This window comes from Streptomyces sp. NPDC004327, assembly GCF_042873935.1.
In the GTDB taxonomy this organism is placed as follows: Bacteria; Actinomycetota; Actinomycetes; order Streptomycetales; family Streptomycetaceae; genus Streptomyces.
The window spans coordinates 56,288-110,760 of the sequence record NZ_JBIAME010000003.1; the positions used below are offsets into that span (position 1 = coordinate 56,288).

The following is a 54,473-nucleotide window of genomic DNA, read 5'->3' on the forward strand; positions in this document are numbered from 1 at the left end:
GGCCGGCCGCCGGCATCCTCGCGTACGAGGCCCTGCGCGTCGAGCAGCACCGGCCGCGGCTCGGCTTCGAGACCGACCACCGGACCATCCCGCACGAGATCGGCGTCATCGGCAGCGCCGTCCACCTCCAGAAGGGCTGCTACCGCGGCCAGGAGACGGTCGCCCGCGTCCACAACCTGGGCAAGCCGCCGCGCCGCCTGGTCTTCCTGCACCTGGACGGCAGCGAGGTGCACCTGCCGGCGCACGGCGACCCGGTCCGGCTCGCCGCCGACGGGACGGAGGGCCGCCAGCTGGGCTTCGTCACGACCGCGGTGCGCCACCACGAGCTGGGGCCGATCGCCCTCGCGCTCGTGAAGCGGAACGTGCCGGTGGACGCGGAGCTGATCGCGGGCACGACGGCGGCGGCCCAGGAGACGATCGTCGAGCCCTGAGCCGTATGCCCTGAGCCTTATGCCCTGAGCCGTACGCCCCGGACGCTCTGCGCCCGTACGGTCAGACGTCCAGAAGCACCGTGAAGGGGCCGTGATTCGTCAGCGAGACGCGCATGTCCGCTCCGAACCGGCCCGTCTCCACGCGCGCGCCGAGCGCCCGCAGCTGCGCCACGACCTCGTCGACCAGCGGTTCGGCGACCGGGCCGGGCGCGGCGGCGTTCCAGGTGGGGCGGCGGCCCTTGCGGGCGTCCCCGTAGAGCGTGAACTGCGAGATGACCAGCAGCGGCGCGTCCACGTCGGAGCAGGACTTCTCGCCCTCCAGTACCCGGACGGACCAGAGCTTTCTGGCCAATTGCGCGGCCTTCTCCGGCGTGTCGTCGTGGGTCACCCCGACCAGCACGCACAGCCCCTCGCCGACGATCTCGCCGACCGTCTCCCCTGCGACGACGACGCTCGCGCCGTCGACCCTCTGCACCACTGCTCGCATACGGACCAACCTACAGACTGATACGGGCAGGGCCGAACGGGTGCAGACCGCCTGCGTCGGCCGGGGCGCGAGTGGCACCATGCCTGTCAGGCGGTGCGGCCGACCGCACCGGTCGAGGGGACGATTCTCATGAGTGCACCTGGCACCGGGCACACGCCGTCCGGTCCCGTACGCCTGACCCGCGCATCCGGTGGTCCCGGTGGTCCCGGCGGCGGTGTCGACGGCTCCGTCGGGCGGCCGCCCGTGCAGCGGACCGCCGAACCGGACCTGCCGGAGCGGCCGCAACCCGAACTCGGCGCGCTGCGACTGCCCGAGCTGCGGACGCTGCGCCGCGAGGCACAGAGCGACGAGGCCGATCTGAGCTACGTACGGCGGATGCTCCAGGGCCGCATCGACATCCTGCGCGCCGAGGTGGCGCGCCGCAGCGATCCGGCGCCCGCGGGCCCCGAGGCGCCGGCGGGGACGGGGCCGGAGACGCCGGTGCTCGACCGGCTCTCGGAGATCCTCGCGGACGCCCCGTCGCGGCACCGGACGTCGGTGCGGCACGTGACGCTGTCGACGCCGCGCGGCGAGGAGTACCGGCGGCTCGCGGCCGAGATGCTGTCGGAGGTCGAGCTGTCGGACCTGACGGCCCGCACGGACGAGGAACTGCACGCGGCGATGGGACGGCTCGCGGGGTACGAGCAGCAGGTCTCCCGGCGCCGGCACCAGCTCCAGCGGACGGCGGACGACTGCAGCGCGGAGATGGCCCGCCGCTACCGGGAGGGCGAGGCACAGGTCGACGACCTGCTGGCGTAGCCGTGCGGGCGGGCCGCGGCGGCTCGCGTACGTGAGCCGGTGAACGCCCGGACGGGCCGCGGGAACTCGTGCGCGGACGATCCGGACGGGCCGCGGCGGCTCGCGTGCGTGAGCGGGCGAACGACCGGACCGGCCGCGGAAACTCGCGTGCGTGCGCCGTTCCCGCCCGCATAGCCTCGAAGGATGAGCCTTGAGGTGCGCGCCATCGACGAGTCCGAGTTCCGGGAGTGGCTGCTGGCCAAGCGGGCCGGTTTCCTGATGCCGCCGGTGATCAAGGACGAGGACATCGCCGACCGGCGGCCGCACACCGACCTGAACCGCGCCTACGGTGCCTTCGACCGCGGCCGCATCGTCGCCACCTTCCACTCCTTCCCGCAGCGGCTGTCCACGGTCGGGGGCGCGGACCTCGCCGCGGACGCGGTCAGCGCGGTCACCGTCGCCCCGACCCACCGCCGGCGCGGGCTGCTCAGCCGGATGATGGCGGGCGACCTGGCGCGGGCGAAGGAGCGGGGCGACGCGTGCGCGACGCTGATCGCGGCCGAGTACCCGATCTACGGGCGGTTCGGCTTCGGCGTCGCCAGCTGGACCACCGAGTGGGTCGTCGACGTGACGCGCTCCGGCCTCGACCGCCGCACCGGCGAGGTCGAAGGCGGCGGGCGCATCGACCTCTCCGACGGGGCCGAGATCCGCAAGGTGGGCCCGGGACTGCACCGGCGTCTCGCCGCGCAGCGCGCCGGGATCACCGACCGCACGGCGCGCGGCTGGGACATCGGCACCGGCAACTCGTATCCCGTCGAGCCGTGGACCGAGCCGTTCTACGCCGTCTACCGGTCCGCCGCCGGCGAGGCCGAGGGCTATGTCGCGTACACCGCCGACGACAAGTGGAGCGACCAGAAGCAGCCGGCGAACACGGCGAAGGTGCGCGATCTGGTGGCCGTGACGCCGGCCGCGGAGCGCGCGCTGTGGCGGTACGTCTGCTCGGTGGACTGGATCACCCGCGTCCGCACCGGCTACCGCGCCCCCGACGACGTCCTGCCGCTGCTCCTGCCCGATCCGCGCGCCGCGCAGGTCCTCACCCACGCCGACATGCTGTGGCTGCGGATCCTGGACGTGCCGAAGGTGCTCGAACCGCGGACGTACGCGACCGAGGGCGGCCTCGTCCTCGACGTGCGGGACGCGGCCGGCTTCGCGGCCGGGCGCTACCGGCTCGACGCGTCCCCGGAGGGCGGCTCGTGCACGCCGACGACGGCGGCGCCCGATCTGGTCCTGGACGTGGCCGAGTTGGCGACGCTGGCGCTGGGCGACGAGTCGGCGGTGCGGCTCGCGGCGCTCGGCCGGGTCGAGGAGGCCGCGGCCGGGGCGGCGGCGCGGGCGGACCTGCTGCTGCGCACCTCGCGGCGGCCGTGGAGTATGGACGTGTTCTGATCGAGGACGGGCGAAGGGCGTGACCGTGAGCGGGCTGCGGGAGCTGAAGAAGGAGCGGACGCGGCAGACGCTGTCGGACACCGCCGTCGAGCTGTTCCTGGCGCGGGGCTTCGACGCGGTGTCGGTCGCGGAGATCGCGGCGGCGGCGGAGGTGTCGAAGCCGACGCTGTTCCGGTACTTCCCGGCCAAGGAGGACCTGGCGCTGTACCGGTTCGCCGACCACGAGGACGAACCGGCCCGGGTGGTGGCCGCGGCGCGCGCGGCCGGCGTGCCGCCGCTCGACGCGCTGCGCGACCACGTCCTCGCGGGCCTGGAGCGGCGCGACCCGGTGACGGGGCTGAACGACGATCCGCGCGTGCTCGCCTTCCTGCGCCTGCTGTACGGCACGCCCGCCCTGGTCGCCCGGATGTCCGCGTACCAGGGCCGCTCGGAGGAGGCGCTCGCGGCGGCGCTCGGCGGTACGGGCGACGGGGGCCGGGGCGACGAGGGCTCGCGGGGCGGGGGATCGGGCAACCTGGGGAACGAGGGCTCGCGGGGCAGTGGCGACTCGCTGGGCGCGCGGCTCGCGGCGGCGCAGATCGTGGCGGTGCTCCGGGTCCTGGCGCACGAGAACGTACGGCGGGTGGAGGCGGGGGAGCCGGTCGAGGCGGTGCTGCCGGACGCGGTGGCGGCGGCGGAGCTGGCGTTCCGGCGGCTGGCGGAGGGCCTGCCGTACTGATCCCCGGACCCCACCCTGAATGACCGAGTAAAAAACGTTACCGGGTAACGATATCCGGGTAGTCTGGAGGCATGAAGCTCCTCCGGCATGACCTCGACCTGGAACGCGCCCATCACGACGCCTGCCGCGCCGCCCTCATCCGCATGACCGAGGACGTCGAGCAGCAGGTCGTCATAGGCGAGGACACCGCCGCGTCCGGGGCCGACGCCGAGGTCCTCGGCCACCACCTGCGCAGCCGCGCCAAGGTGTTCCGCGAGATGCCGCCGGGCCCGCTGTTCTTCGGCCGGCTCGACCTGGAGGACGGCCAGGTCCACCACATAGGGCGCCGTCGCATCGCCGAGCATCCGGCCGCGCCGCCGCTCGTCGTCGACTGGCGGGCCCCGGTCTCCCGCGCGTACTACCAGGCGGGTCCGCAGGACCCGCAGGGCGTGCTGCGGCGGCGCCGGTTCGGCTGGGCGCCGGGCAGCGTGGGCGCGTCGGAGGACCTGACGGCGCTGGAGGACGAGCAACTGGCGGCGGAGGGGGCAGACGGGAGATCCGGGCCGGGGTTCGGGTCCGGATCGGGGCCCGGGTCGGGGCCGGGAGTCGGGTCCGGATCGGGGGTTGGGTCCGGATCGGGGCCCGGGTCGGGGCCGGGGGTGGAGCCCGGTCCGGTGGGCGCGATCCTCGCCGGGGAGATCGAGCGCCCGCGAGTCGGTCCCATGCGGGACATCGCCGCGACCCTCCAGCCCGAGCAGGACGATCTCGTGCGGGCCGGGCCCGCCGAGTCGATCTGTGTGCAGGGCGCGCCGGGCACCGGCAAGACCGCCGTCGGCCTGCACCGCGCCGCCTTCCTCCTCTACAGCCACCCGCAGCGGCTGCAGCGCTCGGGACTCCTCGTCCTCGGCCCCAACCGCACCTTCCTCTCCTACATCTCCGAGGTGCTGCCCGCGCTCGGCGAGACCGGCGTGCGCCAGTCGACCGTCGCGGAGGAGATCGCCCGGCACGAGGTGCGCGCCGAGGACGGTGCGGCGGCGGCCCGGGTCAAGCACGACGCGCGGATGGCGGAGGTGCTGCGCCGGGCGCTGTACGCGCGGGTGGACCCGGCGCCCGCCGGGGACCTGGCCGTGAAGGACGACTCGTACCGATGGCGGGTGCCGGCCCATGAGCTGGCCGGGATCGTCGCGGCCGTACGGGAGGAGGCCCCGCCCTACGCGACCGGCCGCGAGCGGGTCCGGGCCCGGATCGTGCGCGCGCTGCGGCTGCGCGCGGAGCGGCGGGCCGGGGTGCTCGGCGCCGCCTGGGTGCGCCGGATCGAGCGGGCGCGGCCGGTGTCGGCGTGCGTGGACGCCTGCTGGCCCAAGGTCACTCCGGAGGAGGTGCTCGCCGAGGTGCTGACCGAGCCGGCCGATCCGCTCCTGGACGCGGGGGAGCGGGCGGCGATCCGCTGGGCGAAGCCCCCGCGCTCGTACCGCAGCGCCCGCTGGACCGCCGCCGACCTCGTCCTCCTCGACGAACTCGCCGGACTGATCGAGCGCCCCGAGAGCTACGGGCATGTGGTCGTCGACGAGGCCCAGGATCTGTCGCCCATGGAGTGCCGGGCCATCGCCCGCCGCGCCGGCTTCGGTTCGCTCACCGTCCTCGGCGACCTCGCGCAGGGCACCACGCCGTGGGCCGCCCGCGACTGGCGCGAGCAACTGGCCCACCTGGGCAAGCCCGATGCCGCCCTGGTGCCGCTCACCACCGGGTACCGGGTACCGGCCGCCGTCGTCGAGCTCGCCAACCGGCTCCTGCCCGAGCTGGGCGCGGGCGTGCCGGCCGGGCGGTCGCTGCGGGCGGGCGGGGCCGTGACCGTGCGTCAGGCACGCGACGCGGAGCACGGGTTGGGGCAGGCGGTGGCCGAGGCGGTGGAGGAGGCGCTGAAGGAGGAGGGTTCGGTGGGCGTGATCGCGGCGGACGGGGCGGTGGCCGGGCTGGCGGCGTGCGGCTTCGGGGAGCGGGTCTCCGTCGTCCCGGCGTCGCTCGCCAAGGGCCTGGAGTACGACCACGTGGTGGTCGTCGAGCCCGCCGCGATCGTGGCGGCCGAGCCGCGCGGGCTGCACCGGCTGTACGTGGCGCTCACGCGGGCGGTGTCGCGGCTGGACCTGGTGCACCGGGAGCCGTTGCCGGAGGCGTTGGGGCGGACGGGCCGTATATCCGGGTGAGTTCGGCGGCGGTGACGGGGGCTGTCGTGCGGGCCCCTGGTCTGGCGGAAGAGCAGAGCGGCGACGGGTCGGTCGGCTCTCACACGGCCATTGTCAGCTCCTGCGGGGCGGCCGGGGCGGACTTGTCGGTACGCAGGAGGAGGAAGGCGACGGCGAAGGCGGCGACGATCAGGGCGGCGCCGGTGGCGAAGGCGAGGTGGTAGCCGGAGGTGAGCGCTTCGGCGACGGGCCGGCCGGCGGCGGTGAGGCTCTCGGTGCGGGCGTTGGCCAGCGTGGACAGGACGGCGACGCCGACGGCCATGCCGATCTGCTGGGTCGTGTTGAACAGGCCCGAGGCGAGGCCCGCGTCCTCTTCGCTCGCACCGGACATGCCGAGCCCGGTGAGCGCGGGCAGCGCGAGTCCGAAGCCGGCGGCGAGGAGCATCACCGGCAGCAGGTCGACGGCGTAGGAGGCGTGGACGGGCACGCGGGTCAGCAGGCCGAGCACGCCGAAGAGCAGGACGAGGCCGGTGAGCAGGACGTTGCGCTCGCCGAAGCGGGTGATGAGGCGGGCGGCGAGGCCGAGCGAGACGGTGCCGACGACGGCGGCGGCGGGCAGCATCGCGAGTCCGGTCTCGGCGGCGCCGTAGCCCTGGACCTTCTGGAGGTAGAGGGCGACGAGGATCTGGAAGGAGAAGAGGGCGGCGACCATCAGCATCTGCACGAGGTTGGCGCCGGCGACGGCACGGGAGCGCAGGATCCGCAGCGGCATCAGGGGCCGGGCGGCGGTGGCCTGGCGGACGAGGAATCCGGCGAGGAGGGCGAGCGCGAGGGCGCCCAGGCCGAGGGTGCGGGCCGAAGTGGCGCCGTACTCCTGGATCTTGACGACGGTGTAGATGCCGGTGGTCAGGCCTGAGGTGACGAGCAGCGCGCCGAGGACGTCGGCGCCGCCCCGGATGGCCCTGGCGGGGTCCTTGGGGAGGGTGGGCAGCGCGAGGAGGAGGGCGGCGGCGCCGATGGGGAGGTTGATGAAGAAGATCCAGTTCCAGGCGAGGGCGTCGGTGAGCAGCCCGCCGGCGACCTGCCCGATGGACGCGCCGGCGGCGCCGGTGAAGCCGAACACGGCGAAGGCGCGGGCGCGTTCGCGGGGTTCGGGGAAGAGCGTCACGAGGATGCCGAGGCTGACGGCGGAGGCCATGGCGCTGCCGACGCCCTGGAGGAAGCGGGCGGCGATGAGGACGCCCGGGCCGGCGGCGGCGCCGGCGAGGAGGGAGGCGGCGGTGAAGAGTCCGGTGCCGGCGAGGAACATCCGCTTGCGCCCGAAGAGGTCGCCGAGGCGGCCGGAGAGGAGGAGCAGGGCGCCGAAGGCGATGAGGTAGGCGTTGACGACCCAGCTGAGGCCGCCGGGCGTGAAGCCGAGGTCGGCCTGGATGGCGGGCATGGCGACGGTGACGATGCTGCCGTCGAGGACGGTCATGAGGAGGGAGGTGGCGAGGACGGCGAGGGCGGTCCAGCGGGAGGTGCGCATGGCGGGGTCTCCTGTCGGTGTGGCGACAGGAAGAACGCTAACAGATAGTTTTGTTGTAGACCATCTATCTCGGAACGAGCTCTGGTCTCAGCTCTTCTGGCGTGCCCGGCGAGCGGTGCGCGGCCCCTCGACGGCGGTCTCCAGGTGCCCCGTCACCAGCCGGTTCAGCGCCCGCACCAGCACCTCGCGCTCCTCCTCGGGCAGCGCCCCGAGCGCCGCCTGGTGCACCTCGTCCACGATCCGCTGACTCCGCGCCGCGACCTTCGCCCCCTCCTCGGTCACCGCGATGATCCGCGCCCGCCGGTCCGCGCTCGACGCCCGCCGCTCCGCCAGTCCCGCCTTCTCCAGCGCGTCCACGGTCACGACCATCGTCGTCTTGTCCATGTCCCCGATCTCGGCGAGCTGCGCCTGCGTCCGCTCCTCCTCCAGCGCGTGCACCAGCACGCAGTGCATCCGCGCCGTCAGCCCGATCTCCCCGAGCCGGGCGGCCATCTGGCTGCGCAGGACATGACTGGAGTGGTCGAGGAGGTAGGAGAGGTCGGGCTCGGTGCGGGTGGGCGCCATGGCAGTCATACGGCCAGGGTAACGAGAACCGTTTTGTCGCGGATTATCGACGAGCGTACGAGTGGGTCGCGTGGCAGGCTGGCCGCATGCGGCCCCTGCTCTTCCTCGACGTGGACGGCCCCCTCATCCCCTTCGGCGCCCCGGCCCCGTACCCCTCCTACGCCCCCGCCCCGCCCCCGGACGCCCGCCCCCTCCTCTCCCCCCTCGCCCCGGCCCACGGCCCGCGCCTCGCCGCCCTCGGCTGCGAACTGGTCTGGGCGACCACATGGGGCCACGACGCCAACGAGCTGCTCGCGCCGCGGCTCGGGCTGCGGCCGCTGCCGGTGGTCGACTGGCCGGACGACGACCCCGCCGACGCGGCCGCGGGACTCCACTGGAAGACCCGCGCCCTGTCCGTCTGGGCGGGCGGCCGCCCGTACGTCTGGCTCGACGACGAGATCACCGGCCCCGACCGCGCCTGGACGGCCGCCCATCACCCGGCGCCGGCGCTCCTGCACCGGGTGGATCCGCGCACGGGCCTCGGGGAGGGCGACTACGCCGCCGTCGCGGCCTGGGTGGCCCGGCTCGCGGCCGGGCCGGGAGTGCCGGCCGGGCCGGGAACGGCGGCCGGGCCGGGAGTGGCGGCGGGGGCTGGGGCCGACCTGTCCTGAGCCGCCGGACAGTCCTAGGCGCGCGGCTGGTTGAAGCGGAGCATGTTGCCGGCCGGGTCGCGGAAGGCGCAGTCGCGGACGCCGTAGGGCTGGTCCATGGGCTCCTGGAGGACCTCGCCGCCCGCCTCGCGGATGCGCTCGAAGGTGGCGTCGACGTCGTCCGTGCGGAAGATGACGCCGCGCAGCATGCCCTTGGCGAGGAGTTCGGCGGCGGCCTGGCGGTCGGCGGCCGGGGCGTTGGGGTCGGCGAGCGGGGGCTCCAGGACGATCTCGACGTCCGGCTGGGTGGGCGAGCCGACGGTGACCCAGCGCATGCCCTCGAAGGAGACGTCGTTGCGGACCTCGAGGCCGAGCGCGTCGCGGTAGAAGGCGAGCGCCTTGTCGTGGTCGTCGACGGCGATGAAGCACTGGGACAGGTTGATGGTGGTGGCGTTGGTGTTCATGGCACCGACGTTAGGAGTCCGCGGGGCTTTCCGCTTCTCCGTTCCTGACCGCTTCCGGATTCGGTTCCGGGTCCGGCCGGCGCGGTGCGCGCGTCGGGCGCGTCAGGAACTTCGCCACGCACGCCGGAATCGGCTCCCCCGCCTCGTGGTTCCGCGCCCGGTACGCGCTCGGGCTCTCCCCGACCAGCTCCGTGAAGCGCGTGCTGAACGACCCCAGCGACGTACACCCGACCGCGAAGCACACCTCCGTCACGCTCAGGTCGCCGCGCCGCAGCAGTGCCTTCGCCCGCTCGACCCGCCGGGTCATGAGATAGCTGTAGGGCGTCTCCCCGTACGCGGCCCGGAAGCTGCGCTGGAAGTGCCCGGCCGACATCAGCGCGGCCCGCGCGAGCGCCGGCACGTCGAGCGGCTCCGCGTAGTCGCGGTCGATCATGTCCCGCGCGCGGCGCAGTCTCACCAGGTCGTCCAGCGTCGGCGTCACGCCTCCACCCTACGTACCGCGCGCCCCGGGGCCGGTCAGGAATCGAGAAGCAGCGGCGCCCCGCCCCGCCTAGCCTGGCTGCTGCGAGCCACCACCGAGGAGACACGATGAGCAAGCCGTCGCACGCCGCCGACAGCCACGACATGATCCGCGTGCACGGCGCGCGCGAGAACAACCTCAAGGACGTCAGCATCGAGCTGCCGAAGCGGCGGCTCACCGTCTTCACCGGTGTCTCCGGCTCCGGCAAGAGCTCCCTCGTCTTCGACACGATCGCCGCCGAGTCGCAGCGGCTGATCAACGAGACGTACAGCGCCTTCGTCCAGGGCTTCATGCCCTCCCTCGGCCGTCCCGAGGTCGACGTCCTCGACGGTCTGACCACCGCGATCACCGTCGACCAGCAGCGGATGGGCGGCGACCCGCGCTCCACGGTCGGCACCGCCACCGACGCCAACGCCATGCTGCGGATCCTCTTCAGCCGGCTCGGCACGCCGCACATCGGCGGCCCGAAGGCGTTCTCCTTCAACGTCGCCTCCATCAGCGGCGCCGGTGCCGTCTCCGTCGAGAAGGGCGGCAGGACGGTCAAGGAGCGGCGCAGCTTCAGCATCACCGGCGGCATGTGCCCGCGCTGCGAGGGCCGCGGGGCGGTCTCCGACATCGACCTCACCGCGCTGTACGACGACACGAAGTCGCTCGCCGAGGGCGCCCTGACGATCCCCGGCTACAGCATGGACGGCTGGTTCGGCCGGATCTTCTCCGGCAGCGGCTTCTTCGACATGGACAAGCCGATCCGCCGCTACACCAAGCGCGAGCTGAACGACCTCCTCCACCGCGAGCCGACCAAGATCAAGGTCGAGGGCATCAACCTCACCTACGAGGGCCTGATCCCCAAGCTGCAGAAGTCGATGCTGTCCAAGGACATCGACTCCCTCCAGCCGCACATCCGCGCCTTCGTCGAGCGCGCGGTCACCTTCGCCGTCTGCCCCGACTGCGCGGGCACCCGGCTCAACGAGGGCGCGCGCTCCTCGAAGATCGGCGGGAAGAGCATCGCGGACGCGTGCGCGATGCAGATCAGCGACCTCGCGGAGTGGGTGCGCGGCATCGAGGACGCCTCGGTGGCGCCGCTGCTCGCGACGCTCCAGCAGACGCTCGACTCGTTCGTGGAGATCGGCCTCGGCTATCTCGCGCTCGACCGCCCGTCCGGCACCCTCTCCGGCGGCGAGGCACAGCGCGTGAAGATGATCCGGCACCTCGGCTCGTCGCTCACCGACGTCACGTACGTCTTCGACGAGCCGACCACCGGGCTGCACCCGCACGACATCCAGCGCATGAACAAGCTGCTCCTGCGGCTGCGCGACAAGGGCAACACGGTCCTCGTCGTCGAGCACAAGCCGGAGACCATCGCGATCGCCGACCATGTCGTCGACCTCGGGCCCGGCGCGGGCGCGGCGGGCGGCAGCGTCTGCTTCGAGGGCACGGTGGCCGCGCTGCGCGACAGCGACACGGTCACCGGGCGCCACTTCGGCGACCGGGCGGCGATCAAGGACTCCGTACGGAAGCCGACGGGCGTCCTCGAAGTGCGCGGCGCGAGCGCGAACAACCTGCGCGACGTCGACGTCGACATCCCGCTCGGCGTGCTCGCCGTCGTCACCGGCGTCGCCGGCTCCGGCAAGAGCTCGCTGGTGCACGGTTCGATCCCGGCCGGCGCGGGCGTGGTGTCGGTCGACCAGGGCGGGATCCGCGGCTCGCGGCGCTCCAACCCGGCGACGTACACCGGTCTCCTCGACCCGATCCGCAAGGCGTTCGCCAAGGCCAACGGCGTGAAGCCGGCGCTGTTCAGCGCCAACTCCGAGGGCGCCTGCCCGACCTGCAACGGCGCCGGCGTCGTCTACACCGACCTGGCGATGATGGCCGGGGTGTCCACGGTGTGCGAGGAGTGCGAGGGCAGGCGCTTCCAGGCGTCCGTCCTCGAGTACCACTTCGGCGGCCGGAACATCGCCGAGGTCCTCGCGATGTCCGTCCAGGAGGCGGAACGCTTCTTCGGTGCCGGCGACGCCCGCACTCCGGCCGCCCACCGCATCCTGGAGCGCCTCGCCGACGTCGGCCTCGGCTATCTCAGCCTCGGCCAGCCGCTCACCACGCTCTCCGGCGGCGAGCGCCAGCGCCTCAAGCTGGCCACCCACATGGGTGACAAGGGCGGCGTCTACGTCCTCGACGAGCCGACCGCCGGCCTCCACCTCGCCGACGTCGAGCAGCTCCTCGGCCTCCTCGACCGGCTCGTCGACGCCGGCAAGTCCGTCATCGTCGTCGAACACCACCAGGCCGTCATGGCCCACGCCGACTGGATCATCGACCTCGGCCCCGGCGCCGGCCACGACGGCGGCCGCGTCGTCTTCGAGGGCACCCCGGCGGAGCTGGTCGCGGCCCGCTCGACGCTGACGGGGGAGCACCTGGCGGCGTACGTGGGCGCGTGAGGTCGGGCGCGTGAGGGTGCGGTGCGTGAGGTCGGGTGCGTGAGGTCCCGTGCGCGGGGTCGGGCGCGCGGGGACGCGGCGGGGGCAGCGGAAGTTGAGGGCGACACGTAACAGAACTATTGCAAGCGCCTGCTTGCAATAGTTAGCGCGGGCTGGCAGGGTCGAGGCATGGCATCGCTCAACGTCGGCAATCTCGGTGAGTACCTGCGCGAACAGCGGCGCACCGCGCAGCTGTCCCTGCGGCAGCTCGCCGAGGCCGCGGGGGTGTCGAATCCGTATCTGAGTCAGATCGAGCGCGGGCTGCGCAAGCCCAGCGCGGAGGTGCTCCAGCAGGTCGCCAAGGCCCTGCGGATCTCCGCCGAGACGCTGTACGTGCGCGCCGGGATCCTCGACGAGAAGGAGCGGGACGAGCTGGAGACGCGCGCCGTCATCCTGGCCGATCCCTCGATCAACGAGCGGCAGAAGCAGGTGCTGCTCCAGATCTACGACTCCTTCCGCAAGGAGAACGCAGCGGAGAACGCTGCCGGGCAGCCCACCGACAGGTAGAACTACCGGGAGGACCACGACCATGGCCATCATCGACGAACTCCGTACCCCCCTCTACTTCGCCGCCGGCACCGCCGACCTCGCCGTGCAGCAGGCCAAGAAGGTGCCCGGGCTGATCGAGCAGCTCGCCGCCGAGGCGCCCGCCCGGATCGAGGCCGTGAAGAAGACGGACCCGAAGGCGGTGCAGGAGAAGGCGCAGGCGAAGTTCGTCGAGTTCGTGGGCGGCATCGACACCGACCTGAAGAAGCTGGGCGAGCAGGCCCAGGACCTGGCGCTGCGCGGCGTCGGCGTCGCCGCGGAGTACGCGGTGAAGGCGCGCGAGAAGTACGAGGAGCTCGCCGCCCACGGCGAGGAGGCCGTCAAGGCGTGGCGGGGCGAGGCAGCCGAGGAGCTCGCCGAGATCACCGTCGTCGTCGACCCCCAGCCCGAGTCGGAGGCCGGGACGGCGAAGACCGGGACCGCGAAGACCGGGACCGCGGAGGCCCGGATCGTCGAGCAGCCGGAGGCCGGTGCCGACGAGGCGGCGTCCAAGCCCGCCGCCCGCCGGACCGCCCGCAAGGCGCCCGCCAAGAAGGCCGTCGCCGCCGAAAGCGGCGAGTAGTCCCCGGTCCGGGCACCAAACCCGGTGTCCGGAACGTTGTAACGGGTACCTTGGCCGCGAGGCGCTCCACCCACACACCTAGGCGGTGCACAGCATGTTGGCGAACGGCTTCGACTCGATCCTCAATCTGGTGACCTTCCTGGTCTTCACCGGCTTCGCCGTCGCCGCGTTCGTCTTCGCAGCCATGGGCCGCGAGGACGCCTATCGCGCCGCCGACAAGCAGACCAAGAAGTTCTGGCTGATCCTGCTTGGGATCAACCTGATCCTCAATCTGCTGCTGCCGATGCTGTTCCTGCAGATCGCCGGGCTCATCGCCGCCATCGTCTTCATGGTCGACGTGCGGCCGGCCCTGCGGCGCGTCTCCGGCGGCGGCCGGCGCGGCGGCTCCAGCAGCGACGGACCGTACGGCCCCTACAACGGCGGCCGGTAGCCGTCACGGCGCGCAGGGCCCGGGGTCACCGACCCCGGGCCCTGCCGCGTTCCGGGGCCGGGGCGACGACCAGGACCGGGCCGGAGCCGGAGCCGGAGGAGCCGGAGCCGTTCCCGGGCCAGGGGCCAGGGGCCAGGGGCCAGGGCCAGGTCCGGGCCCGCGGCCGCTCCAGGGCCGGACCGGGAGCCAGCCGGCCCCTCACTCCACCCCGCGCTCCAGTGCCAGCACCGCGACGTCGTCCGTCAGCTCGCCGCCGTTCAGCTCGCGCACCTCGGTGACCGCCGCGTCGAGCAGTTCCTCGCCGCGCAGTCCCGCCGCCAGCTGCCGGTTGATCATCTCGACCATGCCGTCCTGGCCGAGCCGCGGTGAGCCCGGGCCCGCCGAGCGGCCCTCGATCAGGCCGTCGGTGTACATCAGCAGGCTCCAGCTCGCGCCCAGCTCCACCTGCCGGCGCGGCCAGCGCGCGCGGGGCAGCAGGCCGAGGGCCGGGCCCCCGTCCTCGTACGGCAGGAGGCGGGCGGACAGGCCGTGGCGGGCGATCAGCGGCGCGGGGTGGCCGGCCAGGGAGAGGCCGGCCCGGCGGCCGTCGGGCGCGATGTCGACCGTGCAGAGGGTCGCGAAGATCTCGTCGCTCTCCCGCTCGTGCTCCAGGACCTGCTGGAGGGTGGAGAGCAGTTCGTCGCCGCACAGGCCCGCGAAGGTCAGCGCCCGCCAGGCGATCCGCAGCTCCACGCCGAGCGCGGCCTCGTCCGGGCCGTGGCCGCAGACGTCGCCGATCATGGCGTGGACGGTGCCGTCGGGGGTGCGGACGGTGTCGTAGAAGTCGCCGCCGAGCAGCGCGCGGGAGCGGCCGGGCCGGTAGCGGGCGGCGAAGCGCAGCTCGGAGCCCTCCAGGAGCGGGGTCGGCAGCAGACCGCGCTCCAGGCGGGCGTTCTCCTGGGCGCGCAGCCGGGACTCGGCGAGCTTGACCTGCACGGCGTCGGCGCGCTTGCGCTCGACCGCGTACCGGATGGCCCGGCTGAGCAGCCGGCCGTCGAGCTCCTCGCGGAAGAGGTGGTCCTGCGCGCCGACCCGTACCGCCTCGGCCGCGAGCTCCGCGTCCGCGGAGGCGGCGAGGGCGAGGACGGCGTGGCGCGGCGCGAGCCGCAGGATGTGGCGGAGCGGCGCGAGCGGGTCGTCCTCCGCGCCGCGGGGTGCGGGCAGGGCGAGGTCGACCAGGACGCAGTGCACGTCGTCGGTGAGCAGCCGCTCGGCCTCGGTGAGGTTGCGGGCGGTGCGGACGCGGAGCCGGGGGCCGGCCCCGCCGAGCATGTCGGGTACGACGAGCGCGCCCGCCGGGTCGTCCTCGACGACGAGGAGCGTGAGGTCGGTGACGGTGCCACCGGTGCCGGCGGTCGTGGCGGTGGTGCCGGTCGTTCCGGGTGCCGCGGGAGAATCGATTCTCTGGCGCGGTACGGGTACGGGCATCGGTCTGGTTTCCTTCCCTCCCCCCGAGGGCCGGGGACCGACCATAGCGGGCCCGTGCGCCGATGCGGAATGGCGATCACGCGGCGGGCCGCGGGAACGCGCTGGCATATGCCGCGGATGGGGAGGTAGTCATCGCCCCGACTGCCCCCGGGGCGATGACAAAGCTCACTCCAGGGGCGGCGGAGGACGCTGCCGGCCCCGTGCCCCGTATGCCCGGTGTGCCCGGTGTCCCCGGTGTCCCCGGCCTTGCGCGGTGTGCGCGGTGTGCGCGGCGTCACTCCGGGCGGACGACGCCCAGGATCTCCATCGAGCCCGCGCCCGTGATGGTCACGTTCCGCCCGGGGCGCGGCGCGTGCACGATCGCCCCGTTCCCCACGTACATCCCGATGTGACTGGCGTCCTTGAAGTAGACGATCAGGTCGCCGGGGCGCATGTCCTTGATGTCCACGTGCTTGAGCAGCCGCCACTGCTCCTGCGAGGTGCGCGGGATGGTCAGGCCGGCCGCGCCCCAGGAGGTCTGGGTCAGCCCCGAGCAGTCGTACGAGCCGGGGCCCTCGGCGCCCCACACGTACGGCTTGCCGATCTGCGCGGTGGCGAACTCCACGGCCCGCTTGCCGGCCGGGGTCGCCTGCTCGTTCAGGTCCTTGAGGATGCCCGAGCCGAGCCACTTGGTCTGCGCCCGGTACTGCGCCTGCTGCTCCAGGGCGAGCAGCCGGGCGCGCTCCTCGGCGGCGAGCCGGGACTCGATCAGCTTCGCCGCGTCGATCTTGTCGTTGATCTCCTTCTTCGCCTGGGCCTGCTTGACCCGGTTGGCCTCCAGCTTGGTCCAGTTGTCGCTGGCGTCCTTGGCGTAGGTGGTCAACTCGCCCTGGGTGCGGTCCAGTTCGTCGAGCAGGTCGGCGGTGGCCTTCTGGCCCTCCTTGAGCCGGCCCGCGTTGTCGAGGAAGAGCTGGGGGTCGTTGGTGAGGACGAGCTGGGCGCCCTCCGGCAGACCGCCGTTGCGGTACTGGGCCCGGGCCGTCGCGCCCGCCCGGGCCTTGAGGTCCGCGATCTTCTGCTGGCCGGCCACGATCATCCGGGCCAGCTGCACGATCTCGGCGGACTGCGCCTTGCTCTTCTCCTCGGCGAGGTTGTACGCGTCGGTGGCGACGGCGGCCTGCCGGTAGAGCTCGTCGATCTCCTCGCGGACCTCTTCGAGGGTCTTCTGCGGCTGCTTCGGCGGCGGGGGGAGCGGGGCGGCGGCGGCCTGGAGGGTGAGCGCCGGCGAGGCGAGCACCGTCAGGGCGCAGACCACGGTGAGCGTGGCGATGGCGTGGCGGCGTCGGTTCACTGGCTCCCCCTCAAGCGACCTGCGTGGATGCTTCTGATTTACCGTCAGTAACTTGGTCGTGACCTTGGCGATAGTGCCATGCGCAACCGGAAAACAACAGGGGAAAGCCGGGCCTGTCGGGTCACTTCCCCCTAGTGGGGACGAGCGTTGCTCCTGTTGCGTTCCCCGGACGGCCGGAAGTCGGGGTGAAGTCGGCGGAAAGTCAGGGGGAGTTCGGTGCCAGCGCCTCCCACCGCACCGTCACCTCGCCCTGCCGCCACCGCCGCGGGCCGTCCGTCAGCGGCCAGTCGGCCGCCAGATCGCGTACGGCGCGGATCCAGCGCTGCCGGGCGCCCAGCGACGCGAACGGGGCCGCCGCCGCCCACGCCCGGTCGAAGTCCCGCAGGAACGCGTGCACCGGCTCGCCCGGCACGTTCCGGTGGATCAGCGCCTTCGGCAGCCGCTCGGCCAGGTCGGACGGCCGGTCGAGCGAGCCCAGCCGGGTCGCGAAGGTCACCGTCCGCGGCCCCGAGCGGTCGAGCGCCACCCACACGTGCCGCCGGCCGATCTCGTCGCAGGTCCCCTCCACGAGCAGCCCCTCGGGCGCGAGGCGCGCGCACAGCCGCTCCCAGACGGCCGCGACCTGCTCCTCGTCGTACTGCCGCAGCACGTTCGCGGCCCGGATCAGCGCGATCCCGCCGGGCACCGGCACCTCGAAGCCGCCGTGCCGGAACTCCAGGCCCTCGCGCTCGTACGGCTTCGCGGCGGCGACCCGGGCCGGCTCGATCTCGATGCCGTAGAGCAGGGTGCGGGGGTCGGCGGTGCGCAGCCGGGCCAGCAGCTCGACGGCGGTCCAGGGCGCGGCGCCGTAACCGAGGTCGACGGCGACGGGCGGCGCGTCCGAGCGGCGCAGGGCCGGGCCGTGCACGGCGGCGATCCAGCGGTCCTGGCGGCGCAGCCGGTTGGGGTTGGTGGTCCCGCGGGTGACCGTGCCGACGAGCGAAGCGACATGGGGGTGCCCCCAGGCGGAGCTCTGGGGGAGGGCGCCGGTGGGGCGGGTGCCCGACGGGCCGGTGGTGCGGGATGCCATGAAACGAGCGTAAAGGGTGGTGGACACGCGGCTGACCTCGCAACGAATTGGCAAAGCGGCCGCGACGCGGGAAATGAAACGGGCCCGGCCGGGTGTTGTCGCCGTAGCGGGGTGCGACGCACCCTCGCTCGCCATGCCCGACATCGTCATGCCCGACAGCGGAAGGACGCCGACGTGAGCCAGTACGTGTCCCGGTTCGCCGGCACCCTGGCGGCGCCGCCCCGGCTCCGGCTTCCCGGCCGGCACCGCGGCCCGCGCCGCGTGGCCATGCTCAGCGTGCACACCTCGCCCCTGCACCAGCCCGGCACGGGCGACGCGGGCGGCATGAACGTCTACATCGTGGAGCTGGCCAAGCGCCTCGCCGCGATCAACGTCGAGGTCGAGATATTCACCCGGGCCAACGCCGGCGGCCTCCAGCCGGTCGTCGAGCTCGCGCCCGGCGTGCTCGTACGGCACGTGGACGCGGGACCGTACGAGGGCCTGGCCAAGGAGGAGCTGCCGGCCCAGCTGTGCGCCTTCACGCACGGCGTGATGCAGGCGTGGGCCGGCCACCGCTCCGGCCACTACGACCTGGTCCACTCCCACTACTGGCTCTCCGGCCACGTCGGCTGGCTCGCCGCCGAGCGCTGGGGCGTCCCGCTCGTCCACACCATGCACACCATGGCCAAGGTGAAGAACGCGGCACTCGCGGAGGGCGACACGCCCGAGCCCGCGGCCCGGGTGATCGGCGAGACGCAGATCGTCGAGGCGGCCGACCGGCTGATCGCCAACACGGCGGAGGAGGCCGACGAGCTCGCCCGCTTCTACGAGGCGGACCCGGCGAAGATCGCCGTCGTGCACCCCGGGGTGAACCTGGACCACTTCCGGCCGGCCGACGGCCGCGCCGCCGCCCGGGCCCGGCTCGGCCTGCCGCGCGACGCCTTCATCCCCGTCTTCGCCGGCCGCATCCAGCCGCTGAAGGCCCCGGACATCCTGCTGCGCGCCGCCGCCCTGCTCGTGGACCGCGATCCCTCGCTGCGCGGGCGCATGGTGGTGCCGGTGGTCGGCGGCCCGAGCGGCAGCGGCCTCGCCAAGCCGGAGGGGCTGCAGAAGCTCGCCGCCAAGCTGGGCATCGCCGATCTCGTGCGCTTCCAGCCGCCGGTCGGCCAGGACCGGCTCGCGGACTGGTTCCGCGCCGCCAGCGTCCTCGTCGTCCCCTCGTACAGCGAGTCCTTCGGCCTGGTCGCCATCGAGGCCCAGGCGGCCGGCACCCCGGTCGTCGCGGCCGCGGTGGGCGGTCTGCCCGTGGCCGTACGGGACGAGGCCACCGGCTTCCTGGTGCAGGGCCACGACCCGGTGGACTACGCCAGGACGCTCGCCCGCTTCGTCGACGAGCCGGCGCTCACGGCCCGGATGGGCGCGGCGGCGGCCCGGCACGCCGGTCTGTTCGGCTGGGACACGGCGGCGGCGGCGACGGCGGACGTCTACACGGCGGCGATCCACGACCACCGGCTGCGCGATCACCGGGAGCACCGCCGTCGCGTACGCTCCCACCATGGCTGAGGTCGAGGCGGAGCAGGTCCGGCGGATCGTCGAGGACACGTTCAAGGACGCCCAACTGGAGTGGGAGTCGGCGGAGCCGGGCGCGTACGTGGTGAAGCTGCCCGGGACCCGCAAGCTGTTCACGACCCTGTCCCTGCGGGTCGGACGCCACTCCCTCTCGCTCAACGCGTTCGTCATCCGCCACCCCGACGAGAACGAGGCCGGCGTCCACCGCTGGCTGCTCGAACGCAACCTGAAGCTGTACGGGGTGGGGTACGCGATCGACGGCCTCGGCGACATCTACCTGGCCGGCAAGCTGCCGCTGGCCGCCGTCACCCCCGAGGAGCTCGACCGGCTCCTCGGGTCCGTCCTGGAGGCGGCGGACGGCGACTTCAACACGCTGCTCGAACTGGGCTTCGCGTCGGCGATCCGCCGGGAGTACGAGTGGCGGGTGTCGCGCGGCGAGTCGACGCGCAACCTGGACGCGTTCAGGAACCTGACGCGCAAGCCGGCGAACTGACGGCCCCGGCGGCCGCCGCGCTGTCCGCGACCTCCTGGCTCCCCGCCTCCTCCGCCATCTCCGCCTTCCTCGCCATCCCTTCCTTCCCTTCCTTCCCTTCCTTCCCTTCCTTCTCGTCCTTCGCGCCCTCTTCCTCGGCGTTCGCGAGGGCGGCGCGCAGCCGCGTCTGGTAGCCCAGGGCGGCGACGGCGCCGATGACCGCGCAGGCGATCCACAGGACGTCGGGACCGGGCCCGTCGACGATCGCGCCGGCCCCGATCGGGGCGACGAATCCGGCCACCGCCCAGGACATGCCCATGACGCCCTGGTAGCGGCCGCGGGCGTGCTCGGGGGCGAGGCGGGCGGTCGCGGCGGCGTTGGTGGGGACGTGGACCATCTCGCCGATCGTCCAGACGATGACGGTCGCGGCGAAGGCCAGGGAGGAGCCGGCGAGCGCGGTGGCGCCGGTGCCGAGGGCGAAGAGCAGCGAGGAGACGCCGAGCAGCATCGCCGGCGAGCGCTTGTCGGTGATCTTGTTGACGAGCAGCTGGAACGCGACGATCACGAAGCCGTTGACGGCGATGACGACGCCGTACGCGGACGGGGCCAGGCCCGCGCCGGCCATGGTGAGCGGCAGACCGATCCAGGGGGCCGTGAAGACCAGGCAGATCAGCAGGTTGAGCAGCACGAGGGTGCGGAAGGGCGCGTCGCGCAGGACGGTGCCGATGCTGACCTTCTCCTGCGCGCCGGCGGCGCTCGCCTCGTCCTTCTTCGTCTCCGGGCGCGTCTCGGGCAGCCGGAGGAAGACGATCAGGGCGCACAGGGTGGTGGCGACGGCGTCCGCGACGAAGAGCGTGCGGTAGCCGAGGACGGTCGCGACGCCGCCGCCGATGGCCGCGATGGCGAAGCCGAGGTTGAGGGCCCAGTAGTTGAGGGCGTAGGCGCGGCGGACGTCGTCGGAGGGGACGAGGTCGGCGATGGCGGCGTTGATGGAGGGCCGGACGCCCTGCATCGCGACGCCCATCAGGAGGACCACGACCGCGATGCCCCAGGCGCTGGTGACGAGCGCGAGCAGCACGGAGCAGGCGGCGGCCGCCAGGTGCATGGTGACCATCGTGGGGCGGCGGCCCCAGCGGTCGGTGAGCATGCCGCCGAGCGGGGAGCCGGCGACGCCGCCGAGGCCGTGGAGGGCGACGACCAGCCCGGCGAACCAGGCGGAGTGCCCGAGCTCCTGGGTGAGGAAGAGGGAGAGGAAGGTGAGGACGAAGGCCCCGGTGCGGTTGACCAGGGTCGACAGCCAGAGCCACCAGAAGGCGCCCGGCAGTCCGGAGACGGTCGAGCGCGCTGATCGTTTGAGTGAGTCGATGGACATGGGTGGGCGGCCCCCCTGGTGGTGTCGCTGGTGCGTGCCGGCAGCGTTGAAGGCGCTGGTGTGTGAACGTCCTGTGTAAGTCCCGCTTAGCGTCCTCGTAACTTACGCATCTCATACGCCGGACGCCAGTGAATTGACGGTGCGCGTCAATCGTCAGGCGTCGTCTAGGCTCGGACGCATGGCCGACGCACCGTACAAGCTGATCCTCCTCCGCCACGGCGAGAGCGAATGGAACGAGAAGAACCTGTTCACCGGCTGGGTGGACGTCAACCTCACGCCGAAGGGCGAGAAGGAGGCGGCCCGCGGCGGTGAGCTGCTGGTGGCCGCCGGCCTGCTCCCGGACGTGGTGCACACCTCCCTCCAGAAGCGCGCCATCCGCACGGCGCAGCTCTCCCTGGAGGCCGCCGACCGCCACTGGATCCCGGTCCACCGCTCCTGGCGCCTGAACGAGCGCCACTACGGCGCGCTCCAGGGCAAGGACAAGGCGCAGACGCTCGCCGAGTTCGGCGAGGAGCAGTTCATGCTGTGGCGCCGCTCGTACGACACCCCGCCGCCGGCCCTCGCCGACGACAACGAGTACTCGCAGGCCCGCGACGCCCGCTACGCCTCGATCCCGCCGGAGCTGCGCCCGCGCACCGAGTGCCTCAAGGACGTCGTCCAGCGCATGCTCCCGTACTGGTACGACGGCATCGTCCCGGACCTCCTGGCCGGCCGCACGGTCCTCGTCGCCGCCCACGGCAACAGCCTCCGCGCCCTCGTCAAGCACCTCGACGGCATCTCCGACTCCGACATCGCGGGCCTCAACATCCCGACGGGCATCCCGCTCGCCTACGAGCTCGACGCCAACTTCAAGCCGCTGAACCCGGGCGGCACGTACCTCGACCCGGAGGCCGCGGCGGCCGCCATCGAGGCCGTGAAGAACCAGGGCAAGAAGTAGTCCCCAGCTACGGAACGGCCCCCGGTCCGCTGTCGCCTGTGCGCGGCGGGACGGGGGCTTTTTCGTGTTCCGGTGGGGGGATTGTCTCGGATGCGTGACAGAGAGTGGCTGGATATCGCGCTCGTGGGTGGCCTGTTGCTACGTTCCGGGCCGGGATGCGGTCCGTGGGCGGCCGCCGTGGCATGAGGGGGAGTCCCGGATGGGTGTCAGGCGCTTCGGAGCGGTGAGAACGGTCGGTGCCGTGGTGACGGCGGTGGCGTTGGCCGGGGTGGTGACCGGGTGCCAGAAGGGCGGGGGCGCGAGCGGGGCCGGGGCGGCGGGTGCGCCGAGTGCGGTGGGTTCGGCGCCGGCCACGCAGGCGCCCGCCACGACCGGGCCGGCGGAAGCGGCGACCACCGCGGCCGCGCCTAAGCCGTCCGTGAAGTCCGTGGCCAAGCCGCCGGCCAAGCCGTCCGTGAAGCCGGCGCCGGCGCCGGCCAAGTCGTCGGTGAAGAAGCCCGGGAGCGGCTGCGTCACCGCCGCGCCGGACCCCGACCACTACGACCCCGACGAGATCGCCCTCTACCGCATCGAAGAGCTCCCCGGGAGCACCGGCAAGGTCAACCTCGTCTTCCAGCACGGCGCCTGGGGCTGCGGCAGCCCGGACAGCGACGGCGCGCCGTTCGTCGTCAGCGGCGAGGAGGCGCGCTGGGCGATGGACGGGGCCGCGTACGTCACCGCGACCAATCCGATCATCACGAGTACCGAGAACCAGCGGATCGGCGTGCAGGAGCTGATCGACTGGGTGAAGGGGCACCCGGACTCCGGGCTCGTCTTCCGGTACGACGTCGGCGGCGACGGCTCGATCGACAGCCTCCAGGAGGTCTTCACGCCCTGAAGCGGCTCACCGCACCGGGGCGGCTCGCTGCACCGGCGCTGCTCACCGCACCGGGACTCCGCCGGACGGGTGAGAGAGAAACCTTCCGGCGGGCGCGCGCCGCATGCGGGGCGCACGGGGCGCGGTAGAGGTGCGGAGGACCGATGACCTCGGTCTTTCCCCACGCCGACGAAAGAGACCTTCCGTGCGCCTTCGGCACACCCTGGCCGCCGCTTGCGGCGCCCTCGCCCTCACGGCCGTCATGGCCGCCCCCGCCCACGCCGCCACCGGCGACTTCCACTACAAGGTGGTCGGCCTGAACGGCGAGCCCGTCGCCGTCACCCTGCACGACCCGGCGAGCGACGAGTGCATCACGCTCCCCGAGGTCGCCGACCCGAACGCCTCCGAGCCGGCCTTCGCCCCGCACAACGACACCAGTGACTTCGCGCTCGTCTTCACCGGGCCCGACTGCTCCGGCGACTCCTGGACCCTGCGCCCGCACGGCCGTCCCGCCACCGACCGTCTGACGCTCCGCTCGGTCGTCTTCCTCGCCGAGCGGCCGTGATCCGCCGCTGATCCTCCGCTGAACCACCGCTGAACCACCGGGGTGCCGTGTCCGCACGGCGCCCCGTTCGCACGCACGTACGGCAAGATCATCGCGCTCGCCTAGTCTCACACCATGACCACTCCCCGTCTTGAACCCGTCACCCCGGACAACGTCGACGCCGCCCTCGCCCTGCGCGTCCACCCGCACCAGGAACACCACGTCGCGCCCGTCGTCCGCTCGCTCGCCGAGGCGTACGCGTACGGGGACACGGCCTGGCCCCGGCTGATCGTCGACGGGGACGGGGACGGGGGTGAGGTGGTCGGGTTCCTGATGGCGTTCGTCGACATCCAGTGGGACGCCGACAAGGACCCGGACGACCGGCGCAGCGGCCTGTGGCGGCTGAACATCGGGGCCGGGCACCAGGGCAAGGGGTACGGGCGGTACGCCGTCGGCGCCGTCGGCGAGGAGCTGCGGCGGCGCGGGGCGCGCGAGATGTACGTGTCGTGGCACGCCGGGGAGGACGGGCCCGGAGCGTTCTACCGGGGGCTCGGCTTCCGGGAGACCGGCGAGCTCGCCGGCGACCAGATCGTCGGCGTCCTGGCGCTGTGACCGGCGCGGGCCCCGCCCGGGAGACCGGGAACGGGGCCCGCGCTCGGAGCGTTCGGACGCGGCTAGCCGCTGCAGCCGCCGCACTGGCACGGCCCGCCGGACTGGCAGCCGCAGCCGCAGCCCGAGCCGCACCCGCAGGCGCCGAGGACGGTCAGGAACTCCGGGTCGCGCGGGGCGTCCTGCTGGGGGTCGGTGAGCGGAGCGGATTCGGCCATCGGGGGTCCCTCCCTGGGAAGGCGTACCTCGCCTCCCCACCCATTGCATGCCCGGGTCCGCCCCTCGCACACGGCGCATCGACGGCGCACAGATGTGCGACCGTCTCGGCCGAAAGCCTTACGCGCCTTCGGTCGCGCGCCTTCGGGTTACGCGCCCTCGACCGGCGACTCCGCCGGCTGCAGCTCGTCCGCGTGCTCACCCGTCACCAGGTACACCACGCGCTTCGCCACCGACACCGCGTGGTCCGCGAACCGCTCGTAGTAGCGGCCCAGCAGCGTCACGTCCACGGCCGTCTCGATGCCGTGGCTCCAGCGGTCGTCCATGAGGTGCTGGAAGAGCGTCCGGTGGAGCAGGTCCATCTCGTCGTCGTCCTGCTCCAGCTGGAGCGCCAGGTCGACGTCCTTGGTGATGACGACCTCGGCCGCCTTCGCCATCAGGCGCTGCGCCAGCTGGCCCATCTGCAGGACGGTGGCGTGCAGGTCGTTCGGCACCGCGCGGTCCGGGAAGCGCAGTCGGGCGAGCTTGGCCACGTGCTGGGCCAGGTCGCCGGAGCGCTCCAGGTCGGCGCTCATCCGCAGCGAGGTGACCACGATCCGCAGGTCCGTCGCCACCGGCTGCTGCCGGGCGAGCAGTGCTATCGCCCGTGCCTCCAGGTCGTGCTGGAGGTCGTCGACCTTCTGGTCCGCGGCGATCACGCTCTCCGCGAGCTTCAGGTCGGCGTCCAGCATGGCCGTGGTGGCCCGGCCGATCGCGGACCCGACCAGGCGGGCCATCTCGACCAGGCCCTCGCCGATCGAGTCAAGTTCCTCGTGGTACGCGTCCCGCATGGGTGTCCCTTCTCTACGCGATGCTCCGGGGTCCGGGAGCCGGAATCCTGGATCCCAGATCCGGTATCCAGCAGTCTGGGCCGTGGATCCTGGATTTTGGATCCAAGCTCCTGAATCCAAGCTCCTGAATCCAAGATCCTGGATCCGGGCGCCAGCGCCCGCGATCCGGGTGGTGCTCGGACCCCCACGCTCCCACGGTGCGGCCCGTACGCGTACTGCTCCGGCCGGTCTCGTAAACCCGTCCTTTCCTCCAGGTGAACTCTGGGCGACGCACCCCGGGGCACCGGACGGGGCAAGTGAATCGGCCCCGTCTCCTCGGTGAACTCTGAGCGACGAGTGTTCGAGCAGCCACTCGGACGGCTGGGAGAGTGTCAGCCGACCCGCATAACCTGGATGCCATGGACGTGAACGCGGCGGTCGCCGCATTGGCCGCTATCGCCGGCGTGTGCACCGGCGTGATCGCCATGCTGGCGTTCCGCTGGAGCGAGCGCGACCAGGCGAGACCCACCCGTACCTCCCTGCACACCGACGCCGTGCTTCCGCCCGGGGTCGACACCGTGCTGTCCGTGCTGCGCTCCTCCGCGGTCGTCCTCGACGAGAGCGACTCCGTGGTGAAGGCCAGCTCGGCGGCGTACGCGCTCGGCCTGGTCCGAGGCGGGAAGCTGGCCGTGGAGCCCATGCTCAACATGGCCCGCGACACCCGCCGTGACGGGGAGATACGCCAGGTCGAGCTGGATCTGCCCCGGCGCGGCACCGGTCGCGGCGAGGCCCTCGCGGTATCCGCCAGAGTCGCCCCCCTGGGGTCGCGGCTCGTGCTGCTGCTGGTCGAGGACCTCACCGAGGCCCGCCGCATCGAGGCCGTACGACGCGACTTCGTCGCCAACGTGAGCCATGAGCTGAAGACCCCGGTCGGCGCGCTCTCGCTGCTCTCCGAGGCGGTCATGGACGCGTCAGACGACCCCGAGGCGGTCACCCGCTTCGCGGGCCGGATGCAGATCGAGGCGACCCGCCTGACCAACCTCGTACAGGAACTCATCGACCTCTCCCGGGTCCAGAACGACGATCCGCTGGAGGACTCCGAGCCGGTGCGGGTGGACGAACTGGTCGCCGAGGCGATCGACCGCTCCCGGCACACCGCGTCCACCAAGCAGATCACCATGGCCTCCGGGGGAACGGCCGACCTGCACGTGTGGGGAAGCCGCGGCCAGCTCGCCGCCGCCCTCGGCAACCTCGTCGAGAACGCGGTGAACTACTCGCCGGCCCGCACGCGCGTCGGCATCGCCGCCCGCCGCATCACGGCACCCGGCGGCGACCTGATCGAGATAGCCGTGACCGACCAGGGCATCGGCATCTCGGAGAAGGACCGCGAGCGGGTCTTCGAGCGCTTCTACCGGGTCGACCCGGCCCGCTCCCGTGCCACGGGCGGTACGGGTCTCGGACTCGCCATCGTCAAGCACGTGGCCGCCTCGCACGGCGGGGAGGTCACGGTCTGGAGCACCGAGGGCCAGGGCTCGACCTTCACCCTGCGGCTGCCGGAGGCGGGTGCCGCGCGGAACCGTCGCTCGGCGGACGCCGGCGATCCGGACGACGCCGAGGGCGCCGACGGCGTCCACGGCGCGGCCGGCTCCGGCGGATCCGCCGGTTCCCACCGCGGCAACTCCGTCTCCGCTTCCCCCACCCCCGAAATCATGACCGAACCACTCCCCGCCCCGGAGGTCCTTCCGTGACCCGTGTGCTTGTCGTCGAGGATGAGGAATCCTTCAGCGACGCCCTGTCGTACATGCTCCGCAAGGAGGGCTTCGAGGTCGCCGTGGCGGCGACCGGGCCCGACGGCCTCGACGAGTTCGAGCGCAACGGAGCGGATCTCGTCCTCCTCGACCTCATGCTGCCGGGTCTGCCCGGTACCGAGGTGTGCCGCCAGCTGCGCAGCCGCTCGAACGTGCCGGTCATCATGGTGACCGCCAAGGACAGCGAGATCGACAAGGTCGTCGGCCTGGAGATAGGAGCCGACGACTACGTGACGAAGCCCTTCTCCTCGCGGGAGCTGGTCGCCCGCATCCGCGCGGTCCTGCGCCGCCGCGGCGAGCCGGAGGAGGTCACGCCCGCCGCCCTGGAGGCCGGCCCGGTCCGCATGGACGTCGACCGCCACGTGGTCACCGTCGGCGGCGGCAAGGTCGACCTCCCGCTCAAGGAGTTCGACCTCCTGGAGATGCTGCTCCGCAACGCGGGCCGCGTCCTGACCCGCATGCAGCTCATCGACCGCGTCTGGGGCGCCGACTACGTCGGCGACACCAAGACCCTCGACGTCCACGTGAAGCGCCTCCGGGCGAAGATCGAGCCGGACCCGGGTGCGCCGCGGTATCTGGTGACGGTGCGCGGTCTGGGCTACAAGTTCGAGCCGTAGAGCGCGGCGCTCGGCCCCGCTGCCGCCGGACGGAGTCCGGCGCGGCGGCCCGAAGCCTGGGAGGCCCCCTGGGGCCGAGCAGTGCGAGGGGCGCAGGAGGGCCGGGGTTCGAGCCGGACCCGGGTGCGCCGCGGTATCTGGTGACGGTGCGCGGTCTGGGCTACAAGTTCGAGCCGTAAACCGTCTGGCGGCCGTCAGCCGTCCGGCGGCCCCAGGCCGCATCGCCTCAAGCGCGAGACATACGTGAAGGGCGCCCCCTCCTGGAGGGGGCGCCCTTCACGTATGTACGAGGCTCAGTGGCCGGCGGCGTGCGTCGCCCCGCCCGTCGGCGTGGCGGTGCCGGTCGGCGTCGCGGGGCCGGTGGGGGTGGCGGTGCCGGTCGGCGTCGCCGTGCCCGTGGCGGGCGTCGTCGGGGCGGTCACCGGGGGCTTCGGGAGCTCGGACGGGCCGTACTCCTTGAAGTAGCTCTGCGCCGGGACGACGAAGGCGCTCAGCGACACGTCACCGGTCTTGCTCAGCCGGAAGACGATCTTCTGCGCGTCGCCGTTGCGGGCCTCGCGCAGGCCGCCCTCGATCGTCGCGGACGCGTTGCCCTGGCCGCCGATGACGACGGAGCCGTTGGCGGGGACCACGATCGGGCCGTCGCCCTGGGCCGCCTTGAGCTTCACGACGCCGACGGTGCCGGGCAGCGTGATCGAGTCGATGGTCTGGCGCGTCAGGCCGTTGTTGAAGACGGTGGCGGAGACGACCGCCGGGCCGACCGCGCCCGGGTCGGGCTGGGTGATCACGAGGGCGTTCTGGATCTTGACGTTGTCCGCCGTGACGGCGGCGTTGTCCGGGCGGACCTGGAGCGTCTGTGCGTCATTGCCCGCACCACAGGCGGACAGGGCGGCGATCGAGATCACGACGGCGGTGGCGGCGAGGGCGCCGCGTCGAAGGCTGCGGCTCACGGCGGCGGCAACTCCTAGGACGAACGGACAGGCTAAGGAACGACTAAAGGTGTGTCAGCGGAGTCAGGTTACCGAGCCGCCCTCTCCGCTCCGCACCCGACCCGCCCCTCTCCGTGCACCCACCATGCGGGCGGGCCCCGCGATCACTCCCGGCCACCGTCGAGAACACGCCGTCATGGCCGGATCACGGCCCAATCACCTGCCGTTCACATATCCGCCGTGATCAATTCGCGCATTCCTCCGTCCGGGGCATTCGAGAAACCCCGCCCCGGTCTCCGGTGATCAATTCGAGAATCCATCCGTACGAGTGGTCGATCCTCGAACGGAGTGCGTGAAGGAGGTCACGCCGAACCCGACAAACCGGGACATCCAACCCCCTTGGCAACCGTCTCGGACCCTGTAACGTGGGTGTTTCTCTGCGTCCGTGCAGCCGCTCCGACCTGCGAATACCGCCTTCCGGAAGCCCTCCGCAGCACGTTCGCCGCGCAGTTGTCAAGCCCTGAGATATGCCCTGACCTGCGAAAACGCCATTCAGAAGAAGCCGTATCCGTGTTACCCTGGATAGCCACGGAAGGGGTACCTGTCACATGACGTTCAAGGTTGGCGACACCGTGGTCTATCCCCATCACGGGGCCGCGCTGATCGAGGCCATCGAAACTCGCCAGATCAAAGGCGTGGACAAGACCTACTTGGTGCTCAAGGTCGCGCAGGGCGACCTGACGGTGCGTGTGCCGGCGGACAACGCGGAGTTCGTCGGAGTTCGCGACGTGGTCGGTCAGGATGGGCTGGACCGGGTCTTCGAGGTGCTGCGCGCGCCGTACGCAGAGGAGCCGACGAACTGGTCCCGTCGCTACAAGGCAAATCTGGAGAAGCTCGCCTCCGGCGATGTCATCAAGGTCGCCGAAGTGGTGCGCGACCTGTGGCGTCGTGAGCGCGAGCGCGGACTCTCCGCCGGTGAGAAGCGCATGCTCGCCAAGGCTCGCCAGATCCTGGTGAGCGAGCTGGCCCTCGCGGAGAACACCAACGAGGACAAGGCCGAGGCACTCCTCGACGAGGTGCTCGCGTCCTGACGCCGGTCGCCTGAATCAGACTGACGCCTGGCGCACACGCCATGCCCAGCATCGATGCCGCGGTGCCCGCCGACGTGCTGTGAATCCCACGATTCCACAGTGCCGTCGCCGGGCACCGCGGCATGTTCGTCTCTCTTTTTCTCCCATCCCCTTGCAGATCCCTTGCAAGCCGCAGACCTCTTGCAAGCCCAGCGGCTCTCGCATGGCGACGCCTCGACCGTCGTCACGGAAAGGGCCCGGTCGAGGCGTCGCCACCAGCTTGTTGACGCCATACCCACGTCGCCCGCGGAAACAAACCTGCCGGAGTGCAACCGATGACAGACCAAGCGCGTCATAGTCGAACCGCCGTGGTGATTCCCGCGGCCGGCCGGGGCGTGCGCCTCGGCCCGGGCGCCCCCAAGGCGCTCCGCGCGCTGAACGGCACCCCCATGCTGATCCACGCCGTCCGGGCGATGGCCGCCTCCCGCGCCGTCTCGCTCGTCGTCGTGGTCGCCCCCGCCGACGGCGCCACCGAGGTCAAGAACCTCCTCGACGCCCACGCCCTGCCCGAGCGCACCGACTACGTGGTCGTGCCGGGCGGCGACACCCGCCAGGAGTCCGTCCACCTCGGCCTGAAGGCCGTGCCCGACGACATCGGCACCGTCCTCGTCCACGACGCGGCCCGCCCGCTCGTGCCGGTCGACACCGTCGACGCCGTGATCGAGGCGGTACGGGACGGGGCCGTCGCCGTCGTCCCCGCGCTGCCCGTCGCCGACACCGTCAAGGAGGTCGAGCCGGCCGGGCGCCCGGGCGCCCCCGAGCAGGTCGTCGCCACTCCGCCGCGGGCCCGGCTCCGTGCCGTACAGACCCCGCAGGGCTTCGACCGCGAGACGCTGGTCAACGCCCACGCCACCGTCGCCCTCACCGGTGAGGGCGCCACCGACGACGCCGGCATGGTCGAGAAGCTCGGCGCGCCCGTCGTCGTCGTGCCCGGCCACGAAGAGGCCTTCAAGGTGACCCGCCCCCTCGACCTCGTCCTCGCCGAGGCCGTACTCGCCCGCAGGAGGGCCAACGATGGCTTCTGACCAGCCGCTGATGCCGCGCACCGGCATCGGCACCGACGTGCACGCCTTCGAGCAGGGCCGCGAACTGTGGTGCGCCGGCCTGCTCTGGGAAGGTCCCGACAGCGACGGGTACGGGCTCGCCGGGCACTCCGACGGTGACGTCGCCGCCCACGCCGCCTGCGACGCGCTCTTCTCCGCCGCCGGCGTCGGCGACCTCGGCGCCCACTTCGGCACCTCCCGCCCCGAGTGGTCCGGCGCCGCCGGCGTCACGCTGCTCGCCGAGGCGGCCCGGATCGTCCGCGCCGAGGGCTACGAGATCGGCAACATCGCCGTCCAGGTCATCGGCGTCCGCCCCAAGATCGGCAAGCGTCGCGACGAGGCCCAGAAGGCGCTGAGCGAGGCGGCCGGCGCGCCCGTCTCCGTCTCCGGCACCACCACCGACGGCCTCGGCCTCACCGGCCGCGCCGAGGGCCTGGCGGCGCTCGCGACCGCGCTCGTGTATCCCGTACAGCGCTAGAAGCACGGGACGACGGGAAAAAAGCGCCCCGTGATCCCGAAGGGGTCGCGGGGCACTGCCCCCCGCCCACTACCCTGGTGTGGTGACCATTCGCCTGTACGACACCAGCGCCCGGCAGATCCGTGACTTCACCCCGATCAAGCCGGGCTGCGTCTCGATCTACCTGTGTGGCGCGACCGTGCAGGCCGCCCCGCACATCGGGCACATCCGCTCGGGCCTGAACTTCGACATCATGCGCCGCTGGTTCGAATACCGCGGCTACGACGTCACGTTCATCCGCAACGTCACCGACATCGACGACAAGATCATCAGGAAGGGCGCCGAACAGGGCCGCCCCTGGTGGTCCATCGGTTACGAGAACGAGCGCGCGTTCAACGACGGCTACCAGGCCCTCGGTTGCCTGCCGCCCACCTACGAGCCGCGCGCCACCGGCCACGTCACCGAGATGGTCGAGATGATGCGCGGCCTGATCGAGCGCGGTCACGCCTACGAGGCCGACGGCAGCGTCTACTTCGACGTGCGCTCCTTCCCGGGCTACCTGGAGCTGTCCAACCAGGACATCGACGACCTGCGCCAGCCCTCCGAGGAGGGCATCACCGGCAAGCGCGACCCGCGCGACTTCGCGATGTGGAAGGCGACCAAGCCGGGCGAGCCCGACTGGGAGACGCCGTGGGGCCGCGGCCGGCCGGGCTGGCACCTGGAGTGCTCGGCGATGGCCCACAAGTACCTGGGCTCGTCCTTCGACGTCCACGGCGGCGGGCTCGACCTGATCTTCCCGCACCACGAGAACGAGATCGCGCAGGCCAAGGCCTTCGGCGACGACTTCGCCCAGTACTGGGTGCACAACGCCTGGGTCACCATGAGCGGCGAGAAGATGTCGAAGTCGCTGGGCAACAGCGTCCTCGTCTCCGAGATGGTGAAGAACTGGCGTCCGATCGTCCTGCGCTACTACCTGGGCACCCCGCACTACCGCTCGATGATCGAGTACAGCGAGGAGTCCCTGCGCGAGGCCGAGGCCGCCTTCGGCCGCATCGAGGGCTTCGTGCAGCGCGCCACCGAGAAGGCCGGGGCGCCCGTCGCCCCCGCCGCCGAGGTGCCGCCGGCCTTCGCCGACGCCATGGACGACGACCTCGGCGTGCCGCACGCGCTGGCGATCATCCACACCACGGTCCGCCAGGGCAACAGCGCCCTCGCCGCCGACGACAAGGACGAGGCGATCGCCCGCCTCGCCGAGGTCCGTGCCATGCTCGCCGTCCTCGGTCTGGACCCGCTCGACCCGCACTGGGCCGAGGAGACCGACCGCGGCGAGGAGCTGCACGGCGTCGTCGACACCCTCGTCCGCCTCGTGCTCGACCAGCGCCAGTCGGCGCGCGAGCGCAAGGACTGGGCGACCGCGGACGCCATCCGCGACCAGCTGGGCCAGTCCGGCCTCGCCATCGAGGACAGCCCCGACGGGCCCCGCTGGACGCTGGGCAACCGCTAGAGAACTGATGAGTGTGCCGTCCGGGCCTCCGGGCGGCACACTTCACATACGGACTTCGTACGCAGCAGTCAGAGGAAACAGGTAGTAGTCATGGCCGGGAACAGCCAGCGCAGGGGACGACGCACGTCCAACAAGAAGGGCGCGACGGTCGGCAGCGGTGGCCAGCGGCGCAAGGGCCTCGAAGGCAAGGGCCCGACGCCCAAGGCCGAGAACCGCAAGGGCCACAAGGCGTACCGCGTCTCCAACGCGATGGCGCGGAACGCGGCCAAGCGCAAGCCGATCGCCCGCCGCGGCGGCAAGGGCCAGTCGGAGATGGTCGTCGGCCGCAACCCGGTCTTCGAGGCGCTGCGCGACGGCGTGCCCGCCACCACGCTCTACGTCCAGCAGTTCATCGACAACGACGAGCGCGTGCGCGAGGCGCTGAATCTCGCCACCGGCCGCGGCAACATCAACATCATGGAGGCGCCGCGCCCCGAGCTGGACCGGATGACGAACGGCCTGAACCACCAGGGCCTCGTGCTCCAGGTCCCGCCGTACGAGTACGCGCACCCCGAGGACCTCGCCGAGGCGGCCTACGACGACCACGAGGAGCCGCTGATCGTCGCCCTCGACGGCGTCACCGACCCGCGCAACCTCGGCGCCGTCGTCCGTTCCGTCTCCGCCTTCGGCGGCCACGGCGTGGTCGTGCCCGAGCGGCGCGCGGCCGGCATGACCGCCGGTGCCTGGAAGACCTCGGCCGGCACCGCCGCCCGTACGCCGGTCGCCCGGGCCACCAACCTGACCCGTTGTCTGGAGCAGTACCAGAAGGCCGGTCTCACGGTCGTCGGTCTGTCGGCGGACGGCGACACCGAGGTGCACGAGCTGGAGGCGCTCTCCGGCCCGGTCGTCATCGTGGTCGGCTCCGAGGGCAAGGGCCTGTCCCGCCTGGTCGGCGAGACCTGCGACTTCCTCGTCCGCATCCCGATGCCGGGTGGCGCCGAGTCGCTGAACGCCGGTGTCGCGGCGGGCGTGGTGCTGTACGAGGCGGCTCGCCGCCGCATGGGCTGAGCCCGCCCGGGTGTGTGCGGGTCCGGACGACTCGGGCCCGTGCACACGCTGACCCGGAAGGGTGAACGGCCCCGGCCGTGATCTTGACGGGCCTCGGACATTCCGGGGCCGTCAAGGCAGTGTCCTAACCGCGCGTCACTCGGTTAGATGAGTGTGGACACCAGAACGCCCCGGCCGGGGTTCGACGATCAGCCCGCGCTGAGCATGGTCAAGGTGGATTCCGATCCCGCCCAGGTGATCGTGAACCACGCCAGCTTCCGTGTGCGGCTCGCGCCGGCCCACCAGCCGAGGTTCGCCGCGAATCCCCGTATCGCCGCGCTCGCCGGAGCCGCCGGGCTCACCGCGGGCGCCGGTGCCGCTGCGGGCCGCCGCCGGCCCGTCGTATGGACCGGCAAGTCGGCCTCCGGCACGACCGGTCTGCTCCAGGCCGTGCGCGCGTCGTCCGGCGGTGGGGTCTCCACGCTGGAGCCGACCACCCAGACGATCCCGCGCGTCACCGACACCATGCCCACCCCCGTGGTGCCGCGCCGCCAGGCGCCGCCCACCGCCCCGCTGCTGCCGCCGATGCGGCGCGCCGAGGGGGCGTACGACGACCTGTACGACATGGAGCCCGGCGCCCCCGCCGGCCCTTACGGCCACGGTGACCCGGACGACCCGCAGGCCGCCGCCCGGGCCGCCCAGCGGCACGGCAGCGACCCTGTCCGGCACGCGTACTACCCGGGCCGCCGGATGAACCTCGGCGTGGTGCTGCTGCCGCTGCGGGTCTTCCTCGGCTTCATCTCCATCTACGCCGGCATGGGCAAGCTCTGCGACCCCGTCTACTTCGACGGCGGCGAGCGCGGCTCGATGGTCAAGTGGCTGCACTCGCTGCACCCGTGGCCGCTGGCCGAGCCGCTGCGCGACTTCGCCCTCCAGCACCCGGTCGGCGCCGGCCTCACCGTCGCCTTCCTCCAGGTCGTCGTCGGCGTCCTCACCGTCCTCGGCCTGTGGCAGCGGGTCGCCGCCGTGGTCGGCGCGCTCCTCTCGTCCGCGCTGATCCTCACCGTCAGCTGGAAGACCGTCCCGGTCTACGACTCGGCGGACATCATCTACCTGGCCGCCTGGTCGCCGCTGATCATCGCCGGCGCCCCGGTCTACTCGGTCGACGGCCGGCTGGCCGGCGAGGCCTGGCGCACCCTCGGGCCGCGCTCCGAGCTGTGGGAGCTGCGCCGCCGGGTGCTGCGCCGCGGCACGGTCGTCGCGGCGGTCGTCGTCGGCCTCACGCTGCTCGTCGGCTCGATGCTCGGCGGAGCCGTGCGCTCCACGACGATGGTCACCGTGCCCGGACCGGACGAGGACCCGATCAACCACCTGCCGGGCCAGCCGCTCCCGAAGGAGCCCGGCGCGACCGGCGCCTCCCGCAAGGCGTCCACGAGCCCGAAGCCCTCGGCGACGACCGGCGCGAGCGGCGAGAAGGAGAAGACGGCGGAGTCGAAGCCGACCGAGTCGGCGCGCGAGACGGCCCGCACCGAGCGGCACACCCCGTCCGCGACGACCAGCAGCGGCGGCAGCCGCACGCCGACCCAGTCGCGTACGACGGCGCCGTCCTCCACCACCGACTCCTCGTCGGGCGGTACGAGCGGGACGCCGACGAGCGGCAGCGGCAGCGGCGGTGGCGGTTCGTCGAGCGGCGGCGGCGGCTCGTCGTCGGGCGGGGCGCGGAACCCGATCGGCGGCCTGCTGGGTTAGGACCCGTCCGGACCCGTCCGGACACGGCGAAAGGGCCCCGGGTGTCGACGGACACCCGGGGCCCTTGTCGTACGCCTTCGACGGGCCTTGGGCTGCTCGTTGGCCTTCGACGGGCGTGGGGCTTCTCGTTCGCCTTCGGCGGGCCTGGGCCGCTCGTACGCCTACGCCCTCGAAAGGCCGAGAGCCCGGGGCCGCTCGTACGCCCTCGACGGGCCTACGGCTGCGTGGCGAGTTCCTTCGCCGCCTCCGTCAGGTCCTTCGCCGTGTCGATGGCCCGCCAGTACGCCCCCTGGGGCAGCGGGAAGCCCGCCAGGCGGCGCTCACGGGCCAGCCGGGGGAAGGTGGTGCGCTCGTGGTCGCCGCGCTCCGGCAGGAGGCCGGTGAAGGCCGGGGAGAAGACGTACACGCCCGCGTTGATGAGGTACGGGGACGGCGGCGCCTCGATGAAGTCGGTGATGTGGCCGAAGGCGTCGGTCTCGACGGCGCCCCACGGGATGCGCGGGCGGGCGAGGGCGAGGGTCGCGGTGGCGTCGCGCTCGGTGTGGAACTCGGCCATCTCGCGCAGCGAGAAGCGCGTCCAGATGTCGCCGTTGGTGGCGTACCAGGGCTTGCCCGGCTCGGGCAGGTGCGCGGCCGCGTACTTGAGGCCGCCGCCGCGGCCCAGCGGCTCGGACTCGACGACCGTCGTGACGTTCAGCGGCAGCTGCGCGGTCTCCAGCCACTCCTGGAGCACCTCGGCGAGGTGGCCGCAGGAGACGACGGCGTCCGTGACCCCCTCGGCGGCGAGCCAGGAAAGCTGATGGCCGATGATCGGGGTCCCGGTGCCCGGGATCTCGACCATCGGCTTGGGGCGGTCGTCGGTGTACGGGCGCAGCCGCGAGCCCTGGCCGCCCGCCAGGACCACGGCCTGCGTCGGGGAGGTGTGCATACCGGGAACGATAGGCGCAGCCGGCCCGACGGGTCCGGAGGTGCGCACGTTCGGATGTCCGGATGCGCGGAGGTGCGGATGGCGGATCGGCCCGCGGCTCAGCTCGCGTGCAGGACGCCGTACGCGAAGGCGGTGTCGCAGACCGGGCGGGAGTAGGACTGGGCGCGCGTCGGGCCGAAGCGCTCGACGGCGGCGGCGCCGAGGGCACGGGCGATCGAGACGCAGTGCCTGGCGAGCGACGGCCGGTTCTCCACCTCGCGCTGGAGGTGGGTGAGGGCGACGGCCGGGTCCTTCTCCTGAAGCTCGGCGAGGAGCTGGTCGCGCAGAATATCCTGCGGGGCACGGGACTTGGCCCGGGTGGAGACGTCCGTGGACGACGCGGTGAGCATCTGGGTCCCGGAGCCCTGGCCGGCCCACGGAACGGCGGACACCGCGAGCGTTCCGGAGAGCACCAGGACGACGGGCAGGACGAGGGCGAGAGAGCGGCCGATTCGGCGGGCAGTGTGCGTCACGCGTGTGAGCGTAGCGGCCGGTAGTGATATGGCGACATTTAGTCACTCTCACGTGGGATGGTTCGAGGCGGCTTTTCGAATCCCGTGTTGACGCGGAGGGTCGGGCCGGGGCCCGAATGCCCAGTTCTGCCGGGGTTTTCACCGAGTCGGGGTTTCATGCCCGTCGAATCCCCCTGTACGCCAACGGCCCCGCCCCCGCAAGCGGGAGCGAGGCCGTACGGAGCCGCCGGTCGCGTCAGTCGCGTCAGTCGCGTCAGTCGGAGAGGCGCTCGCCGGTCGAGGTGGAGAAGACGTGCAGCTCGGCCGAGCGCGGCACGACGTGCAGCGTGGAGCCCTTGGCCGGGACCTCGCGGCCGCCGACGCGGACCACGATCTCCTTGTCCTCGCCGTCGACGCGGGTGGTGCCGTACACGAAGCCGTCGGAGCCGAGCTCCTCGACGACGTTCACGGTGACCGCGAGGCCGTCCTTGCTCGTGGCGCTCTGCACGTCGAAGTGCTCGGGGCGGACGCCGACGGTGACGGTGCGGTCGCCCTTGGCGGAGGCGGCGGCGACGGCCTCGCGGGAGACCGGGACGACGCTCTCGCCGAACTTCACGCCGCCGTCGACGATCGGGACCTCGATCAGGTTCATGGCCGGGGAGCCGATGAAGCCGGCGACGAAGAGGTTGGCGGGCCGGTCGTACATGGTGCGCGGGGTGTCGACCTGCTGGAGCAGACCGTCCTTGAGGACGGCGACCCGGTCGCCCATGGTGAGGGCCTCGGTCTGGTCGTGCGTCACGTACACCGTGGTGATGCCGAGGCGGCGCTGCAGCGAGGCGATCTGGGTGCGGGTGGAGACGCGGAGCTTGGCGTCGAGGTTCGACAGCGGCTCGTCCATGAGGAAGACCTGCGGCTCGCGCACGATCGCGCGGCCCATGGCGACGCGCTGGCGCTGACCGCCGGAGAGCGCCTTCGGCTTGCGGTCGAGGTACTCGGTGAGGTCGAGGATCTTCGCCGCCTCCTCGACCTTGGTGCGGATCTCGCTCTTGTTGACGCCGGCGATCTTCAGGGCGAAGCCCATGTTGTCGGCGACGGTCATGTGCGGGTAGAGCGCGTAGTTCTGGAACACCATGGCGATGTCCCGGTCCTTCGGCGGCAGGTGCGTGACGTCGCGGTCGCCGATGCGGATGGCGCCGGAGGTGACGTCCTCCAGGCCGGCCAGCATGCGCAGGGAGGTCGACTTGCCGCAGCCGGAGGGGCCGACGAGGACGAGGAACTCGCCGTCGGCGATCTCGATCTCCAGCTCGTTGACGGAGGGCTTTTCGGCGCCGGGGTAGACCAGGGTCGCCTTGTCGTAGGTGACGGAAGCCATGGTGATGTGTCCCTTCACCGGCAGGAACGTGCCGGACGATCCGAGTAAAGGAAGGATTGAGGTCTAGTCCACCTGGGTGAACCGCTGGTGACGCTACCTCGCCGGGCCGGATCTGTCAGCAGTCGGGGGCGGTGAGCGTCGTGAGATTTCCGACCGTGGGCGGGCGGGTGTTCGTTACACTGCTTCCGCTGCCGCCTTAGCTCAGTTGGCTAGAGCGCTTGACTTGTAATCTTGAGGTCGTCGGTTCGATTCCGACAGGCGGCTCTTCGCGATCACGCGATCAGGTGTCCCGGACCCTCCAGGGTCCGGGACACTTGTGCGTTACGGGGCGGATGCGAGGGTTTCTCCGGGGAGGGATGCGGCGGATGAGCCGGCGTTCGAATGGGCTGATCGGGACCTGGGCCGAGGCGCAGCGGCTGGCGCAGCGCGAGCGGGAGGGGCGGCAGCAGGCGGTGCTGCGGCAGCAGCGCGACGCCGAGCGGGCGCAGCGCGCGCACGAGCGCGACGTGGCGCGGATGCAGCGGGAGCAGCGGGCCGAGTACCGGCGGCAGCGGGACGCGGACGCGCTGCGCCGTACCCGGGAGCTGGACGAGCGGGTGGCGGCCTTGGAGGGCCTGCTGGTCGCGGGCTGCCGGAGCCGGCCGCTCTCGGTGGAGGCGCTGCGGCAGCCGGAGGAGGTGGCGCCGTTCGCGCCGGGCCCGCTCGCGGAGCCGGTGCCGATGCCGGACCAGCGCTTCTACCAGGACCGGGCCGCGTTCGAGCGGGACTGGTACGCGGCGCGGGCGGCGGAGGCCCGGCGGGTGGAGCAACTGGCGGCGTACCGGCGGCAGTACGACGAGTGGGCGGCGCTGCGGCTCGCGGAGATCCGGGCGCACAACAGCGGGATCGCGGGCACCGAGACGGCGCTGCGGGCGGGCGAGCCGGACACGGTGGTCGAGTACTTCTCGGCGGTCCTGTACGCGTCGACGGCCTGGCCCGACGGCTTCCCGCGCCAGGTCTCGGCCGCGTACGACCAGGGGTCCCGCGGTCTCGTCCTGGACTGGGACCTGCCGGGGTACGAGGTGGTGCCGGCCGCCAAGGGGATCAAGTACCTGCCGAGCACGGACCAGGAGAAGGAGGTCGCGCGGCCGCAGGCCCAGCGGCGGGCGCTGTACCGGGAGGTGCTGGCGCAGAGCGTGCTGCTCGCGCTGCGCGAGCTGTTCGCCGCCGACCGCTTCGGGGTCCTCGACCGGGTGGCGCTCAACGGCTTCGTCGACGGCGTCGATCCGGCGACGGGGGTGGCGGGCCGGGTGTGCGTGGCGTCCGTGGCGGCGGAGCGGCCGGTCTTCGGCGAGCTGAACCTGGAGCTGGTCAGCCCGCTGGAGTGCCTGACCGGGGCGCTCGCGGGCCGGCTGTCGGCGAAGCCCGACGAGCGGGTGGCGGTGCAGCCGCTGCTGCTGCCCGAGCAGGTCGGCTCGGGTGTCGTCTCGCAGGGCGACGGCGACGAGCCGGACCTGCTCGCGATGGACCCGATCGCCTTCGAGGGCCTGGTGGCCGAGCTGTTCCGGGCGCGCGGCCTGCAGGCGGTGACGACGCGGCGCTCCAACGACGGCGGCGTGGACGTGGAGGCGCTCGACCCGGACCCGATCAGCGGCGGTTCGATCCTCGTGCAGGTCAAGCGCTACCGGAACACGGTGCCGCCGAGCGCGGTGCGGGACCTGTTCGGGACGGTGCAGGGCGCCGGGGCGAACAAGGGCGTGCTCGTCACGACCTCGGGCTTCGGCCCCGGCTCGTACACCTTCGCCAACGGCAAGCCGCTGACGCTGATCTCGGGCCCCGAGCTGGTGGAGCTGCTGCACCGGCACGGGCTGCGGGGGCGCCTCGGCACGGGCGAGCCGGCGCCGACCCCGGTCGAGCCGGTACGGGCGCCGGCCGAGGCGGACGAGGGCTTCAACCTGCTCGGCATGGTCTGGACGGGGTCGGTGGCGCTCGACGTGTGCGCCCTGGTGTGCGCGGGGAGCCGGGTGCTCGCCGACGAGTGGTTCGTCTTCTTCAACAACCAGGCGACGCCGGACGGTTCGGTGGCGATGGTGACGGCGCCGCCCGGGGACAAGGCGGCGGTACGCGTCGGCTTCGACGCGCTGCCGGCGCACGCGGACCGGCTGGTGCTCGTGGCGGCGATCGACCCGGAGGTGAACCCGGACGCCGATCTGGCGGGCTTCGCCGACGCGGGGATCGTGCTGCGCGACGACGCGGGGGCGGAGCTGGACCGCCTGGAGGTGTCGGACGGGCGGCCGGGCGAGACGGCGCTGGTGCTCGGCTCGTTCCGGCGGCGGGCGAGCGGGGACTGGGACTTCGTGCTGGGCGGGAAGGGGTATCGGGGCGGGCTGGAGGAGCTGGTGGGGGACTTCGGGATCGAGGTGGAGTAGGGCGGGGGCAGGGCTGGAGGTGCCGGGGGCACGTCCGGAAGTGCGGAGGGCGCGGCCGGAGGTGCCGGGGGCACGCGCCCCCGGCTGTGCCGCCGTGGCGCTGTGCCCCGTGCACGGCGCCGCCGTCTCCCGCGTGCCGCCGTGCCCCCGCCCCTCGTCTCCCCGCCGTCTCTCCGCCGTCTCTTCGCCCGGTCCCCGTGCCTCTGCCTCTCCCTGCCTCAGCGGCCGCTGAGGCGGTTGGCGATGACGGCGATCCGGTCGGTGGCCGCCGTGCGGGCGGTGGTCTCGCGGCGGTCGGCGGCGCGGAAGGCCGCGTACATCGTCTGCACGCCGAGCCAGCGCAGCGGCTCCGGCTCCCACTTGCGCACCCGGTGGTTCACCCAGGGCAGTTCGGTCAGTTCGGTGGACCCGCCCTGGCCGGAGTCCTGCTGGACGAGGTCGCGCAGGGTGCGGGCGGCCAGGTTCGTCGTGGCGACGCCGGAACCCACGTAGCCGCCCGCCCAGCCGAGGCCGGTGGAGCGGTCGAGGGTGACGGTGGCGCACCAGTCGCGGGGCACGCCGAGGACGCCGGACCAGGCGTGGGCGATGCCGACGCCGGCGAGCTGCGGGAAGAAGCGGATCAGGATCTCGCGGAGCGCTTCGACGGTCTGCGGCTGCGTCCGGCCGTCGTTGTCGGTCCGGGAGCCGAAGCGGTACGGGACGCCGCGGCCGCCGAGCGCGATGCGGCCGTCGGCGGTGCGCTGGGCGTACATGTAGGCGTGCGCCATGTCGCCGAGGGTCTCCAGGCCGTTCCAGCCGATGGACTCCCACTGGGCGTCGGTGAGCGGTTCGGTGGCGATCATCGAGGAGTTCATGGGCAGCCAGGTGCGGCGCTGCCCGGCGAGGGAGGCGGTGAAGCCCTCGGTGCAGCGGATCACGTACGGCGCGCGGACCGTGCCGTACGGGGTGACGGCGTGCTTCGGGCGGATCTCGGTGACCGGCGTGGACTCGTGGATGGTCACGCCGAGCGCCTCGACGGCCGCGGCGAGGCCCTTGACCAGCTTCACCGGGTGGAGCCGGGCGCCGTGCGGGGTCCAGCTGGAGCCGACGGCCCCCGTGATGCGGATCCGCTCGGCGGTCTCGCGCGCGCCGTACAGCTCGCGCTCCTTCTCGCCGAACGCGACCTCGGCGTCGTGGAACTCCCGGAGCCGGGCGAGCTGCGCGGGCGAGTGGGCGACTTCGAGGACGCCGCCGCGGTGCACGTCGGCGTCGATGCCCTCGGCGGCGCAGACGTCGACGACCTCGGTGACGGTGTCGTTCATGGCCTCCTGGAGGCGTACGGCGGCGTCGCGGCCGTGCAGTCGCGCGTAGCGGTCGCGGCCGGCGATGCCGTTGTACAGCCAGCCGCCGTTGCGGCCGGAGGCCCCGTAACCGCAGAACGCGGCTTCGAGGACGGTGATGTTCAGGAACGGGACGGCCTTCTTGAGGTAGTAGGCGGTCCACAGGCCGGTGTAGCCGCCGCCGACGATGCAGACGTCGGCGGTGGAGTCGCCGGGCAGCGGCTCGCGCGGGGCGGGGACGCCCTCCTGCGCGTACCAGAACGATATGCCGCCGTTGACCGTCGTCGTGCTGCTCATGCTGCTCTCCCTGGTGTGTTGGCGGGAGGTTAGCCGGGGGGCGGGGGAGGGGGATACGGGGTGGTGGGCGGCGCGGGGGGCTCTTCGGGCGGGCGGGTGCGGATTTCGTCGCGGCGGGAGGCCGTTGCCGGTGGGCCGGAGGGGCGCCGGGTGGGCGGACGAGAAGACCCGGGGTGACGGTTTCCGTCGATCTGGGTCCACCGCCCGGACACTGCTGGCCCGCCCGGCCCGACCCGGTGCACCCTGTCTCCATGATCCGTACCGCCACGCCTGCCGACGTCCCCGTCATCCACCAGCTGATCCGCGACCTCGCGGAATACGAGAAGGCCCTCGACGAGGCCCGCGCCACCCCCGCCCAGCTCCACGAAGCCCTCTTCGGCGACCGCCCCGCCGCCTACGCCCTCATCGCCGAGACCGAGGACGGCGAAGTGGCCGGCTTCGCCCTCTGGTTCCTCAACTTCTCCACCTGGCGCGGTGTCCACGGCATCTACCTCGAAGACCTCTACGTCCGCCCTGACCTGCGCGGCGGCGGCCACGGCAAGGCCCTCCTGACCGAACTCGCCCGCATCTGCGTCGAGCGCGGCTACGAGCGCCTCGAGTGGTCCGTGCTCAACTGGAACCAGCCCTCTATCGACTTCTACGAGTCCCTGGGCGCGCGGCCGCAGGACGAGTGGACGGTGTACCGGCTGACGGACGGGGCGCTGGCCGAGCTCGGCCGGGCCGGGGTGTAGGAATTGGGCATGGAGAACGAGATTCAGCAGCGGTTCGAGCGGATCACCGCATTCGTCGAGGCGCGGCTCACGCCCCTGTTCGATCCCGAGAACGGGAGCGATCACGGGTTCGGGATGGACGACACGTCGCGGGCGCTGCGCGCGTTGCGGTACACGGTGCAGGCGGCTTCGGCGGTGAACGGGCTGGTGGAGAAGCGGGAGTCGGCGCCGGAGTTGCGGCAGGTGGTGGACCAGGCGTTGGAGCACAACTGGGACGTGCTGCGCTCCATCGCCCGGATGTGGGAGGACCACCCCGACTTCCTGAAGGAGTTCAAGGGGCACTCCTGGGACGTGCTCGGGGTCTGAGGCCCCGGGTTCTAGGGGACCAGGACGACCTTGCCCATCGTGCCCCGGGTTTCCAGGGCGCGGTGGGCGCTGGCCGCCTCGCGCAGGGGGTAGGGCTGGACGGCCGGGCGGAGGGTGCCGTTCGTCGCCGCTGCGAGGGCGGCGAGTTCGAGGGTGCGGATGTCGCCGCCGGCCTTCTGGAGCATGACGGGTCCGAGGACGGACTGCGAGGTGATGCCGCGGGCGGCCAGCTCCTCGTCGGTGAAGGTCAGTGCCTCGCCGCCGGACCAGCCGAAGACGATGTGCTCGCCGCCCTTGCCGAGCAGGTCCACGGCGGCCCGGCCGGTGTCGCCGCCGACGGAGTCGAAGACGACGGTGGCGCGGCGGTCGCCCAGGTACGCGCGGACCTCGTCGGCCCAGCCCGGGGCCCGGTAGTCGACCGCCAGGTCCGCCCCGTTCTCGCGTACCCGCGCCACCTTCTCCGGCCCGCCGGCCAGGCCGATCACCACCGCTCCCGCGTTCTTCGCGTACTGCACGAGCAGCGTGCCGATGCCGCCCGCCGCCGCCGGGACGATCGCGACCGAGTCCGGGCCGAGCGCGGTGAACTGCAGGATGCCGAGCGTCGTGCGGCCCGTGCCGATCATGGCGACGGCCTCCGCCTCGCCGAGGTGGTCGGGCAGGGCGTGCAGCCGGGCGGCGTCGGTGACGGCGAGTTCGGCGTAGCCGCCGGGTGCCATGCCGAGGTGGGCGACGACGCGGCGGCCCAGCCAGGACGGGTCGGTGCCCTCGCCGATCGCGTCCACGGTGCCGGCGACCTCGCGGCCGGGCACGGTGGGCAGTTCGACGGCGACCGGGTACGGGCCCGGCTCGCCCTCGCGCAGGACGGTGTCGAGGAGGTGGACGCCGGCGGCCGTCACCTTGACGCGTACCTGGCCGGGGCCCGGTACGGGGTCGGGGACCTCCTCGAAGGTGAGGTTCTCGGCCGGGCCGAAGGCGTGGAGGCGGATGGCGTGCATGGCTGCTCCCCTGAGTCCATGGAACGTGCATCGTGAGGTGTGAGGCGCTGATGCCGACAGCTTTCAACCTCAAGCGCGCTTGAGGTCAAGCCGCCCCCTGAGTTCCTCCCGCAGACGCGCGTTCCGCAGCGCCAGCGACACCGCCTCCACCGCGCTCGCGAACGACACCTCCGACAGCACGCCCGGCGCCGCCACCTCGTCGCCCGCCAGGTACACGCCGTCGCCCCGGTCGATCGCCGGGCGGTCGCGCCAGGTCGTGCCGGGGCGGTCGACCGCGCCCGTACGGCCCTGGGAGACCGCCTCGCGCCGCCACACCGTGCGCTCGCGCCAGCCCGCGAAGCCCAGGTCGAGCAGCCGCTCCGCGTGCGCCACGCCGTCCGCCTTCGACGCGCCGGGGCCGATCGGCAGCTGCGCCTGGATCAGCTGCTCGCCGGCCGGGGCGAGGGACGGGTCCTGGGCGGTGAAGCGTTCCACCCAGCCGGGCGCGTCCAGGTCCGAGACCACGAACGGGTCGCCCCTGCGCGCGCGCAGCGCCAGGTCGAACAGGACCGTACGGCCGGAGTCCCAGGTCAGCGACGAGTCGCCGAGCAGCCGGGCGGCGGCCGCCAGGGACGTCGCCACGATCACCGGGCCCTCGCCCCGCGGCAGGTCGGCCAGGCCGTCGACGCGCGACGAGGTCTCGATCCGCACCCCGAGCTCCACTGCCCGCGCCGTCATCCGGTCGATCAGCCGGCCCCAGCCGCCCTTCACGTAGTGCGCCTCGGCCGGCAGCGACGTGGCCCGGTGCAGCCGCTCCTGCACGAAACGGGCCGACAGCGCGCCCGGGTCGTGGTGGAAGAGCGCCACCCCGCTGTACGCGGCCGCCGCCTCCGCCGCCACCGGCCCGGCGAGCCCGGTCGCCCAGGTGCGGAAGTCGACGTCCACCGGCGCCTGCCCGGCCTTGCGGAAGGACTGGCGCAGGAAGCCGCGCGGCGGGATGCGGCGCAGCGCGCCCTTGTGGACGAAGCGGAGCCGGGCGGCTTCGAGCGGCGGCAGCGGCGCGAGCGGGCCGAGCAGCCCGCGCTGCTTGAGCCACGTCCAGTGCGGGCCGCCGCTGTAGATCGCGTGCGGGCCCTCGTTGGTCAGGTACGGGCCCTCGGCCGTGCGCGCCCGGCCGCCGAGGGTGTGGTGCGACTCGTGCAGGGTGACCCGGGCGCCCGCCTCGGCCGCGGTGACGGCCGCGGTGAGCCCGGCGAAACCGCCGCCGACGATGGTGATGGTCCGCATCTTTCCGACTCCCTCGTGCGCCCGGCTCGGTGCCGGGGTTCACGCATGGGACGGCCGGCGGGGCGGGCTTCGTGACATCGCGGCCGGGGCGTTGTCAGTGGTGTGCGTCACGATGGGCGGCATGACGAGTACGAGGAAGAGGAAGCCGGTTCCGAAGGTGCGCCGGCCCGAGGTGCGGCTGCCCGAGCTTGAGGTCTACGAGGGTGGCCTGGAGCCGGACGGGGACTACGACGGCCTGGAGCTGACCGGTCTCGACCTGACCGGCCAGGACGGCGCGGGGGCCCGGTTCCTGGACTGCGCCCTGCGCGACTGCGCGCTCGACGAGACGCGGCTGACGGCGGCCCGCTTCCTCGACTCGGTGCTCGACGGCGTACGGGGCGTGGGCACCGACCTCGCGGAGGCGCAGCTGCGGGACGTGGAGGTCGTGGACGCGCGGCTCGGCGGGACGCAGCTGCACGGGGCGGTCCTGGAGCGGGTGTGGGTGAGGGGCGGCAAGGCGGACTACCTGAATCTGCGGAAGGCGAAGCTGAAGGACGTCGTCTTCGACGGGTGCGTGCTGAGCGAGCCCGATTTCGCGGGCGCGAGCCTGGAACGGGTGGAGTTCCGGGACTGCGTGCTGATCGGGGCGGACTTCGGCGGGGCGAAGCTGAAGGACGTGGACCTGCGCACGGTGCAGCGGCTGGAGATCGCCCGCGGGGTCGACGCCCTGGCCGGAGCCGTGATCTCCACGGCCCAGCTGCTGGACCTGGCACCGGTTTTCGCGGCGCAGTTGGGGGTGCGGGTGGAGGACGCGTAGGGGACGTGCGGCGGGATCCGGCGGGGGTGCGGGGTGAGGACGCCCGGGGGACGTCCGGTGGATCCGGGAGGGGCTCCGGGTCAGGCCACGCGGGGGAAGCGGGCCTGGAGGTCCCACACGACCGGGTTGTCGGCCAGGCCCTCGTGCATGTCCACGAGGTCGGCGATCAGGTCGTGCAGGAAGTCACGGGCCTCGCGGCGCAGTTGGGCGTGGCCGAAGGTGAGCGGCGGCTCGTTGCCCGGCATCCAGTCGGCCTCGACGTCCACCCAGCCGAAGCGGCGCTCGAAGATCATCACGTCGGACGACTCGGTGAAGTCGAGCTCCGCGTACTGCGGCTGGGCGGCGCGGCTGCCGCGCGGGTCGCGGTCGAGCCGCTCGACGATGTCGCACAGCGCCCACGCGAAGTCGAGCACCGGCACCCAGCCCCAGGCGGTGGACACCTCCTGGTCCTTCTCCGTGTCCGCGAGGTACACGTCGCCGCAGAACAGGTCGTGGCGCAGCGCGTGGACGTCCGCGCGGCGGTAGTCCGTCTGCGGCGGGTCGGGGAAGCGGCGGGAGAGCGAGTAGCCGATGTCGAGCACGGGTCGATGGTCCCATGCCGGGGCCCGAGGGTCGTCCCGCCGGTCGTTTCAACGGCCGTCCCGCCCGCCGTCCCGCGAGGCCGGAGGCTCCGTCCGTCCTCCCGCCCGGCCGCCGTCCCACCCGGCTTCGGGCTCCGCCCGTCCGGCTCGGGGCTCCGCCCCGTCCGCGCCGGGGCGGGCGGCCCCGCCCTAGCCCTTGTGTGCCGCCCTCGCCAGGCGGGGGCCCAGCCAGCGCTTGAGGCGGCGCAGGGACTCCAGTCGGCCGGCGGCGTGGTCGAGGCGGTAGTAGAGCTGCGGCGGGATGTGCGGGAGCAGCGGGGAGTGGCGCTGGCCGAGGAGGGCGAACATCCGGGCCGGCTCCAGGCGCATGTAGCGGGGCAGGTTCTCGTACCACTGGGCGCTGTAGCGGGCCGCGCTCTGGGCCGAGACCAGTTCGGCGCGGCGCCTGCGGCCGTACGCGTCGAGGGCGGCCGGCAGGTCGTCGGAGCCGGCCCGCAGCGCCTCGGCCAGGGCCAGGGCGTCCTCCAGGGCCAGGGTGGTGCCCGCGCCGATGGAGTAGTGGGTGGTGTGGGCGGCGTCGCCGAGCAGGGCGGTGTTGCCGTGGTGCCAGGTCCTCGTGGTGAGCGTGCGGAAGTTCAGCCACTGGGCCGGGGCGCCGCCGCCGTGCTGCTCGCGGCCGATCAGCGGCTCGCCGTCCAGCAGGTCGGCGAACAGCTTCTCCAGGAGCCGCAGGCTGTCGTCCTCGTTCGTCCGGTCGAGCCCCAGGCCCGTCCAGGTGTCCGGCGCGCACTCCACGACGCAGGTCGACTGCTCGCCGCTGAAGCCGTACGCGTAGCACCAGATCCAGCCGTGCTCGGTCTCCTTGAAGGCGAAGCTGAAGGAGTCGAAGACCTTGGTCGTGCCGAGCCAGACGTAGCGGTTGCGACCGCTGGTGACCTGGGCGCCGAAGCGGTCCGCGTGCGCCTCGCGCAGCGCGCTGTTCACGCCGTCGGCGGCCACGACGAGGTCCGCGCCGGCCAGCTCCGCCGCGTCCGGCCCGCTGACGGCGTGCTCGTACTCGACGCGTACGCCCAGCTCGCGGGCCCGGTCGGCGAGCAGGTTCAGCATCTTCCGGCGGCCGATGCCGAAGCCCGCGTCGCCGCGGTGCACGGTCCGCTCGTCGCGGACGATGGCCACCCCGTCGGTCCAGGTGACGGACGCGGCGGCGATCGCCTCCGCCGACACCGGGTCGCCGGCGCGCAGCTTGTCGAGGAGCCCGGCCCAGTAGGTGACGCCCCAGCCGTAGGTGGAGCCGGCCGGGTTCCGCTCGTACAGGGTGATCTCGTGGGAGGGGTCCTGGCGCTTCATCAGGATCGAGAAGTACAGGCCGCCGGGTCCGCCGCCGACGATGGTGATCTTCACGTGCGCTCCCACGGGGACGTGACAGTGTGCGCTGGAACGAAAGCGCACAGTAGCAGCCCGTGGAGGTCTGGGGGCCGGACGCCGCTCCCTGATCCGGCCCGACCGGCAGGGCCCCTCAGGGGAGCAGGCGCTGTTCCTTCGCCACCGCCACGGCGCCGGCCCGCGTGTCGACGCCGAGCTTCGCGTAGATCCGGCCCAGGTGGGTCTTGACCGTCGCCTCGCTGATGAACAGCGCGCGGGCGATCTCGCGGTTGCCGAGGCCGTGCGCCAGCTGGCCGAGGATGTCGCGCTCCCGGTCGGTCAGCGTGGGCCGGGCCGCGCCGCGCATCCGGTCCATGACCCGGCTGGCGACCGGCGGCGACAGCGTCGTACGGCCCTGGGCGGCGGAGTGGATCGCGGCGAACAGCTCCTCGGGCCGCTCGGCCTTCAGCAGGTAGCCGGTGGCGCCCGCCTCGATCGCCCGGGTGATGTCGGCGTCCGTGTCGTACGTGGTGAGGACGAGCACGTGCACGCCGGTCGGCGCGATCCGGCGGGTGGCCTCCACGCCGTCGATGCCCGCGCCGAGCTGGAGGTCCATCAGGACGACGTCCGGCCGCAGGTGCGCGGCCATCGCGACCGCCTCCTCGCCGCTGCCCGCCTCGCCGACCACCTCGATGTCCGGCGCGCTGCCGAGCAGGGCGAGCAGCCCGGCGCGGACGACGGCGTGGTCGTCGCACAGCAGGATCCGTACGGGCCCGGTAGTGGGCGTAGCGGGCGTCACGGACGTACCTCCAGCGGGATCGCGGCGGAGAGCACGGTGCCCTCGCCCGGGGTGGACTCGATCGTCAGCGTGCCGCCCAGCTGCTGCGCCCGCACCCGCATCGCGGGCAGACCGTGGCCGCGCACGCCCGTGTCGGCGCCCGACGTGCGGGACGGGTCGAAGCCGCGGCCGTCGTCGGCGACGTCAAGGACGACCTGGTCGTCGAGGTAGGTGAGGGTGAGCGCGGCCGAGGTGGCGCCGGCGTGCTCGCGGATGTTCGCGAGGGCGCCCTGCGCGATGCGCAGCAGCGCCGACTGGACCCGGTCCGGCAGCGGCCGGTCCGGCGTGCCGTCGACGTGGCAGCGCACCCGGAGCTCCGGGCCGGTCTCGCGGGCGGCGAGCCCGCGCAGCGCCTCCTCCAGGCCGCCGCCCTCGGCGAGGTCGGCCGGTGCCAGGTCGTGCACGAAGCGGCGGGCCTCGGCGAGGTTGCGGTCGGCGATCGACTCGGCCGTGCGGACGTGGCGGCGGGCGGTGACCGGGTCGCTGTCCCAGGTGCGGTCGGCGGCCTGGAGCAGCATCTGCTGGCTCGACAGGCCCTGCGCGAGCGTGTCGTGGATCTCCATCGACAGCCGCTGCCGCTCGGCCAGCGTGCCCTCGCGGCGCTCGGTCGCGGCAAGCTCGCGGCGGGTGCGGATGAGGTCCTCGATGAGTGCCCGCTGCCGTTCGGCCTGCCGCTCGGCGTGCACGAAGACGGCGGTGGCGATGGCGGCGACGGCCGGCGGGGCGATCACCAGGTTCGGGTCGAAGCCGCCGTGCGAGAGCTGCACCTGCGCGATCACGACGAACGCCGTGAGCAGGGTGACCAGGCCGAGCGCGGCGCGCGGCGGCAGGGTGCGCAGGCCCGTGTAGAACAGCGGCACCGCGCACCAGGCGAAGCTCGGCGCGAGCACGACCAGGACCATCCACACCGCGACGACCGTGCCCAGCCAGGCGATCCGGCGCGGGGTGGCGCGGGTGCCGAGGACGGGGCCGAGGAGGTAGAGCGAGGCGAGCGCGCCGGAGAGGGCGACGATCCAGGGGCTGCGCTCCTCCCAGGGATGGCGCAGCAGGAAGCGGGCGAGCGAGGCGCCGAGGAGGAGGAAGAAGGCGACGTGCATGACCCGCGCCAGCCAGCGGGCGTCCGGGTCCCGTTCCATCGCCGACGCTCCTCCGCATTGCTTCCGACACGGGCCCGGGCTGGGTCCGGCCGGGGTCTGACCTGGGTATACGCATCCATCCTGGCCCGGCCGGACCAGGGCGGCATCAACCGATCGGCTGACCTCCCTGTCCACCACTATGCGCGCCGACGGCAGCCGGAACGCGGACCGGCGGGCGCCGGTTCCGGGCGGAGGATCGATGCAGAGCGAACGGAACAGCCTCCCGCCTCGCTCCACGAGCACCGCCTCACGAGTCACGCCTCACGAGCCACGCCTCTCAGCACTGCCTCACGAGCGCTGCCTCATGAGCCCCGCCTCACGAGTCGCGCCTCTCAGCACCGCACCGCCTCACGATCACCTCAGGAGCCCGCCATGAAGAAGAAGTTCCTCCTCGGCACCACGGCCGCCGTCGTCCTCGCGGCCGGCACCTTCGGCGCCGTCTCCGCGAACGCCACCGCCCCGCAGGCCGCCCCGGCCGCGGTCGTCGCCAAGGCCGACGCCGAGAACGACAACCTGCGCCAGACCACCCACCTGACGATCGAGGCGGCCACCAAGGCCGCCCAGGCGTCGCTGAAGGCCGCCGAGAAGGAGAACCAGCGCGTCTCCGTCGCCGTCGTCGACCGCAACGGCAACACCATCGTGACCCTTCGCGGCGACGGTGCCGGCCCGCAGTCCTACGAGTCGGCCGTCAAGAAGGCGTACACCGCCGTCTCCTGGAACGCCCCGACCTCCGTCCTCGCCGGCCGGCTGGCCAACGCCCCGACCCTGAAGGACATCCCCGGCACCCTCTTCCTCGCCGGCGGCGCCCCGGTCACCGCGGGCGGCGCCCCGATCGCCGGCATCGGCGTGGCCGGCGCGCCCTCCGGCGACCTGGACGAGAAGTTCGCCCAGGCCGGCGTGGCGTCCCTCAACGGCTGACGCCCCCACCGACCCGACGGCGCCCGGTTCCCCCGCCGGGCGCCGTCGTCGTGCGCGGCCACGGTGTGGCGTGATGTGTTCGTACGCCGATGCGTTCGTACGTCTGTTTAGGATCGGTTCGTGAATACGCGCAGCCGAGTCCGGGCCGGAGCCGTGGCCGTCGCCTTCGCACTGCTCGCCGCCGGGTGCTCCGGCAGTGGCGCGGACAGCGGGGGAGTGCAGGGCACGCCCGGCGCGGCCGGGCTGCGCGACCCGTACTTCCCCAAGCTCGGCAACGGCGGCTACGACGTCAGCCACTACGGGCTCACCCTGTCGTACGACCCCGCCACCAACCGGCTCGACGGCCGTGCCGAGATCACCGCCCGGGCCACCCAGGACCTCAGCGCCTTCAACCTGGACCTCGATGGGCTGACCGTGCGCGACGCGACCGTCGACGGCGCGCCCGCCGCCGTCAACCGGGCCGGGAACGAGCTGACGCTGCGCCCGCGCGAGGACATCGACGCCGGGAAGCAGTTCGTCACCACCGTCACCTACGCGGGCGTGCCGAAGACCATCACCGACTCGGACGGCTCCGAGGAGGGCTGGCTCAAGACCGCCGACGGGGCCGTCGCGGTCGGCGAACCGACCGGATCCATGGCCTGGTTCCCCGGCAACCACCACCCGTCCGACAAGGCGACCTACGACATCACCGTCACCGTCCCGGCCGGCCTCAAGGCCGTCTCCAACGGTGTGCTGACCGCCGAGCGCAAGAGCGCCGACGGCCGCACCACGACCTCCGTCTGGCACGCGGGCGAGCCCATGGCCAGCTACCTCGCGACGCTCGCGATCGGCCACTTCGACACGTCGACCACCACCGCTCCCCTCGGCAAGGGCAAGGCCCCGGTGCCGGTGCTCACCGCCGCCGACCCGACCGTCGCGGCGCAGACCGCCGCGCTGCGCGCGAAGATCCCGCAGATCCTGGAGTGGGAGCAGCAGAACTTCGGGCCCTACCCCTTCTCCGCCGCCGGCGCGATCGTCGAGCGCGAGGGCGACCTCGGCTACGCCCTGGAGACCCAGTCCCGGCCGATCTTCCCGGTCTCCTCCTTCGAGGAGGGCACGCTCGTCCACGAGTTGGTGCACCAGTGGTACGGCGACTCGGTGACGCCCGCGAGCTGGAAGGACATCTGGCTGAACGAGGGCTTCGCGACGTACGGGGAGTGGCTGTACGAGGAGGACTTCAAGCACAACCCGGCGCAGAAGAGCTTCGAGAGGGCGTTCGCCAACGACGACGCCTGGGCCTTCCCGCCGGCCGCGCCGCCCACCGCCGAGGATCTGTTCTCGGCGCCGGTCTACCAGCGCGGCGCGATGGTGCTGCACAAGCTCCGCCAGAAGGTCGGCGACGACGTCTTCTTCGAGATCCTGGAGGGCTGGCCGGCGAAGTACCGGTACGCCAACGCCACCACCGAGGACTTCACGAAGTACGCCGAGCAGGTGTCGGGCCAGGATCTGTCGGGCGTGTGGGACGTGTGGCTGTACGGGGACGAGAAGCCGGCCGCGCCCTGACCGGCCCGGTCGGTCACAGGGCCTTGCGCATCACGACGCACGGGCGGCCGTGCGCCAGGTCGGGGCGGCGCGCGGTCTCCTCGTAACCGAGCGAGGTCCAGAAGGCGAGCGCCCGCGGGTTGTTCTCCAGGACGGCGAGCCGCAGGCCCTGCCGGCCCTCGGCGCGGAAGCGCTCCTCGACGTACGCGGCGAGCCGGCGGCCGTGACCGGCGTGCTGCTCCTCGGCGTGCACCATCAACAGGCCGAGCCACGGGTCCGGTTGGGCCGGGTCGGGGTGCCGGCCGAGGGTGACCGCGACGGCGACCAGGCGGCCCGCGGAGCGGGCGAGCAGCACCTCGGCGGTCGGCTGCGCAAGGTCGTCGGCGAGGGCGGCGGCGACCTGCTCGGGCGTGATCCGGTCCGGGTCCGGGAAGTCGCCGCTGAGCTGCTGGAACTCGTGGTTGGAGGCGTAGAGCCCGGTGAGTTCGGTGAGCAGCGGGCCGGGGATGTCGTGCGGGTCCTTGGCGGACAGGGGTTCGACGATCACGGGGAGAGCGTAGAGCCCCGGCAGGAGCCCGGCAGGAGAAGAGCCCAGGGCAGGAGAAGAGCCCAGGGCAGGAGAAGAGCCCAGGGAAGGCGTGGAGCCCTGGACAAGCGTGGGCCCGGGGGAGGCATGGGCCCCGGACAGGCGTGGAGCCCCGGGCCGGCCGGGTCGCCGGGGGCCGGGGCTCCGCCTTCAGAGGGTGGGTCAGATGTTGACGCCGAAGTCGCGGGCGATGCCCTCCAGGCCGGAGGCGTAACCCTGGCCGACCGCGCGGAACTTCCACTCGGCACCGTTGCGGTACAGCTCGCCGAAGACCATGGCGGTCTCGACGGCGGCGTCCTCCGACAGGTCGTAGCGGGCGATCTCGGCGCCGCCGGCCTGGTTGACGATGCGGATGTACGCGTTGCGGACCTGGCCGAAGTTCTGCGAGCGGTTGACCGCGTCGTAGATGGAGACCGGGAAGACGATCTTGTCGACGCCGGCCGGGAGGCCCGCCAGGTTGACGTTGATCTGCTCGTCGTCGCCGCCGCCCTCGCCGGTGCGGTTGTCACCGGTGTGGACGATGGTCTGGTCCGGCGTCGACTTGTTGTTGAAGAAGACGAAGTGGCCGTCGGAGACGACCTTGCCCGTGGCGTCGACGCCGATCGCGGAGGCGTCGAGGTCGAAGTCGGTGCCGGTGGTCGTACGGACGTCCCAGCCGAGGCCCACGGTGACGGCGGTGAGGCCCGGGGCCTCCTTGGTCAGGGAGACGTTGCCGCCCTTGGAGAGGCTTACAGCCATGGGATGACCCTTTCTGCGGTGCTGTCGTCGACTTCGATAACGCACGGTCCGGCGTGGCGGTTCCCACGCGAAAACAGAGTGACGCACCAGCCGGGTCCGGGGAACATGGATGACATGTCCGGTCCCTATCCGATCCGCGGCTCCGTCTCGCTCCCCGAGGCCGAGCTCCTGTGGCGTTTCTCGCGGTCGTCCGGGCCCGGCGGCCAGCACGTCAACACCAGCGACTCGCAGGTGGAGCTGAGCTTCGACCTGGCCGCGACGAAGGCCCTGCCCGAGGTGTGGAAGGCGCGCGCCCTGGAGCGTCTCGCCGGCCGCCTGGTCAACGGCGTCGTCACCGTCCGCGCCTCCGAGCACCGCTCCCAGTGGCGCAACCGCGAGACCGCGGCCGTCCGTCTCGCGGCGCTGCTCGCCGAGGCCACCGCCCCGCCGCCGAAGCCGCGCCGCCCGACGAAGATCCCGCGCGGCATCAACGAGCGGCGGCTGAGGGAGAAGAAGCAGCGCGCGGAGACGAAGCGCGGCCGCCAGGCGAAGGACTGGGGCTGAGCCGACGGGCCTTCGGCCCGCGCCCTTCGGGCCCGCCGCCTGGGGCCGTGGCCTTCGGGTTCGTAGCCGTCAGGC

Annotated in this window: 55 protein-coding genes and 1 tRNA gene (1 of these 56 cut by a window edge); 32 read left to right on the plus strand and 24 right to left on the minus strand. The window is 72.9% G+C overall.

The genetic code is table 11. The features are described 5' to 3' along the window. A protein-coding gene (locus ACFYU9_RS10700; protein ID WP_389205203.1) for a YgfZ/GcvT domain-containing protein crosses the window boundary here: on the plus strand, positions 1–431 show its 3' end. Its footprint begins 535 nt before the window's first position; the window shows 431 of its 966 coding nt (coding positions 536–966); its start codon lies beyond the left edge, outside the window; the stop codon is at positions 429–431. A 61-nt stretch (positions 432–492) separates the two neighbouring features. Here ACFYU9_RS10700 and dtd read toward each other — a convergent pair whose 3' ends face one another. Next, on the minus strand, positions 493–918 hold the full coding sequence (gene dtd / locus ACFYU9_RS10705) for a D-aminoacyl-tRNA deacylase (RefSeq protein ID WP_389205202.1): 426 nt from the start codon (positions 916–918) through the stop codon (positions 493–495). A gap of 129 nt (positions 919–1,047) precedes the next feature. Between dtd and ACFYU9_RS10710 the strand changes: the two genes are divergently transcribed. The 4 genes from ACFYU9_RS10710 (at position 1,048) to ACFYU9_RS10725 (ending at position 6,042) form a co-directional block, all read left to right on the plus strand. Further along, entirely contained in the window at positions 1,048–1,716 is a 669-nt protein-coding gene (locus tag ACFYU9_RS10710; RefSeq protein WP_389344207.1) for an ABC transporter substrate-binding protein, read from the plus strand. 183 nt (positions 1,717–1,899) lie between these two features. Further along, on the plus strand, positions 1,900–3,141 hold the full coding sequence (locus ACFYU9_RS10715) for a GNAT family N-acetyltransferase (protein ID WP_389344209.1): 1,242 nt from the start codon (positions 1,900–1,902) through the stop codon (positions 3,139–3,141). A gap of 19 nt (positions 3,142–3,160) precedes the next feature. After that, positions 3,161–3,859: a TetR family transcriptional regulator gene (locus ACFYU9_RS10720; protein ID WP_389205199.1), complete on the plus strand. Its 699-nt coding sequence runs from the start codon at positions 3,161–3,163 to the stop codon at positions 3,857–3,859. A gap of 71 nt (positions 3,860–3,930) precedes the next feature. Next, positions 3,931–6,042 carry a HelD family protein gene (locus tag ACFYU9_RS10725; RefSeq protein WP_389344211.1) on the plus strand — a complete coding sequence of 704 codons (2,112 nt, stop codon included), beginning with the start codon at positions 3,931–3,933 and terminating at the stop codon, positions 6,040–6,042. Positions 6,043–6,121: 79 nt separating this feature from the next. Here the strand turns inward: ACFYU9_RS10725 and ACFYU9_RS10730 are convergent, their stop codons facing one another. Next, on the minus strand, positions 6,122–7,549 hold the full coding sequence (locus ACFYU9_RS10730) for an MFS transporter (RefSeq protein ID WP_389344213.1): 1,428 nt from the start codon (positions 7,547–7,549) through the stop codon (positions 6,122–6,124). 87 nt (positions 7,550–7,636) lie between these two features. Continuing rightward, a complete protein-coding gene (locus tag ACFYU9_RS10735) occupies positions 7,637–8,122 on the minus strand; it encodes a MarR family winged helix-turn-helix transcriptional regulator (RefSeq protein WP_389344215.1) in 486 nt (161 codons plus the stop codon). 77 nt (positions 8,123–8,199) lie between these two features. Between ACFYU9_RS10735 and ACFYU9_RS10740 the strand changes: the two genes are divergently transcribed. Further along, positions 8,200–8,763, plus strand: a complete 564-nt coding sequence (locus tag ACFYU9_RS10740; RefSeq protein ID WP_389344217.1) for an HAD domain-containing protein — start codon at positions 8,200–8,202, stop codon at positions 8,761–8,763. 14 nt (positions 8,764–8,777) lie between these two features. Here the strand turns inward: ACFYU9_RS10740 and ACFYU9_RS10745 are convergent, their stop codons facing one another. Further along, positions 8,778–9,206: a VOC family protein gene (locus tag ACFYU9_RS10745; RefSeq protein ID WP_389205195.1), complete on the minus strand. Its 429-nt coding sequence runs from the start codon at positions 9,204–9,206 to the stop codon at positions 8,778–8,780. 10 nt (positions 9,207–9,216) lie between these two features. Continuing rightward, positions 9,217–9,639: a helix-turn-helix transcriptional regulator gene (locus ACFYU9_RS10750; RefSeq protein ID WP_389205304.1), complete on the minus strand. Its 423-nt coding sequence runs from the start codon at positions 9,637–9,639 to the stop codon at positions 9,217–9,219. 155 nt (positions 9,640–9,794) lie between these two features. Between ACFYU9_RS10750 and ACFYU9_RS10755 the strand changes: the two genes are divergently transcribed. The 4 genes from ACFYU9_RS10755 to ACFYU9_RS10770 all read left to right on the plus strand — a co-directional run bounded on the left by ACFYU9_RS10755 (position 9,795) and on the right by ACFYU9_RS10770 (position 13,735). Continuing rightward, positions 9,795–12,158: an ATP-binding cassette domain-containing protein gene (locus ACFYU9_RS10755; protein ID WP_389344219.1), complete on the plus strand. Its 2,364-nt coding sequence runs from the start codon at positions 9,795–9,797 to the stop codon at positions 12,156–12,158. Positions 12,159–12,326: 168 nt separating this feature from the next. Continuing rightward, positions 12,327–12,704 (plus strand): helix-turn-helix domain-containing protein, encoded by a 378-nt coding sequence (locus ACFYU9_RS10760; protein ID WP_389205193.1) that lies wholly within the window; start codon positions 12,327–12,329, stop codon positions 12,702–12,704. A 22-nt stretch (positions 12,705–12,726) separates the two neighbouring features. Further along, positions 12,727–13,305: a hypothetical protein gene (locus ACFYU9_RS10765; RefSeq protein WP_389344221.1), complete on the plus strand. Its 579-nt coding sequence runs from the start codon at positions 12,727–12,729 to the stop codon at positions 13,303–13,305. Between the two features lie 94 nt (positions 13,306–13,399). Further along, on the plus strand, positions 13,400–13,735 hold the full coding sequence (locus ACFYU9_RS10770) for a DUF2516 family protein (RefSeq protein ID WP_389205303.1): 336 nt from the start codon (positions 13,400–13,402) through the stop codon (positions 13,733–13,735). Between the two features lie 198 nt (positions 13,736–13,933). Here ACFYU9_RS10770 and ACFYU9_RS10775 read toward each other — a convergent pair whose 3' ends face one another. From ACFYU9_RS10775 to ACFYU9_RS10785, 3 genes are all read right to left on the minus strand, one after another. Next, positions 13,934–15,202: a PP2C family protein-serine/threonine phosphatase gene (locus ACFYU9_RS10775; protein WP_389205191.1), complete on the minus strand. Its 1,269-nt coding sequence runs from the start codon at positions 15,200–15,202 to the stop codon at positions 13,934–13,936. 274 nt (positions 15,203–15,476) lie between these two features. After that, the gene (locus tag ACFYU9_RS10780) at positions 15,477–16,532 is read right to left on the minus strand and encodes an NlpC/P60 family protein (RefSeq protein WP_389205190.1); all 1,056 of its coding nucleotides are present in this window, start codon (positions 16,530–16,532) and stop codon (positions 15,477–15,479) included. A 202-nt stretch (positions 16,533–16,734) separates the two neighbouring features. Beyond that, entirely contained in the window at positions 16,735–17,601 is an 867-nt protein-coding gene (locus ACFYU9_RS10785) for a class I SAM-dependent methyltransferase (RefSeq protein ID WP_389205189.1), read from the minus strand. A 174-nt stretch (positions 17,602–17,775) separates the two neighbouring features. Between ACFYU9_RS10785 and mshA the strand changes: the two genes are divergently transcribed. Both mshA and ACFYU9_RS10795 read left to right on the plus strand, forming a co-directional pair. After that, positions 17,776–19,143, plus strand: a complete 1,368-nt coding sequence (mshA, locus tag ACFYU9_RS10790) for a D-inositol-3-phosphate glycosyltransferase (RefSeq protein WP_389205188.1) — start codon at positions 17,776–17,778, stop codon at positions 19,141–19,143. After that, the gene (locus tag ACFYU9_RS10795; protein WP_389205187.1) at positions 19,136–19,642 is read left to right on the plus strand and encodes a YbjN domain-containing protein; all 507 of its coding nucleotides are present in this window, start codon (positions 19,136–19,138) and stop codon (positions 19,640–19,642) included. The genes mshA and ACFYU9_RS10795 overlap by 8 nt, the downstream gene beginning before the upstream one ends. On the opposite strand, the gene ACFYU9_RS10800 is transcribed toward ACFYU9_RS10795, so the two are convergent. Next, the gene (locus ACFYU9_RS10800; RefSeq protein WP_389344222.1) at positions 19,611–20,993 is read right to left on the minus strand and encodes an MDR family MFS transporter; all 1,383 of its coding nucleotides are present in this window, start codon (positions 20,991–20,993) and stop codon (positions 19,611–19,613) included. The two genes, ACFYU9_RS10795 and ACFYU9_RS10800, sit on opposite strands and share 32 nt — an antisense overlap. A 178-nt stretch (positions 20,994–21,171) precedes the next feature. On the opposite strand from ACFYU9_RS10800, the gene ACFYU9_RS10805 reads away from it, so the two are divergent. The 4 genes from ACFYU9_RS10805 (at position 21,172) to ACFYU9_RS10820 (ending at position 23,942) form a co-directional block, all read left to right on the plus strand. Continuing rightward, the gene (locus ACFYU9_RS10805) at positions 21,172–21,930 is read left to right on the plus strand and encodes a phosphoglyceromutase (RefSeq protein WP_389205185.1); all 759 of its coding nucleotides are present in this window, start codon (positions 21,172–21,174) and stop codon (positions 21,928–21,930) included. 427 nt (positions 21,931–22,357) lie between these two features. Beyond that, positions 22,358–22,807 (plus strand): hypothetical protein, encoded by a 450-nt coding sequence (locus tag ACFYU9_RS10810; protein ID WP_389344224.1) that lies wholly within the window; start codon positions 22,358–22,360, stop codon positions 22,805–22,807. Positions 22,808–22,991: 184 nt separating this feature from the next. After that, positions 22,992–23,351, plus strand: a complete 360-nt coding sequence (locus tag ACFYU9_RS10815; protein WP_389205183.1) for a hypothetical protein — start codon at positions 22,992–22,994, stop codon at positions 23,349–23,351. A 114-nt stretch (positions 23,352–23,465) separates the two neighbouring features. Then, complete coding sequence (locus ACFYU9_RS10820) at positions 23,466–23,942, plus strand: GNAT family N-acetyltransferase (RefSeq protein WP_389344226.1); 477 nt, start codon at positions 23,466–23,468, stop codon at positions 23,940–23,942. Positions 23,943–24,004: 62 nt separating this feature from the next. On the opposite strand, the gene ACFYU9_RS10825 is transcribed toward ACFYU9_RS10820, so the two are convergent. Next, positions 24,005–24,157, minus strand: coding sequence for a hypothetical protein (locus ACFYU9_RS10825; RefSeq protein WP_389205181.1), 153 nt, complete (start codon positions 24,155–24,157; stop codon positions 24,005–24,007). Between the two features lie 147 nt (positions 24,158–24,304). Next, positions 24,305–24,985 carry a phosphate signaling complex protein PhoU gene (phoU, locus tag ACFYU9_RS10830; protein WP_389205180.1) on the minus strand — a complete coding sequence of 227 codons (681 nt, stop codon included), beginning with the start codon at positions 24,983–24,985 and terminating at the stop codon, positions 24,305–24,307. Positions 24,986–25,383: 398 nt separating this feature from the next. On the opposite strand from phoU, the gene ACFYU9_RS10835 reads away from it, so the two are divergent. Then, entirely contained in the window at positions 25,384–26,712 is a 1,329-nt protein-coding gene (locus tag ACFYU9_RS10835) for a sensor histidine kinase (RefSeq protein ID WP_389205179.1), read from the plus strand. After that, on the plus strand, positions 26,709–27,389 hold the full coding sequence (locus ACFYU9_RS10840) for a response regulator transcription factor (protein ID WP_116159717.1): 681 nt from the start codon (positions 26,709–26,711) through the stop codon (positions 27,387–27,389). The genes ACFYU9_RS10835 and ACFYU9_RS10840 overlap by 4 nt, the downstream gene beginning before the upstream one ends. Positions 27,390–27,682: 293 nt before the next feature. On the opposite strand, the gene ACFYU9_RS10845 is transcribed toward ACFYU9_RS10840, so the two are convergent. Continuing rightward, positions 27,683–28,339 carry a DUF461 domain-containing protein gene (locus tag ACFYU9_RS10845; protein WP_389205178.1) on the minus strand — a complete coding sequence of 219 codons (657 nt, stop codon included), beginning with the start codon at positions 28,337–28,339 and terminating at the stop codon, positions 27,683–27,685. Positions 28,340–28,926: 587 nt separating this feature from the next. Here ACFYU9_RS10845 and ACFYU9_RS10850 point away from each other — a divergent pair. The 6 genes from ACFYU9_RS10850 to ACFYU9_RS10875 all read left to right on the plus strand — a co-directional run bounded on the left by ACFYU9_RS10850 (position 28,927) and on the right by ACFYU9_RS10875 (position 35,227). Then, complete coding sequence (locus tag ACFYU9_RS10850; RefSeq protein ID WP_003953493.1) at positions 28,927–29,409, plus strand: CarD family transcriptional regulator; 483 nt, start codon at positions 28,927–28,929, stop codon at positions 29,407–29,409. Positions 29,410–29,723: 314 nt separating this feature from the next. Next, positions 29,724–30,473 (plus strand): 2-C-methyl-D-erythritol 4-phosphate cytidylyltransferase, encoded by a 750-nt coding sequence (ispD, locus tag ACFYU9_RS10855; RefSeq protein ID WP_389205177.1) that lies wholly within the window; start codon positions 29,724–29,726, stop codon positions 30,471–30,473. Continuing rightward, positions 30,463–30,969 carry a 2-C-methyl-D-erythritol 2,4-cyclodiphosphate synthase gene (ispF, locus tag ACFYU9_RS10860; RefSeq protein ID WP_389205176.1) on the plus strand — a complete coding sequence of 169 codons (507 nt, stop codon included), beginning with the start codon at positions 30,463–30,465 and terminating at the stop codon, positions 30,967–30,969. Before ispD ends, ispF begins: the two co-directional genes overlap by 11 nt. An 82-nt stretch (positions 30,970–31,051) precedes the next feature. Continuing rightward, positions 31,052–32,452, plus strand: a complete 1,401-nt coding sequence (gene cysS, locus ACFYU9_RS10865) for a cysteine--tRNA ligase (RefSeq protein WP_389344228.1) — start codon at positions 31,052–31,054, stop codon at positions 32,450–32,452. A 90-nt stretch (positions 32,453–32,542) separates the two neighbouring features. Then, positions 32,543–33,499 (plus strand): 23S rRNA (guanosine(2251)-2'-O)-methyltransferase RlmB, encoded by a 957-nt coding sequence (gene rlmB, locus ACFYU9_RS10870; protein ID WP_389205174.1) that lies wholly within the window; start codon positions 32,543–32,545, stop codon positions 33,497–33,499. Between the two features lie 147 nt (positions 33,500–33,646). Further along, positions 33,647–35,227 (plus strand): DoxX family membrane protein, encoded by a 1,581-nt coding sequence (locus ACFYU9_RS10875; protein WP_389205173.1) that lies wholly within the window; start codon positions 33,647–33,649, stop codon positions 35,225–35,227. A 214-nt stretch (positions 35,228–35,441) separates the two neighbouring features. Here the strand turns inward: ACFYU9_RS10875 and ACFYU9_RS10880 are convergent, their stop codons facing one another. From ACFYU9_RS10880 to ACFYU9_RS10890, 3 genes are all read right to left on the minus strand, one after another. Continuing rightward, on the minus strand, positions 35,442–36,155 hold the full coding sequence (locus tag ACFYU9_RS10880) for an NDP-sugar synthase (RefSeq protein WP_389205172.1): 714 nt from the start codon (positions 36,153–36,155) through the stop codon (positions 35,442–35,444). Between the two features lie 98 nt (positions 36,156–36,253). After that, the gene (locus tag ACFYU9_RS10885; RefSeq protein ID WP_389205171.1) at positions 36,254–36,667 is read right to left on the minus strand and encodes a hypothetical protein; all 414 of its coding nucleotides are present in this window, start codon (positions 36,665–36,667) and stop codon (positions 36,254–36,256) included. A 253-nt stretch (positions 36,668–36,920) separates the two neighbouring features. After that, positions 36,921–38,018, minus strand: coding sequence for an ABC transporter ATP-binding protein (locus ACFYU9_RS10890; RefSeq protein ID WP_389205170.1), 1,098 nt, complete (start codon positions 38,016–38,018; stop codon positions 36,921–36,923). Positions 38,019–38,208: 190 nt separating this feature from the next. Here ACFYU9_RS10890 and ACFYU9_RS10895 point away from each other — a divergent pair. After that, positions 38,209–38,282: transfer RNA gene (locus ACFYU9_RS10895), tRNA-Thr, on the plus strand. A gap of 101 nt (positions 38,283–38,383) precedes the next feature. Further along, positions 38,384–40,426 (plus strand): restriction endonuclease, encoded by a 2,043-nt coding sequence (locus ACFYU9_RS10900; RefSeq protein ID WP_389344230.1) that lies wholly within the window; start codon positions 38,384–38,386, stop codon positions 40,424–40,426. Between the two features lie 218 nt (positions 40,427–40,644). Here ACFYU9_RS10900 and ACFYU9_RS10905 read toward each other — a convergent pair whose 3' ends face one another. Continuing rightward, entirely contained in the window at positions 40,645–42,042 is a 1,398-nt protein-coding gene (locus ACFYU9_RS10905) for an NAD(P)/FAD-dependent oxidoreductase (protein ID WP_389344232.1), read from the minus strand. 251 nt (positions 42,043–42,293) lie between these two features. On the opposite strand from ACFYU9_RS10905, the gene ACFYU9_RS10910 reads away from it, so the two are divergent. Then, entirely contained in the window at positions 42,294–42,773 is a 480-nt protein-coding gene (locus ACFYU9_RS10910; RefSeq protein WP_389344234.1) for a GNAT family N-acetyltransferase, read from the plus strand. Positions 42,774–42,782: 9 nt separating this feature from the next. Continuing rightward, positions 42,783–43,118, plus strand: a complete 336-nt coding sequence (locus tag ACFYU9_RS10915) for a hypothetical protein (protein ID WP_389205166.1) — start codon at positions 42,783–42,785, stop codon at positions 43,116–43,118. A gap of 11 nt (positions 43,119–43,129) precedes the next feature. Here ACFYU9_RS10915 and ACFYU9_RS10920 read toward each other — a convergent pair whose 3' ends face one another. Both ACFYU9_RS10920 and ACFYU9_RS10925 read right to left on the minus strand, forming a co-directional pair. Next, the gene (locus ACFYU9_RS10920) at positions 43,130–44,113 is read right to left on the minus strand and encodes a zinc-binding dehydrogenase (protein WP_389205165.1); all 984 of its coding nucleotides are present in this window, start codon (positions 44,111–44,113) and stop codon (positions 43,130–43,132) included. Positions 44,114–44,182: 69 nt separating this feature from the next. Then, positions 44,183–45,379: an FAD-dependent oxidoreductase gene (locus ACFYU9_RS10925; RefSeq protein WP_389344236.1), complete on the minus strand. Its 1,197-nt coding sequence runs from the start codon at positions 45,377–45,379 to the stop codon at positions 44,183–44,185. 121 nt (positions 45,380–45,500) lie between these two features. Here ACFYU9_RS10925 and ACFYU9_RS10930 point away from each other — a divergent pair, with 121 nt between their 5' ends. Beyond that, positions 45,501–46,175 carry a pentapeptide repeat-containing protein gene (locus ACFYU9_RS10930; protein WP_389344238.1) on the plus strand — a complete coding sequence of 225 codons (675 nt, stop codon included), beginning with the start codon at positions 45,501–45,503 and terminating at the stop codon, positions 46,173–46,175. Positions 46,176–46,255: 80 nt separating this feature from the next. Here the strand turns inward: ACFYU9_RS10930 and ACFYU9_RS10935 are convergent, their stop codons facing one another. The 4 genes from ACFYU9_RS10935 to ACFYU9_RS10950 all read right to left on the minus strand — a co-directional run bounded on the left by ACFYU9_RS10935 (position 46,256) and on the right by ACFYU9_RS10950 (position 50,092). Continuing rightward, on the minus strand, positions 46,256–46,756 hold the full coding sequence (locus ACFYU9_RS10935; protein WP_389205162.1) for a hypothetical protein: 501 nt from the start codon (positions 46,754–46,756) through the stop codon (positions 46,256–46,258). Positions 46,757–46,945: 189 nt separating this feature from the next. Then, entirely contained in the window at positions 46,946–48,157 is a 1,212-nt protein-coding gene (locus ACFYU9_RS10940; protein ID WP_389344240.1) for an FAD-dependent monooxygenase, read from the minus strand. Positions 48,158–48,272: 115 nt separating this feature from the next. After that, on the minus strand, positions 48,273–48,917 hold the full coding sequence (locus tag ACFYU9_RS10945) for a response regulator (RefSeq protein WP_389344242.1): 645 nt from the start codon (positions 48,915–48,917) through the stop codon (positions 48,273–48,275). Continuing rightward, a complete protein-coding gene (locus tag ACFYU9_RS10950; RefSeq protein WP_389344244.1) occupies positions 48,914–50,092 on the minus strand; it encodes a sensor histidine kinase in 1,179 nt (392 codons plus the stop codon). Before ACFYU9_RS10950 ends, ACFYU9_RS10945 begins: the two co-directional genes overlap by 4 nt. A 372-nt stretch (positions 50,093–50,464) precedes the next feature. Between ACFYU9_RS10950 and ACFYU9_RS10955 the strand changes: the two genes are divergently transcribed. Both ACFYU9_RS10955 and ACFYU9_RS10960 read left to right on the plus strand, forming a co-directional pair. Further along, positions 50,465–51,010 carry a heme-binding protein gene (locus ACFYU9_RS10955; RefSeq protein ID WP_389205158.1) on the plus strand — a complete coding sequence of 182 codons (546 nt, stop codon included), beginning with the start codon at positions 50,465–50,467 and terminating at the stop codon, positions 51,008–51,010. A gap of 120 nt (positions 51,011–51,130) precedes the next feature. Next, positions 51,131–52,552 (plus strand): M1 family metallopeptidase, encoded by a 1,422-nt coding sequence (locus tag ACFYU9_RS10960; RefSeq protein WP_389205157.1) that lies wholly within the window; start codon positions 51,131–51,133, stop codon positions 52,550–52,552. Positions 52,553–52,565: 13 nt separating this feature from the next. Here ACFYU9_RS10960 and ACFYU9_RS10965 read toward each other — a convergent pair whose 3' ends face one another. Continuing rightward, a complete protein-coding gene (locus ACFYU9_RS10965) occupies positions 52,566–53,078 on the minus strand; it encodes a GNAT family N-acetyltransferase (RefSeq protein ID WP_389344246.1) in 513 nt (170 codons plus the stop codon). Between the two features lie 201 nt (positions 53,079–53,279). Further along, positions 53,280–53,855 carry a TerD family protein gene (locus tag ACFYU9_RS10970; protein WP_365347616.1) on the minus strand — a complete coding sequence of 192 codons (576 nt, stop codon included), beginning with the start codon at positions 53,853–53,855 and terminating at the stop codon, positions 53,280–53,282. Between the two features lie 105 nt (positions 53,856–53,960). Between ACFYU9_RS10970 and arfB the strand changes: the two genes are divergently transcribed. Next, positions 53,961–54,398, plus strand: coding sequence for an alternative ribosome rescue aminoacyl-tRNA hydrolase ArfB (gene arfB / locus ACFYU9_RS10975; protein WP_389205155.1), 438 nt, complete (start codon positions 53,961–53,963; stop codon positions 54,396–54,398). Positions 54,399–54,473 lie beyond the last annotated feature (75 nt).

Excerpts from the sequence above, each read along its gene's own strand:
- dtd (WP_389205202.1), bottom strand. The coding sequence starts at position 918 with ATGCGAGCAGTGGTGCAGAGGGTCGACGGCGCGAGCGTCGTCGTCGCA.
- ACFYU9_RS10710 (WP_389344207.1), top strand. The coding sequence starts at position 1,048 with ATGAGTGCACCTGGCACCGGGCACACGCCGTCCGGTCCCGTACGCCTG.
- ACFYU9_RS10715 (WP_389344209.1), top strand. The coding sequence starts at position 1,900 with ATGAGCCTTGAGGTGCGCGCCATCGACGAGTCCGAGTTCCGGGAGTGG.
- ACFYU9_RS10725 (WP_389344211.1), top strand. The coding sequence starts at position 3,931 with ATGAAGCTCCTCCGGCATGACCTCGACCTGGAACGCGCCCATCACGAC.
- ACFYU9_RS10730 (WP_389344213.1), bottom strand. The coding sequence starts at position 7,549 with ATGCGCACCTCCCGCTGGACCGCCCTCGCCGTCCTCGCCACCTCCCTC.
- ACFYU9_RS10735 (WP_389344215.1), bottom strand. The coding sequence starts at position 8,122 with ATGACTGCCATGGCGCCCACCCGCACCGAGCCCGACCTCTCCTACCTC.
- ACFYU9_RS10740 (WP_389344217.1), top strand. The coding sequence starts at position 8,200 with ATGCGGCCCCTGCTCTTCCTCGACGTGGACGGCCCCCTCATCCCCTTC.
- ACFYU9_RS10745 (WP_389205195.1), bottom strand. The coding sequence starts at position 9,206 with ATGAACACCAACGCCACCACCATCAACCTGTCCCAGTGCTTCATCGCC.
- ACFYU9_RS10750 (WP_389205304.1), bottom strand. The coding sequence starts at position 9,639 with ATGATCGACCGCGACTACGCGGAGCCGCTCGACGTGCCGGCGCTCGCG.
- ACFYU9_RS10755 (WP_389344219.1), top strand. The coding sequence starts at position 9,795 with ATGAGCAAGCCGTCGCACGCCGCCGACAGCCACGACATGATCCGCGTG.
- ACFYU9_RS10760 (WP_389205193.1), top strand. The coding sequence starts at position 12,327 with ATGGCATCGCTCAACGTCGGCAATCTCGGTGAGTACCTGCGCGAACAG.
- ACFYU9_RS10765 (WP_389344221.1), top strand. The coding sequence starts at position 12,727 with ATGGCCATCATCGACGAACTCCGTACCCCCCTCTACTTCGCCGCCGGC.
- ACFYU9_RS10770 (WP_389205303.1), top strand. The coding sequence starts at position 13,400 with ATGTTGGCGAACGGCTTCGACTCGATCCTCAATCTGGTGACCTTCCTG.
- ACFYU9_RS10775 (WP_389205191.1), bottom strand. The coding sequence starts at position 15,202 with ATGCCCGTACCCGTACCGCGCCAGAGAATCGATTCTCCCGCGGCACCC.
- ACFYU9_RS10785 (WP_389205189.1), bottom strand. The coding sequence starts at position 17,601 with ATGGCATCCCGCACCACCGGCCCGTCGGGCACCCGCCCCACCGGCGCC.
- ACFYU9_RS10795 (WP_389205187.1), top strand. The coding sequence starts at position 19,136 with ATGGCTGAGGTCGAGGCGGAGCAGGTCCGGCGGATCGTCGAGGACACG.
- ACFYU9_RS10800 (WP_389344222.1), bottom strand. The coding sequence starts at position 20,993 with ATGTCCATCGACTCACTCAAACGATCAGCGCGCTCGACCGTCTCCGGA.
- ACFYU9_RS10805 (WP_389205185.1), top strand. The coding sequence starts at position 21,172 with ATGGCCGACGCACCGTACAAGCTGATCCTCCTCCGCCACGGCGAGAGC.
- ACFYU9_RS10820 (WP_389344226.1), top strand. The coding sequence starts at position 23,466 with ATGACCACTCCCCGTCTTGAACCCGTCACCCCGGACAACGTCGACGCC.
- ACFYU9_RS10825 (WP_389205181.1), bottom strand. The coding sequence starts at position 24,157 with ATGGCCGAATCCGCTCCGCTCACCGACCCCCAGCAGGACGCCCCGCGC.
- phoU (WP_389205180.1), bottom strand. The coding sequence starts at position 24,985 with ATGCGGGACGCGTACCACGAGGAACTTGACTCGATCGGCGAGGGCCTG.
- ACFYU9_RS10835 (WP_389205179.1), top strand. The coding sequence starts at position 25,384 with ATGGACGTGAACGCGGCGGTCGCCGCATTGGCCGCTATCGCCGGCGTG.
- ACFYU9_RS10850 (WP_003953493.1), top strand. The coding sequence starts at position 28,927 with ATGACGTTCAAGGTTGGCGACACCGTGGTCTATCCCCATCACGGGGCC.
- ispD (WP_389205177.1), top strand. The coding sequence starts at position 29,724 with ATGACAGACCAAGCGCGTCATAGTCGAACCGCCGTGGTGATTCCCGCG.
- ispF (WP_389205176.1), top strand. The coding sequence starts at position 30,463 with ATGGCTTCTGACCAGCCGCTGATGCCGCGCACCGGCATCGGCACCGAC.
- rlmB (WP_389205174.1), top strand. The coding sequence starts at position 32,543 with ATGGCCGGGAACAGCCAGCGCAGGGGACGACGCACGTCCAACAAGAAG.
- ACFYU9_RS10875 (WP_389205173.1), top strand. The coding sequence starts at position 33,647 with ATGAGTGTGGACACCAGAACGCCCCGGCCGGGGTTCGACGATCAGCCC.
- ACFYU9_RS10880 (WP_389205172.1), bottom strand. The coding sequence starts at position 36,155 with ATGCACACCTCCCCGACGCAGGCCGTGGTCCTGGCGGGCGGCCAGGGC.
- ACFYU9_RS10890 (WP_389205170.1), bottom strand. The coding sequence starts at position 38,018 with ATGGCTTCCGTCACCTACGACAAGGCGACCCTGGTCTACCCCGGCGCC.
- ACFYU9_RS10900 (WP_389344230.1), top strand. The coding sequence starts at position 38,384 with ATGAGCCGGCGTTCGAATGGGCTGATCGGGACCTGGGCCGAGGCGCAG.
- ACFYU9_RS10905 (WP_389344232.1), bottom strand. The coding sequence starts at position 42,042 with ATGAGCAGCACGACGACGGTCAACGGCGGCATATCGTTCTGGTACGCG.
- ACFYU9_RS10910 (WP_389344234.1), top strand. The coding sequence starts at position 42,294 with ATGATCCGTACCGCCACGCCTGCCGACGTCCCCGTCATCCACCAGCTG.
- ACFYU9_RS10915 (WP_389205166.1), top strand. The coding sequence starts at position 42,783 with ATGGAGAACGAGATTCAGCAGCGGTTCGAGCGGATCACCGCATTCGTC.
- ACFYU9_RS10920 (WP_389205165.1), bottom strand. The coding sequence starts at position 44,113 with ATGCACGCCATCCGCCTCCACGCCTTCGGCCCGGCCGAGAACCTCACC.
- ACFYU9_RS10925 (WP_389344236.1), bottom strand. The coding sequence starts at position 45,379 with ATGCGGACCATCACCATCGTCGGCGGCGGTTTCGCCGGGCTCACCGCG.
- ACFYU9_RS10930 (WP_389344238.1), top strand. The coding sequence starts at position 45,501 with ATGACGAGTACGAGGAAGAGGAAGCCGGTTCCGAAGGTGCGCCGGCCC.
- ACFYU9_RS10950 (WP_389344244.1), bottom strand. The coding sequence starts at position 50,092 with ATGGAACGGGACCCGGACGCCCGCTGGCTGGCGCGGGTCATGCACGTC.
- ACFYU9_RS10955 (WP_389205158.1), top strand. The coding sequence starts at position 50,465 with ATGAAGAAGAAGTTCCTCCTCGGCACCACGGCCGCCGTCGTCCTCGCG.
- ACFYU9_RS10970 (WP_365347616.1), bottom strand. The coding sequence starts at position 53,855 with ATGGCTGTAAGCCTCTCCAAGGGCGGCAACGTCTCCCTGACCAAGGAG.
- arfB (WP_389205155.1), top strand. The coding sequence starts at position 53,961 with ATGGATGACATGTCCGGTCCCTATCCGATCCGCGGCTCCGTCTCGCTC.